The 57,671-nt window shown below is 69.3% G+C and carries 25 protein-coding genes (1 of these 25 running past the window's edge); 13 read left to right on the top strand and 12 right to left on the bottom strand.

Translation table 11 applies throughout. From position 1 onward, the window contains the following. Positions 1–2,173, top strand: partial view of a SulP family inorganic anion transporter gene (locus AZG88_RS00275; protein ID WP_061696768.1) — the 3' portion only. Its footprint begins 107 nt before the window's first position; the window shows 2,173 of its 2,280 coding nt (coding positions 108–2,280); its start codon lies beyond the left edge, outside the window; it ends in the stop codon at positions 2,171–2,173. A 1-nt stretch (position 2,174) separates the two neighbouring features. Here AZG88_RS00275 and AZG88_RS00270 read toward each other — a convergent pair whose 3' ends face one another. Both AZG88_RS00270 and AZG88_RS00265 read right to left on the bottom strand, forming a co-directional pair. Then, positions 2,175–3,071 carry an AurF N-oxygenase family protein gene (locus tag AZG88_RS00270; RefSeq protein ID WP_025431939.1) on the bottom strand — a complete coding sequence of 299 codons (897 nt, stop codon included), beginning with the start codon at positions 3,069–3,071 and terminating at the stop codon, positions 2,175–2,177. 99 nt (positions 3,072–3,170) lie between these two features. Next, complete coding sequence (locus AZG88_RS00265; protein WP_005243933.1) at positions 3,171–4,754, bottom strand: MFS transporter; 1,584 nt, start codon at positions 4,752–4,754, stop codon at positions 3,171–3,173. Between the two features lie 90 nt (positions 4,755–4,844). On the opposite strand from AZG88_RS00265, the gene AZG88_RS00260 reads away from it, so the two are divergent. Beyond that, positions 4,845–5,516 (top strand): TetR/AcrR family transcriptional regulator, encoded by a 672-nt coding sequence (locus tag AZG88_RS00260; protein ID WP_005243931.1) that lies wholly within the window; start codon positions 4,845–4,847, stop codon positions 5,514–5,516. Positions 5,517–5,720: 204 nt separating this feature from the next. On the opposite strand, the gene AZG88_RS00255 is transcribed toward AZG88_RS00260, so the two are convergent. Beyond that, positions 5,721–6,776 carry an adenylate/guanylate cyclase domain-containing protein gene (locus AZG88_RS00255; RefSeq protein ID WP_005243927.1) on the bottom strand — a complete coding sequence of 352 codons (1,056 nt, stop codon included), beginning with the start codon at positions 6,774–6,776 and terminating at the stop codon, positions 5,721–5,723. Positions 6,777–6,940: 164 nt separating this feature from the next. On the opposite strand from AZG88_RS00255, the gene AZG88_RS00250 reads away from it, so the two are divergent. Together AZG88_RS00250 and AZG88_RS00245 are read left to right on the top strand one after the other, a co-directional pair. Next, on the top strand, positions 6,941–7,669 hold the full coding sequence (locus tag AZG88_RS00250; RefSeq protein WP_005243925.1) for a DUF6319 family protein: 729 nt from the start codon (positions 6,941–6,943) through the stop codon (positions 7,667–7,669). Between the two features lie 121 nt (positions 7,670–7,790). Beyond that, positions 7,791–8,444 carry a S1 family peptidase gene (locus tag AZG88_RS00245; RefSeq protein WP_005243923.1) on the top strand — a complete coding sequence of 218 codons (654 nt, stop codon included), beginning with the start codon at positions 7,791–7,793 and terminating at the stop codon, positions 8,442–8,444. Between the two features lie 66 nt (positions 8,445–8,510). On the opposite strand, the gene ilvD is transcribed toward AZG88_RS00245, so the two are convergent. Beyond that, complete coding sequence (ilvD, locus tag AZG88_RS00240; protein WP_061696767.1) at positions 8,511–10,205, bottom strand: dihydroxy-acid dehydratase; 1,695 nt, start codon at positions 10,203–10,205, stop codon at positions 8,511–8,513. Between the two features lie 37 nt (positions 10,206–10,242). Then, positions 10,243–10,809, bottom strand: a complete 567-nt coding sequence (locus AZG88_RS00235; RefSeq protein WP_061696766.1) for a TIGR03086 family metal-binding protein — start codon at positions 10,807–10,809, stop codon at positions 10,243–10,245. A gap of 84 nt (positions 10,810–10,893) precedes the next feature. Between AZG88_RS00235 and AZG88_RS00230 the strand changes: the two genes are divergently transcribed. The 4 genes from AZG88_RS00230 to AZG88_RS00215 all read left to right on the top strand — a co-directional run bounded on the left by AZG88_RS00230 (position 10,894) and on the right by AZG88_RS00215 (position 15,789). Next, complete coding sequence (locus AZG88_RS00230) at positions 10,894–11,892, top strand: aldo/keto reductase (protein WP_061696765.1); 999 nt, start codon at positions 10,894–10,896, stop codon at positions 11,890–11,892. A gap of 45 nt (positions 11,893–11,937) precedes the next feature. Further along, positions 11,938–13,206: an MFS transporter gene (locus AZG88_RS00225; protein WP_061044085.1), complete on the top strand. Its 1,269-nt coding sequence runs from the start codon at positions 11,938–11,940 to the stop codon at positions 13,204–13,206. A gap of 91 nt (positions 13,207–13,297) precedes the next feature. After that, positions 13,298–14,878: an FAD-binding oxidoreductase gene (locus tag AZG88_RS00220; RefSeq protein ID WP_025431941.1), complete on the top strand. Its 1,581-nt coding sequence runs from the start codon at positions 13,298–13,300 to the stop codon at positions 14,876–14,878. Further along, a complete protein-coding gene (locus tag AZG88_RS00215; protein WP_061696764.1) occupies positions 14,875–15,789 on the top strand; it encodes a diacylglycerol kinase in 915 nt (304 codons plus the stop codon). The genes AZG88_RS00220 and AZG88_RS00215 overlap by 4 nt, the downstream gene beginning before the upstream one ends. Positions 15,790–15,793: 4 nt before the next feature. Here AZG88_RS00215 and AZG88_RS00210 read toward each other — a convergent pair whose 3' ends face one another. Both AZG88_RS00210 and AZG88_RS00205 read right to left on the bottom strand, forming a co-directional pair. Further along, positions 15,794–16,177: an RNA-binding S4 domain-containing protein gene (locus tag AZG88_RS00210; protein WP_025431943.1), complete on the bottom strand. Its 384-nt coding sequence runs from the start codon at positions 16,175–16,177 to the stop codon at positions 15,794–15,796. Positions 16,178–16,224: 47 nt separating this feature from the next. Beyond that, entirely contained in the window at positions 16,225–17,715 is a 1,491-nt protein-coding gene (locus AZG88_RS00205; RefSeq protein ID WP_005243911.1) for an MFS transporter, read from the bottom strand. A gap of 6 nt (positions 17,716–17,721) precedes the next feature. Between AZG88_RS00205 and AZG88_RS00200 the strand changes: the two genes are divergently transcribed. Next, positions 17,722–18,249 (top strand): GNAT family N-acetyltransferase, encoded by a 528-nt coding sequence (locus AZG88_RS00200; protein WP_082833191.1) that lies wholly within the window; start codon positions 17,722–17,724, stop codon positions 18,247–18,249. Positions 18,250–18,302: 53 nt separating this feature from the next. Next, positions 18,303–18,722 (top strand): hypothetical protein, encoded by a 420-nt coding sequence (locus AZG88_RS00195; RefSeq protein ID WP_005243908.1) that lies wholly within the window; start codon positions 18,303–18,305, stop codon positions 18,720–18,722. A 15-nt stretch (positions 18,723–18,737) separates the two neighbouring features. Here the strand turns inward: AZG88_RS00195 and AZG88_RS00190 are convergent, their stop codons facing one another. Continuing rightward, complete coding sequence (locus tag AZG88_RS00190) at positions 18,738–20,183, bottom strand: MFS transporter (RefSeq protein ID WP_025431945.1); 1,446 nt, start codon at positions 20,181–20,183, stop codon at positions 18,738–18,740. Positions 20,184–20,269: 86 nt separating this feature from the next. Next, the gene (locus AZG88_RS00185) at positions 20,270–21,514 is read right to left on the bottom strand and encodes a hypothetical protein (RefSeq protein ID WP_061696762.1); all 1,245 of its coding nucleotides are present in this window, start codon (positions 21,512–21,514) and stop codon (positions 20,270–20,272) included. Between the two features lie 91 nt (positions 21,515–21,605). Here AZG88_RS00185 and ubiG point away from each other — a divergent pair, with 91 nt between their 5' ends. Then, positions 21,606–22,439 (top strand): bifunctional 2-polyprenyl-6-hydroxyphenol methylase/3-demethylubiquinol 3-O-methyltransferase UbiG, encoded by an 834-nt coding sequence (gene ubiG / locus AZG88_RS00180; RefSeq protein ID WP_025431946.1) that lies wholly within the window; start codon positions 21,606–21,608, stop codon positions 22,437–22,439. Here ubiG and AZG88_RS00175 read toward each other — a convergent pair. The 3 genes from AZG88_RS00175 to AZG88_RS00165 all read right to left on the bottom strand — a co-directional run bounded on the left by AZG88_RS00175 (position 22,436) and on the right by AZG88_RS00165 (position 25,390). Further along, positions 22,436–23,284, bottom strand: coding sequence for a 3-hydroxybutyryl-CoA dehydrogenase (locus AZG88_RS00175; RefSeq protein WP_061696761.1), 849 nt, complete (start codon positions 23,282–23,284; stop codon positions 22,436–22,438). The genes ubiG and AZG88_RS00175 overlap by 4 nt on opposite strands. A gap of 75 nt (positions 23,285–23,359) precedes the next feature. Then, positions 23,360–24,520 carry an acyl-CoA dehydrogenase gene (locus AZG88_RS00170; protein ID WP_061696760.1) on the bottom strand — a complete coding sequence of 387 codons (1,161 nt, stop codon included), beginning with the start codon at positions 24,518–24,520 and terminating at the stop codon, positions 23,360–23,362. Positions 24,521–24,691: 171 nt separating this feature from the next. Further along, positions 24,692–25,390: a TetR family transcriptional regulator gene (locus AZG88_RS00165; RefSeq protein ID WP_005243897.1), complete on the bottom strand. Its 699-nt coding sequence runs from the start codon at positions 25,388–25,390 to the stop codon at positions 24,692–24,694. A gap of 118 nt (positions 25,391–25,508) precedes the next feature. On the opposite strand from AZG88_RS00165, the gene AZG88_RS00160 reads away from it, so the two are divergent. Next, positions 25,509–52,238: a non-ribosomal peptide synthase/polyketide synthase gene (locus AZG88_RS00160; RefSeq protein ID WP_061696759.1), complete on the top strand. Its 26,730-nt coding sequence runs from the start codon at positions 25,509–25,511 to the stop codon at positions 52,236–52,238. A 164-nt stretch (positions 52,239–52,402) separates the two neighbouring features. Then, positions 52,403–57,671, top strand: a 5,269-nt coding sequence (locus tag AZG88_RS00155) for a non-ribosomal peptide synthetase (RefSeq protein WP_156517397.1), incomplete at its 3' end; no start/stop codon positions are given.

The following is a 57,671-nucleotide window of genomic DNA, read 5'->3' as shown; positions in this document are numbered from 1 at the left end:
GCTCGTCGTCTTCCTCGTCGCACTGCCGCTGTCGCTCGGTATCGCGATCGCGTCCGACGCCCCGATCATGGCGGGGCTCATCGCGGCGATCATCGGCGGTGTGGTGGCGGGTTCCATCGGTGGCTCACCGCTCCAGGTCAGCGGTCCTGCCGCCGGATTGACGGTGGTGGTAGCAGAATTGGTCGCCACATTCGGCTGGAAGGCCACGTGCGCGATCACCGTCGCGGCCGGATTCCTTCAAATCATCTTCGGACTCAGCAGAATTGCCCGTGCGGCCCTGGCCATCGCGCCGGTCGTGGTCCACGCCATGCTGGCGGGTATCGGAATCACGATCGCCCTCCAGCAGATTCACGTCCTACTCGGTGGCAGCTCGCACAGCTCGACCGTCGAGAACATCACTCAGCTCCCCGGCCAGCTGACGTCCGCCCGCTACGGCGACGTCCTCGTGGGATCGGTGGTCATCGCCGTCCTGCTGTTCTGGAAGAAGATCCCCGGCAAGCTGCAGGTGCTCCCCGGCCCGCTGGTCGCCGTCGTCGCCGCCACCGTTCTGTCCCTTGCCCTCCCACTCGACATCGATCGAATCACTTTGGACGGCTCCCTGTTCGATGCCGTGGCACTACCTTCGATGCCGGACGGCCCGTGGCTCGCAGTGGCCACCGGCGTACTCACGGTCGCGCTGATCGCGAGCGTCGAGAGCCTGCTGTCCGCGGTCTCCGTCGACAAGATGCACGGCGGCACGCGTTCGGAGTTCAACCGTGAACTCGTCGGTCAGGGCTCGGCCAACATGCTCTCGGGTCTCATCGGCGGCCTGCCGGTCACCGGTGTGATCGTGCGCAGTTCCACCAACGTGGCCGCCGGGGCGCGCACCCGGGCGTCCGCCGTGCTGCACGGCGTGTGGATCCTCGTCTTCGCCGCGCTGCTCACCGGACTCGTCGAGCAGATCCCGATGGCAGCGCTGGCCGGCCTCCTCATCGTGATCGGCATCCAGCTCGTCAAAATGGCTCATCTGCGGACGGCCCGGCGCACCGGCGACCTGTGGGTGTACGGCGTGACCGTGGCCGGCGTGGTCTTCCTGAACCTGCTCGAGGGCGTGATCATCGGTCTGGCACTCGCGGTGGTCCTGCTGTTGTGGCGGGTCATCCACCCCAAGATGCGGGCCGAACCTGTCGGCTCCGAGGATTCCGGGCGGTGGCGCGTGACCGTCGAGGGGTCGTGCAGCTTCCTGTCCATGCCGGCGTTGACGGGGCTCCTCGCGAAGGTGCCCGAGGGCGCGCACGTCACCGTGGAACTGGCGGTCGACTTCCTCGACCACGCCATGTTCGAGGCGATCGACGACTGGAAGCGTCACCATGAGCGGAACGGCGGAACGGTCGTGATCGATGCGCTCGGTCCCGTCGACATGGACGCCGTGGGCGCGTCGCCGCCGCGGCGCGGCATCGGTGTGGTGAGCCCCCGCGGGTTCGCCCCGTGGAAGAGCTGGCAGCCGCGGCACACCGACACCGAGGGGTCCACCACCACACCGGCGGCACTCCGGCCGGTCCTCGCGGGAGTGTCGGAATACCACCGGCGGAACGCGGCTCAGCTGCTCCCGCACCTCGACGAACTGCGGGACGGACAGCGCCCCGACTCGTTGTTCCTCACCTGCTCCGATTCACGCATCGTGCCGAACGTGATCACCAGCAGCGGTCCGGGCGACCTGTTCACGGTGCGCAACGTGGGCAACCTCGTCCCGACCGGGAAACAGGACGTGTCGGTCGAGGCAGGACTGGCCTTCGCGCTCGACGAACTCGAGGTCAGCTCGGTGATCGTGTGCGGCCACTCCGGCTGCGGCGCGATGAAGGCCGTGCTCGCGAGTGCACCGACCGAGACCGACGGGTCCGATCGCGACGCCGTCGAACAGTGGCTGACGTTCGCACAGCCGAGCCGGAACGCGTTCCTCAGCGGTCATCCGGTGGCGCGAGCAGCGGCCGAACTCGGATTCGACGAGGTCGACCAGCTGGGCATGGTGAACGTGGCGGTCCAGGTGCAAACCCTCGGACGCCATCCCCTCGTCGGTGCGGCGGCGGCCGAGGGCCGAGTACGCGTCGCGGGAATGTTCTTCGACATTCCGTCCGCCCGCGTACTCGAGATCACCTCGACCGGTGTGTCCTACCTGGACCATGTCCCCACATGATTCAGAGGAGATGGACCCTCTTGTAGAGGCGCTTGGACGGGCCGCCGACGAGGCCGACGCCATCGAGAAACTGCATCAACTTGGAACCGGACGTGCGAACGGTGTCCTTGTAGTGCTGGTTGTTCTTGGCCTCGGCGGCGGCCCGCTCCGGGTCGAGTCCGGCGTTCGCATACACGTCCTTGCGGATCATGCTCTTCATCACGAAGTACACGACCACCGCGGTGTTGAGCCGCTCGAACTGCAGCCGAGCCCAGCCGGCACCCTCGATGCGGCGGCCGACCTCTTCGCGGGCGAAGCGGATGTGGCGGGCCTCTTCGAGGACGTGGATCTTGCTGACCGTGCGGGTGACGGGCTGCACGCGCTCGTCCTTCATGAAGTCGCGCTGCATCATGTCGAGGATCTCCTCGGCGGCCATCACGCTGGCGTACGCGTTCGCGCCCCGGAAGAAGCCACCCCAGATGCGTCCGAGCTTGTGGATCGCGGGGTGCGGGCCGTAGCTCGGCATGTTGAGGCGTTCACCGGCGCGGGCGAACATCACCGAGTGGCGGCATTCGTCGGCCACCTCGGTGAGCGCGAACTGGACGTGGCGCGAGTGCTTGTCGCGGCCGTACACGTCGCGCAGGAGCATCTGCATGAGCAGGATCTCGAACCACAGTCCGACGCTGGACACGCTGGCGGCCTCGTGCTTGGTGAGCTCGATCTTCTGCTCTTCGGTCATCTCGTCCCAGAGGGCCGTGCCGTACAGCGTGCTCCACTCGGGGGTGAGACCGAACTTGTCGTCGGGAATCGGTGCTTCCCAGTCGACCTCGACCATCGGGTCGTAGGACTTGCGTGCCGACGACGCCAGCAAGCGCTGGGCGGTCTCTTCGCGGTCGGAGACGACGATCGATGCGGTCATCACTACCCCTTGCTCTGTGACTAGGCGGTCAACTAACTGTGACATTCAGTAACTGATACTGAACGATACAGCGACGGCCGTCACAAGGGCAACGTCCGCTCAGTCGACGTCGGCCAGTTCTCTCGGCGTTTCGGCCGTCGGCACGGAACCCTTCCGCCCGGGAGCCCACACCGCGAGCAGTAGCGACGCGGCGAACAACACGCAGGCCAGCACTATGGATGCCTCGTCGAAACCCTTCAGAAACGAATCCCGCGCGAACGTCGCCAACTGCTCGCCCTGTGGGCCCGCGACCTCGGCGACCTGCAGTGCCGCGGCCAGTGAACTCGACACCGGCTCCTTCGCGGCCTCCGGAACGGCGTCGACCGCCGGCTGCACGTGGGTGCCGTACCCCGCGGCCAGGACGCTGCCCGCCAAGGCGACGCCGATGGCCGAACCGATCTCGCGCGCCGTGTCGTTGACGGCCGACGCGACACCCTGCTTCGCGTCCGGGGTGTTCTGCACGATGGCTGCTGTCGCGGGCGCTGTGCACAGTCCGATACCGAAGGCGGCCACGATGAGCGGGACGCACACCTCCGCGTAGCTCGAATGCGCATCGAGCCGCACCAGCAAGAGGATGCCGAGGCCGAGCAATGCGGAACCGGACGCGAGCAGCGGCCGGAGCCCGACGTGCGGGATGAGCATCGGCATGACCGCGGACATCGCCACGACCGGCACGGCGATGGGGGCGAGCGCAAGAGCGGACTGCAGAGGGGAGTAGTTCAGCACCAGCTGCAGGTACTGGACGACGAGGAAAAAGAGGCCGAGGGAAGCCAGGAACTGCAGTAGGAGCGACATCGACCCGGAGCCGAAGGCGCGGTTGGCGAACAGTCGGACGTCAAGCAGGGGGCGTTTTCTGCGCAGTTCCACGAGGGCGAACGCGGCAGCGGCGGCGAGGCCACCGACGAGCAGTCCGAGCACGACGGGATCCAGCCAGCCGCGCTGCGGCGCCTCGATGGTTCCCAGGACGAACAATCCGACCGCGGCGGCAATCAACCCGGTGCCGGGCAGGTCCAGTGGTGGGCGTTCCGTCTCCCGGGAGGAGGAGATGGTGAAGCCCGTGACGAAGATCAGGGCGGACACCACGGTGAGGCTGATGAAGATGGCGTGCCACGACCACTTCTCGAGCAGGAGTCCGGAGACGAGCAGGCCCGCGATTGCGCCGGACCCCGCGACGCCCGACCAGATGCCCACTGCCCGGCCTCGGTGCGCGGGCGGAAAACCCGCCGTGAGCAGCGACAATGTCGCGGGCATCACGAGAGCGGCGCCGACGCCCGCTATCGCCCGGGAACCGATGATCCACTCGGGGCTGTCGTTCAGGATCGGAATGGCGGAGCCCAGGCCGAAGATCAACAGCCCGACCATGAGCAGCCCTCGCCGGCCGTACCGGTCGCCGAGCGCGCCCGCCGGAAGCAGGAGTGCGGCCAGGGTGAGGGTGTAGCCGTCGACGATCCACGTCAGCTGGCTCTGGGTCGCGCCCGTGTCGCGGGCGAGGTCGGGCAGGGCGGTGTTCAGTGCCGCCATCGCCGCGACGACGAGTGCGACAGCGCAGCACGCGACGGTCAGCATCCAGATCTGCCGAAGGGTCCAGCCGGTGGTGTTGCTCTGTTCGGTGTCCTGCGGTGGTGCGGAGTCCCGAGAGCGCACGATGTAGTCCTTCCGTGGAAGTAACGAGACTGTCAGTATCGTTGGTAGACTGACAGTTCACAAGAGGTCGGGCAGTGGCAGGAACGGGCGGTGCAGATGACCGAGCAGGATCCCCGCAGGCAGCGCTCTCGAGCGAGACTTCTCGACGCCGCGACAACTCTTCTCGCGAAGGGTGGCACCGACGCCGTGACGATCGACGCCGTCACCAAGCTGGCGAACGTGGCTCGGGCCACGCTCTACCGGCATTTCGGCAACGGCACCGAACTGGTCGCCGCGGCTTTCGGGCGGCTGATCCCACCCGCGCCGACCGTGCCCGCCGACGGCGACCTCCGCGACCGGCTGGTCGAGCTGATGGTCAGCCAGGCGAAACTCATCGAGAGTGCCCCCATGAACGTGACGGCCATGTGCTGGCTCGGCATGGGCCCCGCGTTGGACGACTACTCGAGCGCGGCCGCTGTCGAGTCGGACAAACCGGAACTGCGGACGCTGAGGCAGACCATCGTCGAGCAGTACCGGGCGGCGTTCGACCAGGTCTTCGGGACACCCGAGGCGGCCGAACGACTCGGCGAATTCGACTACGACCTCGCTCTCGCGCAACTCATCGGACCACTCGTCTTCACCCGGCTCGCGACCCTGACCCCACTGGGACGGACCGCGTGTGAGCAGATCGTCGACGACTTCCTCGCCGCACGCGCCGCCCAGGTCGCCGCCGGTCCCGCGAAGCCGACGCTCCTCGGGATATCGCCTGCTCAGGCATTGTGACGTCGACAGCTCCGCACGTCGTCATTACCGTGGCACCTGCGCGCGGCACCGGATGCCGCGCGTATCGAATGAATGGTGTGGGAAGGTTTCTCGATGATCACTGATGCACTCAACTGGCTCCTCGGTGCTTGGGGCGGCGTCGCCGCCGGCAGCAGCGGATACTCCATCCCGCCCGGAACCCTTCCCTTCGGAAGCTGACGGTCGCTAGGCGTCCCGGTCTCGACGCAGCACGAACTGTTCGAGTCGTCGAATCCCTCGAACGCGTCGTGGACGTAGCTGCTTGAGGTAGTAACCGGGAGCGTCGGCGAGTTCGTGGGCGAGCGCCTCGTCGATCAGCACCGTGCCGGGACGCGCCGAACCGGTGAGTCGCGCCGCGGTGTTGACGACGGAGCCGTAGAGGTCGCCGAACCGGACGAGCACCGGGCCCATCGCGAGTCCTACCCGCAGTTCGGGGTCCGTCTCGTCCGGCAGAACCTGCTCCCGCAACTGCAGGGCGATCTCCGCCGCATCGGCCGGCGACTCGACCGCGAACATCACCTCGTCGCCGACCGTCTTCACCACCCATCCCTGATGGCGGCCGATGACCGACGTCGACGCCGACTCGAATCGTTCCAGAAGGTCGCTCAGTTCCCGCGCGCCGAGCTGACGGGTCAGCGACGTGTACCCGACGATGTCCGCGAAACCGACCACCAGCTTCCGGCTCGCGACCTCCTCGCCGGGGTTCCCGACGTTGCGACCGGTGGTCGAGGCGATGTGCCTGCGCCACACGTACGCCTGCAACGACTCGACCGCCGGAAGGATCTCGGCGGTGAGTTCGCGCACCTGCTCCCGGATGGCCTGCTCGTCGCTGCCCGCGGACCCGGCGAGCTGATCGACGATGTGGGTGCTGATCAATGACACCTGCCATTCGGCGAGCCGCGACATCGACTGGCCGAGAGCACGAGCCGCCGCCACTTCGCGTTCCGGTGAGATGATCCCCTGGTCGACGAGCGACGCGATGGTGCGCAACGCGGCGGCGTCCCCCTCGGTGAACATGACGCCGTCCGGATCGGTGTCGACCGCGAAACCCATCGACACCCACAGGCGGTCCGCCCGTTCGAGGGATACCCCCGCGAAGTCGGCGATCTCGGCCCGCGTGTAGCGGCGGGGCCCGCCCAGAAGCGACTCCTCGAGATCGGCCTGGACGTCGCGGAGCAGGGTCGGTGAGATCTCCGTCGTCGTTGCGGTCTCGTCGCCGTTCTCCGGTGCTTCCGAGGTCACGTCGTTCCTCTCGATACTGTCGATCCGCACGCCTGGTCGCCGGTGCGTCCATCCCTCTCAATCTGCCACTGTGCGTGCCCGTCCGATGCGGAACCGTCGGTGGGGTGTGCGAGAGTTGCGGTGCTCACGAGCGTAACCAGGAGACAGACCAGAAAGGACAGCGCATGCCGCCCCGTAGACGTTCCGGTGCCGCCGCACCGGATCACCTGACCGCGGAGAATCTCGAGACCCTCGCTGCCGCGATCGCGGAAGGTAAGCGGGCCACCGTGTATCTGCGCGAGGCGATGCCCAGCCTCGGGCTCGAGGCCGGAGCCTCGGCGAAAGTTATCTCCGTGCAAGGCAATACGCTCTTGATCCGCCCCAAAGGCGTCGACGACGAGCTCCCCTTCGAAGCGGAGGAGCTTCTGATGAGACGAATTCCGGCCACCAAGCCTGCGCCCGCGCCCGCCGCCCCCGCGACGCCGGTCGTGCACCAGGAGATCGAACCCGGTCCGTCCCCCGCCCCTAAGACTCCCGCCCCCAAGACTCCGGCCGCCAAGACTGTCGCGACGCCTCAGCCCGCCGCCACCGCGGTCCCGAAACCCGCCGCGGCACCGGCCAAACGCACCAGCAAGAAAGTGCCCGCGGGAGTCAGCGTCACCATCCACGCCGGTGCCGACAACGACTGGAGCGTCACCGTCGCGCACGGAGCCAAGCGTCCCGGCAAGGCGGTCCCCGTCTCTCCGGACGCCGTCGAGCGCGCCGTCCGGGAACTCGGGGAGGAGACGGCGATCGAGGCCGTCGAGTCGATCATCGTGGCGGCACGCAACCTCGCGGCGGCCCGGGTGGACGAGCTGAGCCGGCAACTCGAGGACGCCCGCAAAGCACTGGAGGCACTCGGCGCCGTCGAGTAGCGCCCGGGTGAGCAACGGTCGCGGTCTCTACATCGGCATTCCCCCACGCAGGTCTTGCGCGGGGTGGGATTCTTATGGGGAGACACGCGGCCGTCGGGGCTCATCCGGGAAGGTTCGAAAAATGTTGAAACGATTCGCGGCGGTTGTTGCGGCGACAGCGGGAATTCTGGGATTCGTTGCGGCGGGGTCCGCGACAGCAGCTCCGGCCGCCGTCTTGGGGGGCGGTTCGGGGATCGTGGTGAACGACGAACTCGTCTGCTCACTCACTACCATCGGGCACGACAACGCGGGCCGGCTCGTCGGCCTGACAGCGGGCCACTGCGGTGAATCGGGCTCCTACGTGGTGCCCGAAGCCAGTCAGGACAGCGGCATCGTCGGAAAGTTCGTCGTCTCCAACCCCGCTCTCGACTATGCGGTGATCCAGTTCGACCCGGCGAAGGTCGTCCCGGTCAACAGGGTCGGCGGCGTCACCATCACCAACATCGGCGCACCGGCAGCCTTCCCGCAGGTGGCGTGCAAGGAAGGCCGCACCACGGGCAACACCTGCGGCATCGTCTACGGCGACCTCATGCAGACGGGGGAGACGTGGACCCAGGCCTGCGTGATCGAGGGTGACTCGGGCGCACCGATGGTCGTCGGCACCACCCTGGTGGCCATGGTCAACGCCTACCTCGCGGCACCGTGCATCGGCCCGGAGATCGGGACCAACCTCAACTCGATCATCGCCGACATGAACGCGAGCGGCGGCCCCGGCGCCGGGTTCCGGCCCATCTAGGCCCTCCGGGCTCGTGAGTGGTTGACGAGTCTCTGGACTCGTCAACCACTCACGGGCGCGAAGCGCCTACCCGCAGACGGCGCCGCCCGAGGCGGAACCGACGAGCTTCGTGTACTTGGCCAGGACCCCGCGGGTGTAGCGCGGGGGCAGGGGCTCCCACCCGTTCTTACGGCCGGCGAGTTCCTCTTCGTCGACGAGCAGTTCGAGGGTGCCCGTCCCGACGTCCAGTCGGATCTGGTCGCCGTCGCGGACGAAGGCGATGGGACCACCATCGACGGCCTCCGGTGCCACGTGGCCGACGCACAGGCCGGTGGTGCCGCCGGAGAATCGGCCGTCGGTGAGCAGGAGGACGTCCTTGCCCAGTCCGGCACCCTTGATCGCGCCGGTGATCGCGAGCATCTCGCGCATGCCGGGTCCGCCCTTGGGACCCTCGTAGCGGATGACCACGACGTCGCCGTTCGTGATGGTGCCGTCCTCGAGGGCGTCCATCGCGGCGCGTTCCCGTTCGAAGACGCGGGCGGTGCCGGTGAAGACGTCGGAGTCGAACCCGGCCGACTTCACCACCGCGCCGCCCGGGGCGAGGGAACCCTTGAGGATCGTGATTCCGCCGGTCGGGTGGATGGGCGAGCTCATCGCGCGGAGCACCTTGCCGTCGGGGTCGGGAGGGGCGATGGCCGACAGGTTCTCGGCCATGGTCTTGCCGGTGACGGTGAGGCAGTCGCCGTGCAGCATCCCGGCGTCGAGCAGGGCCTTCATGATGACGGGGACGCCGCCGATGTGGTCGACGTCCTTCATCACGTGCTTGCCGAACGGTTTGACGTCCGCGAGGTGCGGGACGCGGGCGCCGACGCGGGAGAAGTCGTCGAGTGTCAGTTCCACATCCGCTTCGCTCGCGATCGCCAGCAGGTGCAGGACGGCGTTGGTGGAGCCGCCGAACGCCATGACCACGGCGATGGCGTTCTCGAACGCCTCCTTGGTGAGGATGTCCCTGGCGGTGATGCCGCGGCGGAGCAGTTCGACGACGGCTTCACCGCTGCGCCTCGCGAATCCGTCGCGACGACGGTCGGTGGCGGGCGGGGAGGCGCTGCCGGGCAGCGACATGCCGAGTGCCTCGGCGGCACTGGCCATCGTGTTCGCCGTGTACATTCCGCCGCACGCGCCCTCGCCGGGACAGATGGCACGTTCGATGGCGTCGACGTCCTCACGGCTCATCAGTCCGCGCGAGCAGGCGCCGACCGCCTCGAACGCGTCGATGATGGTGACGTCGCGTTCGGTGCCGTCCGACATTTTGGCGACACCCGGCAGGATCGAACCGGCGTAGAGGAACACGCTCGCGAGGTCGAGGCGGGCCGCGGCCATCAGCATGCCGGGCAGCGACTTGTCGCAACCGGCGAGCAGCACCGACCCGTCGAGGCGTTCGGCCTGCATCACCGTTTCCACACTGTCGGCGATCACTTCACGGGACACGAGGGAGAAGTGCATGCCCTCGTGTCCCATCGAGATGCCGTCGGACACGGAGATGGTGCCGAACTCGAGGGGATACCCGCCCGCGGCGTGGACGCCGTCCTTGACGGCGTTCGGGAGCCGGTCGAGCGACAGGTTGCAGGGGGTGATCTCGTTCCACGACGACGCCACGCCGATCTGGGACTTTCCCCAGTCGTCGTCGCCCATGCCCACCGCACGGAGCATTCCGCGCGCTGCGGTCTTCTCCAGTCCGTCGGTGACGTCGCGGCTGCGGGGTTTGGGATCCGGGGTACTCATGTCTCCCAGCGTAGGCGGGACCCTCCGCGGCGGTTGGTTAAATGCGTTGCCGGGGATCGCGACCGGTCAGGGCGATCAGGCGATCCTGGAGCGGCGCGTCGCCGGGAACGTCGACGGGGTCGGCGAACAGCCCGCTCTCGGAGAGCATCTCGCGTTGGCCATCGAGATCCGACCAGACGCCGGCGACGAGTTGCGGGTCGAGTGCGTCGTCGGAACCGGTGGCCTTGGCGAGGTCCCATGCGTGGATGGTGACGTCGGCGATCTGCTGCCGCAGATACGGCTCGAGCGGCACCGTGCCGTAGGACAGATGCACCTGCGTCCCCGGGTCGGTCGACGACCACGCGTGGATGGCCGCGTCCGAATACCGCTGCCATTCCGACCGCATGTCGCCGTGCAGGGGCTCGATGTCCGGGGTCGCTTCGCCGACCGTCTTGCCGGCGAGCAGCGGGGGAACCCACTGCTGTTCCTCGATGACGTGCCGCACCAGCTGGGTGACGTCCCATTCGCGGTCCGGTGTCGGCGCCGACCAGTCGGTGATCGCGGCGACCCGTGCACCGAACTCGCGGTGGGCGATGCGGGCGAGTTCGAACCAGTCGAATGCCATGCCTTCAGGGTAGAGGCAGCCGGGTCACGATCAGCGCGATTCCAAACGATGCACCTGTCGGGGTGCTCGGGAAGGATGGGGCGCATGACCAACATCCCCACCGTGCAGTTGTCCGAAGGCTTCACCGTCAGCGCGCAGGGCTACGGCGCCATGTCCGTCGCCCCCGTGTACGGCCCCGTCGATGCCGCGGAGGCGCTCGCGACCCTCCACCACGCCATCGACATCGGAGTGACGTTCATCGACACGGCCAACGTGTACGGCGACGGCGCGAGTGAGAAAGCGGTGGGCACGGTGCTGAAGGAACGCCGCGACGAGGTGCAGTTGGCCACCAAGTTCGGTCTCGTCGGCAACATCGCGAACGGCCGGCGCAGCATCAACGGCAAGCCCGACTACGTGGCGCAGGCCCTCGACGAATCGCTGTCCCGGCTCGGCGTCGACACCGTCGATCTGTACTACCTGCACCGCGTCGACCCCGAGGTGCCCATCGAGGACACCGTCGGCGCGATCGCGGAACAGGTGAAGGCAGGCAAGGTCCGCAACATCGGACTGTCGGAGGCGACCGGCGACGAACTGCGTCGCGCGTCACAGGTGCACCCGATCGCCGCGATCCAGAGCGAGTGGAGCATCTGGAGTCGCGACGTCGAGAAGCACGTGGTTCCCGCGGCGGCCGAACTGGGCATCGGCTTCGTGCCGTACTCCCCGGTGGGCCGCGGCTTCCTCACCGGAACGTACGACCCGGCCACGCTGGGCGACAAGGATCTGCGCCGCCGGTTCCCGCGTTTCGGCGACGATGCGCTGCCGGCGAACCTGAAGGTGCTCGACGTCGTCCGCGAGGTCGCTGCCGAGCTCGACGCGACGCCCGCCCAGGTGTCGCTGGCGTGGCTGGACGCGAAAGCCCGCGAGTTCGGGTTGCCGTCCGTGTCGATTCCCGGCACCCGGTTCGCGGCGCGTGTCACGGAGAACGCCGGCGCGCTCGCGCTCACGCTGACCGAGGGCCAGATCGCGCGCCTGGACCTGCTCGCGGATCTCACCGTCGGCGAGCGCACGGCCGATCCGACCTGGGTGTCGCTGGGCCGCGAGTGACTTCACTCAGCGGGTAATACCTGCTGGGGGGTAGTTTGATCTGCGATGAGCAGAGTGTGGTTGGTGTGGGGCGTCGGGGTTGTCGCTTATATCGTCGCCGTCCTGCATCGAACCTCGTTCGGTGTGTCGGGCCTCGCGGCGACGGAACGATTTTCGATCAGTCCGAGTGTGTTGTCGGGTTTCGTCGTACTCCAGATCGTGGTGTACGCGGGGATGCAGATTCCGGCCGGTGTGCTCCTCGACCGGTACGGGTCGCGGATCATGATTTCCGCGGGCGCCCTCATCATGGCCTCGGCGCAGATGCTTCTCGCCCTCACCGAATCGCTGCCGCTGGCGGTCGCCGCGCGCGTTCTCGTCGGCGTCGGCGACGCGATGACGTTCATCTCCGTGCTGCGCCTGGTGCCGCAGTGGTTCGCGCCGCGGCGGGTCCCGCTCGTGTCGCAGCTCACCGGCATCTTCGGTCAGATCGGTCAGATCCTGTCGGCGCTGCCGTTGATGCTGTTGCTGAACGGGCCGGGCTGGAGTTTCGCGTACGGCAGCGCGGCGTCGCTCGGTTTGCTGTCGTTCGTGCTGGCCGTCTCCGTCATCCGCAATGCGCCTCCCGGTCTGGAGGTGGTGGCGGCGCCCGCCGGACTGCGGGAGGTGGGCAAGCAGATCCGCGCCGTGTGGGGTCGTCACGGCACCCGGCTCGGGTTCTTCACCCACATGGGCACGCAGTTCTCGATGACCACGTTCGCCCTGCTGTGGGGTGTGCCGTACCTGAGGTCGGCACAGGGGTTGTCGCCGGCGGAGGCCGGTTCGCTGCTGACCCTGTCGGTGATCTCGGCGATCGTGGCCGGGCCGATCATCGGCATCCTCAGCGGCCGCTTCCCGATGCGCCGCTCCTATCTGGTGCTGGCCATCATGATCAGCAACGCGGCGATCTGGACCGTCGTCCTGTCGCTGCCGGGTCCGGCGCCGATCTGGTTGCTGATCGTGCTCGTGATGGTGATCTCGGTGGGCGGCCCCGGTTCGATGATCGGCTTCGACTACGCCCGCATGTTCAACCCCAGCACCAGCATGGGAACGGCGCAGGGAATGGTCAACATCGGCGGCTTCCTGGCGTCGTTGCTGGTCATCCAGGCGATGGGTCTCATCCTCGATGCGATGGGCGGGTACTCGTTCGAGGCGTTCCGGGTTGCCTGGCTCGTGCAGTACCCGGTCTGGATCGTGGCGATCACGGGTGTTCTGGTGACGCGTGGGAAGACACGGAAGCAGATGGGGTTGGTGCTGCGGCCCATCCGGCAGGTGTGGCGGGAGCGGGGCGGTCGCTGAAAGGGCTAGTTACACTCTTACATGATGTGTAACACTATAACGCATGAGCAATGAGCGATCGGAAGATCACGCTGTCCTGACGGCACCCCCGATGCAGTGGGACGCCTGGGGCGCGCCGGAGAAGCACAAGGTCCTCTCGGACGGCATCAAGGGGCTGCTGCAACAGGCCCTCGGCGTCACGATCAGAGAGCCCGCCGACCGGGCGGCCGACGACGTCGTCCTGGCTCCGAGCGCACTCTCCGACCAGCAGGTCGCCGCTCTCGCGGGCATCGTCGGAGAACAGTTCTGCAGCACCGCGCACTCCGACCGGCTGCTGCGTTCGGGCGGCAAGAGCACGCTCGACCTGCTACGCCGCCGCAGCACCGAACCGCAGAACGCGCCCGACGCCGTCGTCACCCCCGGTGCGGACGACGAGGTCGCCGACGTGCTCCGATACTGCGCCGACCACGGCATCGCCGTCGTGCCGTTCGGTGGCGGAACGAGCGTGGTCGGCGGGCTCGACCCCGTGCGCGACCGATTCGACGCAGTCGTCTCGCTGGACCTGCGCCGGTTCGACGCGCTCATCGACCTCGACGCCGACTCCGGCATCGCGACGCTGGGAGCGGGTGTGACGGGTCCGCTCGCCGAGGAACTGCTCGGCGCGCACGGCTTCTCGCTCGGGCACTTCCCGCAGAGCTTCATGTTCGCGACCATCGGCGGCTTCGCGGCCACCCGGTCGTCGGGGCAGGCCTCCGCGGGGTACGGGCGGTTCGAGGACATGGTCCAGGGACTGCGGGTGGTGACCCCCACCGGGACCCTCGACACGGGGCGCGCCCCGGCCTCCGCGGCGGGTCCGGACCTCGGCGAACTGTTCGTCGGGTCGGAGGGAACGCTCGGCGTCATCACCCGGGTGCGGGTGCGCGTGCACGCGGTCCCCGACACGACCGTCCGGGAAGGGTGGAGTTTCCCCGACTTCGAGACGGGCGCGGCGGCTCTGCGGGCGTTGCGGCAGGAGGGCGCGGTCCCGACCGTGCTGCGACTGTCCGACGAGGCGGAGACGGCGGTGAACCTCGCGACCACCGACAAGATCGGTGAGGAGACCGTCACCGGCGGCTGCCTGGCGATCACGACGTTCGAGGGCACCGCCGAGCACACCGCGGAGCGGACGGCGGAGGCTCGCGCCGTGCTGGTGGCGCACGGCGGCACCTCCCTGGGCGAGGGGCCCGGAAACGGCTGGGAGCACGGCCGTTTCGACGCACCGTACCTGCGCGACTCGTTGCTCGACGCCGGAGCGCTGTGCGAGACGCTGGAAACCGCGACCACCTGGGGCAACCTCGCTGCGGTCCGCACCGCCGTGACCACCGCGCTGACGGAATCGCTGTCCGGGCAGGGCACCCCGCCGCTCGTCCTCTGCCACATCTCGCACACGTACCCGACCGGCGCCTCGCTGTACTTCACCGTCGTGTCCGCGCAAGCGGAAGACCCGATCGAACAGTGGCGGAAGGCCAAGACCGCCGCCGGTGATGCGATCATCGCCGCCGGCGGAACCATCACGCACCACCACGCGGTCGGAGTCGACCACCGCCCGTGGATGCGGGACGAGATCGGCGACCTGGGCGTCGCGATTCTGCGGGCGGTCAAGGACGCGGTCGATCCTGCGGGAATCCTCAACCCCGGCAAGCTGATTCCGTGAGCACGCAGCAGGTGGTCGAGAAGGTCACCGTCCTCGTCAACCCCCTCGCCGGACACGGTCACGCACCCGTCGCCGGCCGCAAGGGGGTGGCGCGCCTGCGGGAGCGCGGGGTCGCCGTCACTGAGATCATCGGAACGGACGCCGATCACGCGCGCATGCTGGCCCGCCGGGCGATCGACGACGGCACCGACGCGCTCGTCGTCGTCGGCGGGGACGGCGCCATCAGCATCGGGCTGCAGGCGGCCGCGCAATCCGGGACACCGGTCGGGCTGATCCCGGCCGGCACCGGCAACGACCATGCGCGCGAATTCGGTATCCCCGTCGGCGATCCCGTCGCCGCGGCCGACGTGATCGCCGACGGGGAGGTGCAGGAATCCGACCTCGCCCGCATCACGCTCACGGACGGCGCGGTGGTGTGGGCGGGCACCATCATCGCGAGCGGATTCGACTCGCTCGTCACGGACCGAGCCAATCGGATGTCGTGGCCGAAGGGGCCGATGCGGTACAACCTCGCGATGCTCGCCGAACTGACGCAGCTCCGTCCGCTGCACTACACCATCGAACTGGACGAGGAGACGTTCCAGGTGGACGCCACCCTCGTGGCGGTGGGCAACGGACGCTCGTATGGCGGCGGCATGCAGATCTGCCCGGGCGCGGACAAGACCGACGGCCTGCTCGACGTCACGGTCGTCGACTACGGTCGCCGGTCGAGGCTGGTCCGGTTGTTCCCCCGGGTCTACAAGGGCACTCACGTGGATCTCCCCGACGTGCAGACCTACCGTTCGCGGAGGGTGCGATTGCAGTGCGACGGCATCACGGCCTACGCGGACGGCGACCGGGTCGGTCCGCTGCCGATCACCGTCGAGGCGGTGCCGGCCGCCCTGCGCATCCTCAGCCACACCCCGGCCTGAGCGGTCACAACCCGCGCAACCGGTCCATCTCGCGGCGTTCGCGTTTGGTGGGCCGGCCGGCGCCGCGGTCGCGCTGCGGTATCGACGCGAGGACTTCGCGCGGTGGGGGCGGTGGTGTGTTGTCGGCGTAGCACTCGACCGCCACCACCGCGCCGACCCGTTTGGTGATGGGCCGGACCACCTCGACGATGCGTTCGACACCCGCCGCGCGAATGCGGACCTCGTCACCGACCTTGACCGGCTGCGCGGGTTTGGCGGTGGTGCCGTTGACCCGCACGTGCCCCGACCTGCAGGCGGCCGCCGCCGCGGAGCGCGTCTTGAACAGCCGGATCGCCCAGGTCCAGCTGTCGACCCGGACGCTCGCGGGGTCGGTTCCGGAAATCGCCACCCGACCAGGATACGAAAGCGCGCGTGACGGTGTGGCCTGCGGGCGCGTCACCCGTTCGGGGGAGTACGGCTCGACCGGGCGAGGGTCGGTTGTACTGCCGGACCGGTGACGTCGCAATGTGGTTTGCATGCAACCGAATCCGGGACGGGACCAAGCGGGGTGGGAGCGGGCGGGGCGGGCGCACGGATCAGGGCTGCGGCGATCGTCGCCCCGACCAGGAGCAGTGCGATGCAGATGAACATCGCGATACGGAAGCCGTGCGAGAAGCTGTCGGGGTCGAGCATGCTCTCGGCGTCGATCCCGGCGATCCCGGGGAGTGCGGCCACCGCCAGCAGCTGGCTGGTGCGCGCGACGGCGTTGTTCACCCCGGAGGCGATGCCGGACTGGTCCACCGGGACCGACCCGAGCACGGCGGCGGTCAGCGGCGCGACCATCGCGGACAGCCCGAGTCCGAAGACGACGACGCCGGGGAGCACGACCGTCCAATAGTTCGCATCCGGCCCGATCCGGGTCATCAACAGCAGGCCGATCGCCGCGAGTGCGGGCCCGACGGTCATCGGCAGCCGGGGGCCGTGGGTCTGGGCGTAGCTGCCCGCGCGGGAGGAAAACGCCAGCATCGCCAGCGTGATCGGGATGGTGGCGACCCCGGCTTCGATCGGCGAATATCCGGCCACCAACTGCAATTGCAGGACCAGCAGGAAGAAGACGCCACCGAGTGCGGCGTACACGGCGAGCGTCACCAGGTTCGCCGCCACGAACATGCGCGACGCGAACAGGCTCGGCGGCACCAGCGCGTTCGGTGAGCGCCGTTCCACCACGACGAACACGATCAGCGCGACGGCGCCCACCACCCCGGCGACCAGATTCATCTCGATCAGGCCGTAGGTGAGCGCGCCGAGACCGACCACCGCGCACACCGACCCGAGCACGTCGAGATGATCGGGCGGATGCGGGTCGCGGCTCTCGGGGACGTGCCGCATCGACGCCCACACGACGACGACGGCGAGCGGAAGATTGAGCAGGAACACCGACCGCCAGCCGGCCACCTCCACCAGCCAGCCGCCCAGTAGAGGTCCGATCGCCCCGGCCACCCCGCCGAGCCCCGACCACAGACCGATCGCGGCACCCCGGTCGTCCTCGTGGATCGACGCCGAGATCAGAGCGAGGCTGCCGGGGGTCAGCATCGCGGCCCCGACACCCTGCAGAATCCGTGCGATCACGAGCATCGTGATGTCGGGTGCGATGCCGCACAGGAGTGACGCCGCCGCGAACCAGACCGTCCCCCAGACGAAGACGCGGCGCCTGCCCCAGCGATCCCCGAGCGCCCCGCCCAGCAGGATCAGCGACGCCAGGGCGAGGGTGTAGCCGCTCAGAACCCACTGCATTCCCGCGACATCCGACCCGAGGTCCTCGCCGATGTGCGGCAGGGCGATGTTCACCACCGTGCCGTCCAGTAGCGCGAGGCTCGAGCCGAGAACGGTGGCGGTGACCACCCACCGTCCCTGGCGGGTGCTCAGGCGCAGCACTGTCTCGGTCATCTCCCCATGGTGCGCCGCCGTCCAGGCAGTGGGGTGCTCGTTGCGATTTCTCGCGCCGGCTTCGGCATACTCGAGCACGTGTACATCGAAGTCGACGACCTGTCCCGCGAGGCCGTGCACGGTCTGCTGGCCGAGCACCTGGCGGACATGCGTGCGACGTCGCCGCCCGAAAGTGTTCACGCCCTCGATCTGCCCGGTTTGCGGGACCCGTCGGTCACCGTGTGGACGCTGTGGGACGAGGAGACCGTGCTGGGAACCGTGGCTCTGCGTGAGCTCTCGCCGGCCGAAGGTGAGATCAAGTCGATGCGGACTGCCGAGGAGGCGCGCGGGCGGGGTGTGGCCACCCGGCTCCTCGCGCACCTGGTCGACGAGGCGCGGGCACGCGGGTACGTCCGGCTCAGCCTCGAGACCGGCGTCGAGGATTTCTTCGCCCCGGCCAGGCGTCTGTACACCGAGCACGGCTTCACCGAATGTTCCCCGTTCGGGGACTACGGCAACGATCCGAACAGCATCTTCTTCACACTCTCCCTGTGACGGCCCTGTCCGTGCGACACTTTCCGCCACGCACCTCGATATACGGAGAACTCATGGACATCATGCGCAAGGTCGCAGTCGGGGCCGTCGCGGTGGCCGGCCTGTCTTTCTTCGCCGCGGGGACGGCCGCAGCAGACCCCATGCCGGCGCCCATGCCGCCGCCACTACCTGCGCCCATGCCGGTCCCGCTGCCTGCCGGCACGTACGTCGGCACCACCAACGTTCTCGGTGGTGACCTGATCTGGAAGGGCAAGACGTTCGGACCCGGGTGGGTCATGGACAACTTCGGGGTGTTCTTCCCGTACATCTTCGGCATGACCACTCCGGAAGCGAGCGGTTCCCTCGTCACCGACTACAGCCCCTCCGGGCTTCCCTTCCTGACCGACCGGATCACGCCGAGGCCCGACGGGACCTACGAGGGCACCGTCTACATCAACGGCAACCCGGTGGCGGGGTACGCCCTCCACAAGTAGGCAACCGGCAAGGTTCTACACCTTCGACGGCGCGAGCGGTTCGGGAATCGAGTCCGGCGCCGTGAGGGTGGCCCGACGGGTGGGAATGGCCAGCGTGATGGCCGCGGCGACGAGTGCGACACCGCAACCGATCAACAGGCCGGTTCGGAAGCCGCCCTCGGTGGGCAGGGTGTGGCCGGCGACCTGGACGCTCATCTGGGCGAGGACCACTCCGACGACGGCCGCGGACACCGCGGTACCGACCGAGCGCATCAGGGAGTTGACGCTGTTGGCGGAGGCGGTCGCGGACTGCGGCACGGCGCTCATCACGAGTGCGGGCATCGCGCCGTAGGCCAGGCCGACGCCCGAGCCGCAGATGCAGGTCACCACGACCAGGCCCCACGTCGACCCCATCAGGAACATCGACGATCCGTAGCCGAGCGCGATGACGAGGCTTCCGACGAGCAGGGTGACCTTCGGTCCGCGGGTGGACGACAGCTTGGCCCCGAAGGGGGAGACCGCCATCATCATCAGACCCGAGGGGGCCATCCACAGTCCCATGGCCAGCATCGACTGTCCCAGGCCGTATCCCGTGGACGCCGGCAACTGCAGGAGCTGCGGAACGATCAGGGACTGGGCGTACATGGCGAAGCCGACCACGACGGACGCGGCGTTCGTCAGCAGCACCTGACGGCCGGCGATCACCCGCAGGTCGACCAGTGGTTCGGGAGTGCGGAGTTCCCACCAGCCCCAGGCCGTCAACGCGACGACCGTGGTCGCGAACAGACCGAGGGTGGTGCTGCTCGCCCAGCCCCAGTCGGCGCCCTTGGAGACAGCCAGCAGCAGGGACACCAGTCCGACGCCCAGTCCGACTGCCCCGATGGGATCGAAGCGGGCCTTGGGACCGTGGACGGGCGTGGCGGGCACGAAGAACCAGAGCAGCACGGCGATCAGCGCGCTGAGCCCGGCGGCGCCCCAGAACAGCACGCGCCAGCTCGCATTCTCCGCGACCGTTGCGGCGAGCGGCAGACCGAGGGCGCCGCCGATGCCCATGGACGAGCTCATCAAGGCGATGGAGGAGTGCAGGCGCTCGGGCGGCAGCAGGTCCCGCAGTGCGCTGATTCCGAGCGGAATCATGCCCACACCGATCCCCTGCAAGCCTCGGCCGATCACCATCGGGGCCAGGGACGTCGCGAGTGCGCAGACCACCGAGCCGAGGACGAGCGGCACCGTGCAGATCAGCATCATTCGCCGCTTGCCGTACAGGTCGCCGAGACGTCCGGTGACCGGTGTCGCCACGGCGCCGGCGAGCAGCGTCGCGGTGATCACCCAGGACGCGTTGGAGGCGGTCGTGTCGAGCAGTCGGGGGAGGTCGCCGATCAGCGGCACCACGAGGGTCTGCATGAGCGCGGCGACGATGCCGGTGAATGCCAGCACGGCGACGAGGCCGCCCGGGCGGACGGCGGGCGTCGGACTGTCCACACGAATCTCCTCAACTCTGCGAAACACAATTTGTGCACCATACACAGCGTATGCATGGTGCACAACATGTGTATCGTGCAATGGGCTCAGAAGGGACGTTTTCCGAGGTAAGCGGCGGCGAGACCGCACGCGACCACGGCACCCACGGACAGCCCGGTCGATGTCCACGCCCACGAGTCCAGCCCCACCGTGCTCGCGGATCCGACGAGCGGCGCGTACGCCGTCCACCCGTAGTCGGCGATCAGCGGGACGGCCAGCGCGGCCGGCACCGCCAGCGACGTAGCGGTGACCGATTCGCTCGACGGCAGACTCGACGCGACCGTGTACGAGGCCGCGAGCGGAAGGAGGAGCCACGTCGCACCCACCTGCAGGTTGTCCCACGGCGGGTGCTCGAACATCGTCGACGCGGCCACGACTGCGAGTGCCGCGATGCCGAGCACCGGCAGCGGATAGCGCCTGCCGAGCACGGCACCGGTCAGCACGAGCGCCGCGGGCACCAGCAGCCACGGCCAGGAGTCCGGGAACGCCGCCACGCCAATGTCCCCCGCGGCGACGAATGCCATCGCGGCGAGCAACACGATCCCGGTGCGGCTCTCCAGCCACAGCGAGGCGGCGATCACCGCCACGACCAGGACGAGTCCGAATATCCACCTGCCCTGCATGGCACCGTAGGTGCCCACGTTCCAGACACGTCGAACGAACCACCAGTACAGCACCAGCCCGATCAGCGGCAGAACGATCCCGACGACGAGGGCGCGCCCGCTCACCGCGACGTCCGTCCGCTCACCGAAGTCGCCGGACGCCAGCGTGACGGCCAGAACCACGGACGTGAGCGCGAGGACGGTCAGCGCCACCGGATCGAATGCGGGTTCCGGAAGGTAATCGGCGTAGCGCCGGGGAAAAGACGCCCGGAAGTGGTCGATCGGTCCGGCGAGGAGGAGTCCGGCGAGAACCCCCGCGGCGAGTGCGGTCTGTAACCATGCCCGGTCGGCGGTGGCGCACAGTCCGACGAGGCCGCCGAGCAGCAGGCCCGTACCGACTCCGCCGAGGTACACCTCGAAGTCCCACGGCCCCGTCGACGGAGCGACACCCAGCAGTGCGAGACCGGCGAAAGACAGCGTCGACAGGATCCGGCGGGCACGAACCAGCGCTGCCACCAGGACGGCGACGATCGCGGCGAGGAAGGCGCCGGCGGCCGGCCCGAGATACAACGCGTCCAGGCGGTCGCCGTCGACCACGAACGCGAACTCCCTGGACGTGGTGGACGTCAACGCAATTCCCGCGACGAACCCGCCCAGCAGCAGGCACACGTGCGAGATCCTGAATGTCATCCCCTGAGCATCGCGTAAGCGCACCGGCCTTGAAGTGACCGACGCGCAGGAGAAGGCTGGAGGTCGTCGCTGTGCCGTCGGCAGAGAAGGGGTGGTCCGCTTGGTCATCGACAACGACGTCTACAACCGTGTGGGGGAGTCGTGGTGGGAGGAGGACAACCCACTCAACCTGCTGCACGGAAGCCTGACGCCGGGACGATTCGCCTACTTCCGTAAGGTGCTCGGCGAGACGGTCGGTCGTGACCATCGGGGACTCCGCGCCCTCGACGTCGGGTCGGGCGGCGGGTTCCTCGCGGAGGAGTTCACCCGCATCGGTTTCCGGGTGACGGGCATCGATCCGTCCCCGGTGTCGGTCGACACCGCACGGCGTCACGCAGCCGGCTCGGCCCTCGACATCGAGTACCGCATCGGGTCGGGCGAACAGTTGCCGGTGCCGGATGCCGCGTTCGACGTCGTCTACTGCTGCGACGTCCTCGAGCACGTGTCGGATCTCGACGGAGTGATCGCCGAGACGTCCCGTGCGCTGAAACCCGGCGGCCTGTACCTGTTCGACACCATCAACCGCACATTCGCCAGCAAGCTCGTCGCGATCAAGATCATGCAGGAGTGGCGGATGACCCGGATGTTCGACACCCCCATCCACGACTGGTCGATGTGTATCCGTCCCGCGGAGCTGGAGCCGATCATGGCGCGGCACGGTCTGCGGCTCGGCGAGTTCGTCGGGCTCGGGCCGCGGTCGAAGAATCCTCTCCGGCTCCTGGACCTCGCCCGGGCCGGCGGAACACGGCTCAGCTACGGGGAGTTGAGCCGCCGGCTCGACTTCGGCCAGATCAGGAGCACGGCCATCTCCTACATGGGATTTGCGGTCAAGAACGACGAAAGCCCGCCGCGACGACGCGACGGGCTTCCGGACGGGCGTGACTAGCTGTAGTCGTAGAAGCCCTTACCGCTCTTCTTGCCGAGCTGTCCGGCGTCCACCTTGCGCTTGAGCAGCGTCGGGGGAGCGTAGTGCGGCTCGGCGAATTCCGCGTACAGCGACTCCGCCGCGGCGAGGGTGATGTCGAGGCCGACGGTGTCGATCAGCGTCAGCGGGCCCATCGGGTAGCCGCAGCCGCCCTTCATGGCCTCGTCGATGTCCTCGGCGGTCGCGTAACCCGACTCGAGCATCCGGACCGCCGACGTGAGGTACGGGATGAGCAGCGCGTTCACGATGAAACCCGCACGGTCACCGGCCCGCACCGTCTTCTTGCGCAGCGTGTTCTTCGCGTAGTCGGTGACCGCGAGGACGGTCTCCTCCGACGTGACGAGGCTGACCACGATCTCGACCAGCGGCATCACCGGCACCGGGTTGAAGAAGTGGACACCCACGACCTGCCCGGGACGCTGCGTGGCGTTGGCCATCTTGATCAGCGGGATGGACGACGTGTTGGACGCGAGGATGCCCGACGGCTTCACGATCTTGTCGAGCTTCTGGAAGATGTCGACCTTGAGCGACTCGATCTCCGGCGCCGCCTCGATCACGAGATCGCGGTCCGCGAAGTCCTCGATGTCGAGGGTGACCCGCACGCGGGCGAGCGCGGCGTCCGCGGCGTCCTGGTCGAGCTTGCCCGCCTTGACCCCGCGAGCCAGGGACTTCTCGATCCGGGCCTGCGCGGCCTCGGCGAATTCCGGCTTGGTCTCGAGGATGAGAACCGAGCTACCGGCCTTGATGCATACCTCGGCGATGCCGGCACCCATGGTGCCGCCGCCGATCACGCCTACTAGTTCCACGTTTCTCCTTAGATATGCCCGTGCGTGGTTAGCGAGTCCAGAGACTCTCTAACCACGCACGGGCGGCGTAGCCGCCTACTTCAACAGTGCACGCGACATCACGACGCGCTGGATCTGGTTCGTGCCTTCGTAGATCTGAGTGATCTTCGCATCACGCATCATCCGCTCGACAGGGAAGTCGGTGGTGTAGCCGGCGCCACCGAACAGCTGGACGGCGTCCGTGGTGACCTCCATCGCGACGTCGGAGGCGAAGCACTTGGCGGCAGCGGAGATGAAACCGAGGTTCTTCTCGCCGCGCTCGGCGCGGGCCGCGGAGGTGTAGACCATGAGGCGGGCGGCCTCGACCTTCATCGCCATGTCGGCGAGCATGAACTGCACGGCCTGGAAGTCGCTGATCGACTTGCCGAACTGCTTGCGGTCCTTGGTGTAGGCGAGAGCGGCGTCGAGGGCACCCTGCGCGAGGCCGACTGCCTGCGCGCCGATGGTGGGACGGGTGTGGTCGAGGGTCTGCAGCGCCGTCTTGAAACCGGTGCCGGGCTCGCCGATGATGCGGTCGCCGGGGACCTTGCAGTTCTCGAAGTAGAGCTCCGCGGTGGGCGAACCCTTGATGCCGAGCTTCTTCTCCTTCGGTCCGACGACGAAGCCTTCGTCGTTCTCGTGGACCATGAACGCGGAGATACCGTTGGCGCCCTTGTCGGCGTCGGTGACGGCCATGACGGTGTACCAGCTGGACTTGCCACCGTTGGTGATCCAGCACTTGGAGCCGTTGAGGATCCAGTCGTCGCCGTCGGCGTTGGCGCGGGTGCGCATGCCGGCGGCGTCCGAACCGGCTTCACGCTCGGACAGTGCGTAGGACGCCATGGCCTCGCCGGACGCGAGCTGCGGCAGGACCTGCTGCTTGAGTTCCTCGGACCCGTTGAGGATGAGGCCCATGGTGCCGAGTTTGTTGACGGCGGGGATCAGGGACGAGGAGCCGCAGACGCGGGCGACCTCTTCGATGACGATGCAGGTGGCGACGGAGTCGGCGCCCTGGCCGTCGTATTCCTCGGGGACGTGGATGGCGTTGAACCCGGAGTTCACGAGGGCGACGCGGGCCTCTTCGGGGAAGCGTGCATCCTCGTCGACTTCCTTCGCGTAGGGTGCGATCTCCTTCTCGGAGAGCGCGCGGATCGCGGACCGCAGTTCGTCGTGCTCTTCACCGAGCTTGAACAGATCGAAGTCCGGATTTCCGGCCATGGGGCGCTCCTTGCTGAGTCTCGACGGCACCGAGTCTGAATAGGCACTCCGTGCCAAGGTCATTGTCGTTCAGGTGGGCCGCAACGTTCGTGGTCGGCAAACTACTGCCACTACAGTGCAGTCAACCACGGCACTGAGTGCCAGTCAAGGGTGGTTGTCGTCACCGGCCACTCAGCCCCGGCGCCGGGACAGCTGGGCCTGGATACGTCCGGTGATCTCCTCCACCGGCGTTCCCGGCGGGTACGACACCACCAGCACCGCGTCCTGTTCCTGCGTCGACGCCCCCGGAGCGACGCCGAACGTCCGGCGCACGTCGAGGAGGGCCCGCTCGAGTTCGTCTGCGGTCGCGTCGGGGTCGCCCTTGATCATGTTCCGGAGCAGGAAGTTGTGGCACGCGGTGACGGCGGCCGCGAATCCGATGACCTTCAGGACCGGTTCGGTGGGTACGACACCGCGCAGGTAGTCGACGAACAACCGCTCGTAGCGGAAGCCGGTGACGATCTCCCGGTCGCGCAGGGCGGGAACCCGCTGGACCACCTGGTACCGGCGAGCCGACAACTCCCGGTTCTCGCGAAACCTGTCGAAGACCAGGCCTGCCGTCCTGCAGACCGCCGCCCACGGGTCGTCGGAATCCGTGGACAGATAATCGCCTGCCTGCTGCAACAGTGATTCGTGATCGGCGAAGATCACGTCCTCCTTGGAGCGGAACTGGCGGAAAAACGTCCGCCGGGACACGCCCGCGGCGGACGCGATCTGCTCGACGGTCGTCGCCTCGTACCCGTTCTCGGAGAACAGCCGGATGGCCTGCGCCACGACGTGGACGCGGAAGTCCGCGGGATCGATGCCGGGTGTGTCGACGCGCTCGGTCATGGGGCCCAGTATCCATTGGCGGCTTTGGGCCCGCAGTGCCCTGGACCCGGCGAGCCTTGCGGGCGGATACTCGAAACAGTGCGTCCGTCCTGGTAGGGCGGGGCGAGGTCGAGTTCGAGTGTGCCCTGGACAAGGTGAAGGACCCGTTCCGGGGGCGGGAGAAACGCGCCGCCCCGCGGACCTCCGTGTTCCGGGCGGCGGCGAACCGATTCCGCTCTCGGCGGCGCAGCGGGCCACATGGTTCGCGCAGCAACTCGAACCGCAGGTCCCGATCTCCATCGCCCAGTACGTGGAGTTCCACGGTGTGCTCGACATCGACCTGCTCCGGCAGGAGACGGTGGAAGCGGCCCGCGAGTTCGAATCACCCTTCCTCAAGGTGTACGCCGTCGAGGGCCGGCCGCTGCAGTATGTGGACCATCGGACGGACACGTCGATCGCGTACATCGACTTCCGCGCGGAAGACGACCCGGTGGCGGCGGCGCACGAATGGATGGAACGTGATTACGTCACGCCGCTCGACCTGAGCGCCGACCGGCTGGTCGAGACGTCGATCCTGCAGACCGGTGACACGCACTTCCTATGGTACAGCAGGATTCACCACGTCGCCCTCGACGGCTACGGGGCCATGACGATGCTGCGCCGCATCGCGCACCGGTATTCCGCGAAAGTCGGGGGCCGCGAACCGGATCCGAACCGGGCGGTGAGTCTGCGGCAGTTGTACGACATCGACAGCCGGTACCGCGCCTCCGAGCGTTTCGTGACCGATCGGGAGTACTGGGCGGCGCGGGTCGCCGGGCTCGAGGGCACCACGCTGGCGCGGACGGCGGGCCAGGTGTCGGCCACCAGCACGGTGGAGAGCGCCATCCTCTCGGACGACGTCGTGGCCGTTCTCGATTCCCGCGACAGCCTGTCGGCGGCGACCATCATCGCGGCCGCGGCATGCTACCTGTCGCGACGTACCGGCAGAACCGATGTGCTGGTGACCATTCCGGTGTCGGCGCGCACCACGGCGGTGCTGCGCAATTCCGGTGGCATGCTCGTCAACGTGGCCCCGATGCCCGTCAGCGTCCGGGCCGACGACACCGTCGCGGAACTGATCGAGAAGGTCCAGCGTGAGCTGGTCGCCGCACTGCGACACCAGCGGTGCAGCCTCGACGACATCCGCCGCGACGCCGGCGACACCGCGACGACGGCACTGTACGGGCCGATGGTGAACGTCATGTTGTTCCGCCAGGAGGTCGCGCTGGGTTCGCTTCTCGGCGATTTCCACATCGTCACGTCGGGTCCGGTCGAGGACCTGCTGATCAACGTGTATCAGAGCGGCACCCCCACCAGGATCTTCGTGGACTTCCGCGCGAACCCCAGCCGCTACGACGACGCGGAACTGCGGGAACACCATCGGCAGTTCGTCGAATTGCTCGAGGAACTGGCCACCGCAGACCCGGCGTCCCGGGTGGGCCGCATCCACGAGACCAGTTCCCGCACCGGCGAACGACTTCTGCGCGAGGCCGAGGAAATCGAGTACTGGCGCCGGCAACTGGACGGGTTACCCGACTTCCTGCCGTTGCCCACCGACCGCCGGCGGCCCGCGAGGTTGTCACCGGCGAGCGACCGGGTCACCGTGGTGGTGCCGGGGGAATTGCACCGTCGCGTGGCCGCACTGGCCGACGCCGCCGGCACCGCCGCCCGCACGGTGTTCCTGACGGCCCTGTCGATCCTGCTCGGCAGGGTCACCGGAAGCAGCGACATCGCCGTCGGAATTGCCGTGGACGTGGGCGATCGCCCGGACACCGTGGTGGTGCGGTCGCGGTACGCGAGCGAGGTGTCGTGCCACGACTATCTGTCGCACGTCCGGGACGTCGCCACCGACGCGGTGGCGCACAGTGATGTTCCGTTCGACCGGCTGGTCCGGGAGCTCGGCGTGTCGGTGTCGGACGCGTACGCACCGATCGTCCAGGTGCTCCTCGACACCCGCACGCCCCGCTCCCCGGGTTCCACCGTCTCCGGCCTCGACCTGTGCGTGACCGTGACCGAAGCGGCCGACGAGTCGGGGGCTCCGGCTGGTGTGGCCGTCGAATTCGGTTTCGCCGCAGAACTGTTCGACGCCCACACGATCCGGGTGGCCGCCGAGCGGTACCTCCGCATACTCGGCGCGATGGCGGCCGACCCCGAGGTTCCGGTCGGAGACATCGAGATCCTCTCCGCGGACGAACGTTCCGCGCTTACACCGGTACGAGGACGGCCGGGCCGGTCCGAGCGCACCCTGCCCGACCTCTTCGCGGACGCCGCCGCGCTGGATCCGGCGGCGACGGCCCTGTCGCGGCAGGGCGAGCAGTTGTCATACCGCGAGCTGGACCGGTGGTCGACACAGGTCGCGCGGATGCTGATCGACCGCGGGGTGGGGCCGGAATCGTTCGTCGCGCTGGCACTGCCGCGCTCGTTCCGGTCGGTGGCGTCCGTGTGGGCCGTCGCGAAGACGGGGGCGGCATTCGTCCCGGTGGACCCGAATTACCCGCCCGACCGAATCGACTACATGCTCGCCGATTCCGGTGCGGTGCTGGGCCTGACGGAGGAGTCGCTGCGGGGAAGCCTCCACGATTCGATTCCCTGGTGCGTGCTCGACGACCCGGACTTCCAGGCCGCCTGCGCGGCCCGGTCGGACAATCCGGTGACCGACTCCGACCGCATCCGGCCCCTGCACCTCGACAATTCCGCGTACCTGATCTACACGTCCGGCTCGACGGGGCAGCCGAAGGGCGTCACCGTCACGCACCGCGGGCTCGACAACTTCGCGGCCGACCAGCAGGAACGTTTCGGCGCCACGAGATCGTCCCGGACACTGCACTTCTCGACGCCGAGTTTCGACGCGTCCGTGTTCGAGTACCTGCAGGCGTTCGGGGTGGGTGCCACGATGGTGGTCGTGCCGCCGTCCGCGTACGGCGGCCCGGAACTGGCCGACCTACTGCGGTCGGAACGTGTCACGCACGGCTTCGTCACCACGGCAGCGCTGGGTACGATCCCGCCGGATTCGCTGGGCGACTTCCTCGACGTGGTCGTGGGCGGTGAGGTCTGCCCGCCCGAACTGGTGGCCCGGTGGGCGCCGGACCGCAGGTTGCACAACGCGTACGGTCCCACCGAAACGACCGTCATGGCGAACATCAGCGCACCGATGACCCCGGGTGACCCCATCACACTCGGCGGTCCGATCAGAGGCGCCGAGGAAGTGGTACTCGACGCCCGGCTCCATCCGGTACCCATCGGGGTACCCGGTGAGCTGTACATCGCCGGTGCCGGTGTGGCGCGGGGCTATCACCGCCGTCCCGGTCTCACCGCGGCGCGGTTCGTCGCCGACCCCTACGGCCGGGGCCGGATGTACCGCACCGGTGACGTGGTGCGGTGGCGGCCCGACCACACGCTCGAGTACCTGCGACGCAGCGACTTCCAGGTGAAGGTGCGGGGTTTCCGCATCGAACTCGGCGAGATCGACGCAATGCTGCAGACACATCCGGACGTGCGGCTGGCCGTCACCATCGGCAGGCCGGGGCCGTCCGGGGACACGGTCCTGGTCTCGTACGTCGTCCCGGCCCCCGGCAGGCCGATCGAGACGACGGAACTGCTGCGACAGGTGCGGAACCGGTTGCCGGCGTACATGGTTCCCTCGGTCGTCGTGGTGCTGGACGAGATCCCGTTGACCCCGGTCGGCAAGCTGGACCGCGCGGCGCTGCCGGAACCGCGGTTCCTGTCCGCCGCCGCCGAGTTCAAGGCGCCTACCGACCCGGTCGAGGAGTCGATCGCCGAAGTCTTCACCGAGGTCCTCGGCGTCGAACGGATCAGTGTCGACGACAGCTTCTTCGACCTCGGCGGAAATTCCCTCGTGGCGACGCGGGTGATCGCGCGCGTCAACGCGGCACTCGGATCGGATGTGGGTGTGCGGGCGTTGTTCGAGGCGCCCACCGTCGAACTGCTGGCCGCCTACGTTCGCCGTGCGGGTACGGAGTTCGTGGACCGACCACCCCTGGTCGTCGGGGAGCGGCCCGACCGGATCCCGTTGTCGCTGGCGCAGCAGCGGATGTGGTTCCTCAACCAGTTCGACACGTCCTCGGTGGCGTACAACATTCCGATGGCCGTGCGCCTCACCGGACCTCTGGACTCGGACACGTTGCGGGCCGCGGTGGGGGACGTGATCGAGCGGCACGAGTCGTTGCGCACCGTGTATCCCGCGTCGACGGACGGGCCGTACCAGGTGATCGTCGACACCGCGGACGTCGTCCCGGACCTCACCCCGCACGTCGACGGCGACGAGTCGCTGCACGAGAGGATCGCGACCCTCCTCGCGGGCGGATTCGACGTGAGTGCGAAGGTGCCGCTGCGCGCGGCGCTGTTGTGGACCGGCCCCGACGAACACGTGCTGGTGATCGTGGTGCATCACATCGCCGCGGACGGGGCGTCGCTGGCGCCGCTGGCCCGCGACCTGATGGTCGCCTACTCGGCGCGCCGGTCCGGGACGCCGCCGAGCTGGGAGCCGCTGCCCGTGCAGTACGCCGACTTCAGCGTGTGGCAGCGTCGCCTCCTCGGCAGCGCCGGCGACGCGGACAGCCTCATGTCCCGGCAGCTGCAGTACTGGCGCGGTGTGCTGGCCGAACTCCCGGAGGTCAGCGCCCTGCCGCTCGACCGGAACAGGCCGGTCACCCGCTCCCTCGAGGGTGCGACCGCGGCGTTCTCGATCGACGCGGGCCTGCACCGGCAACTGCTCCTCCTCGCGCGCGAGCACCACGCAACCCTATTCATGGTGATGCACGCGGCGCTGGCCGTGCTGCTGTCGAGGATGACCGGGTCGGGTGACGTCGCCATCGGCACCCCGATCGCGGGTCGCGGCGAGGCGGCGCTGGACGACCTGGTCGGGATGTTCGTCAACACGCTCGTGCTGCGGACTCCGGTGGAGTCCGGTGAGGTGTTCACCGACGTGCTGGCCCGGGCCCGCGACACAGATCTGGGCGCGTTCGGGCACACCGACGTTCCCTTCGAGAGCGTCGTCGACGAGCTGGCACCTGGCCGGTCGACATCCCACTCGCCGCTGTTCCAGGTGCTGCTCGAATTCCAGAACACCGTGCGCGCCCACCTCGAACTGCCGGGCCTGACCGTCGAGGCGGTCGACGTCGACCCGGGGGTCGCCAAATTCGACCTGCAGCTGTCGCTCGCCGAATACCACGACGAGAAGGGCGCCGCCGCAGGTATGGCCGCCGCCTTCCTGTACGCGACGGACGTGTTCGACCGGACGTCGGTGGAGGGGTTCGGGGAACGATTCGTCCGGGTGCTGCGGGCGGTGGTCGACGACCCGGCGGCGGTGGTGGGGGACATCCCGGTTCTCGGTGCGATCGAGCGCGACCTGGTGCTGGACCGGTGGAACCGTGCGGGTGTCACCGCCGACGCGCAGACCGTGGTCGAGTTGTTCGCGCGGGTGGCCGCGTCGACCCCGGACGCCACTGCGGTCGTGTGCGGTGACGGGACGCTGTCCTACGCCGAACTGGACGAGCGGGCGAACCGGTTGGCCCGGTTGCTGATCGCCGAGGGTGTGGGAACCGAGTCGCTGGTCGCGGTGATGGTGGATCGCACGCCTGCCCTCGTGGTGACGTTGCTGGCGGTGCTCGCCGCCGGTGGCGGGTACGTCCCGGTCGACACCAGCTATCCCGCCGAGCGGGTGGCAGCGATGTTCGAGGACGCGCGGCCCGTCTGCGCCGTGGTGAGCGCGGAATTCGCGTCGCTGGCGCCGACCGGGGTTCCGGTGGTGGCGCTCGACGATCCGTCGACGGCGCGTGCGGTGACGGCACTGTCCGGGCTGCCGGTCACCGACTCGGACCGGTTGCGGCCACTGCGGGCCGACGCCGTCGCGTACGTCATCTTCACGTCGGGGTCGACCGGGCGACCGAAGGGCGTCCAGGTGTCGCATCGGTGCGTCGTCACGCTGCTCGCCAACACGCGGGAGTTGTTCGGGTTCGACTCGTCCGACGTGTGGACGCTGTTCCACTCGTACGCGTTCGACTTCTCCGTCTGGGAACTGTGGGGTGCGCTCGTCCACGGTGGCCGGCTGGTGCTGGTCGACTACTTCACCGCACGGTCGCCGGACACGTTCCTCGAACTGCTGCGCCGGGAACGGGTGACGGTGCTGAACCAGACCCCGACGGCGTTCTACCAGCTGACGGAGGCCGATCGCGCGGCGAACGCCGTCGACGACACCGGCGGATCGCCACTGTCGTTGCGGCACGTGATCTTCGGCGGCGAAGCCCTCGACGTCGGGCAACTGGAGCGGTGGTACACCCGGCACGACGACCGGGCCCCCGTGCTGGTGAACATGTACGGCATCACCGAAACCACGGTGCACGTCAGCTTCCTCGCCCTCGATCGTGCGCTGGCGGCGTCGGTGCCGGGCTCGGTGATCGGCGGCGGACTCCCCGGTCTGCGTGTCTACGTCCTCGACGGCCGGCTGCACCCGGTGCCGCCCGGGGTGGTGGGCGAGCTGTACGTGTCCGGCGACCAGGTGACCCGCGGCTACATCGGCAGGCAGGGTTTGACCGCGACGCGTTTCGTCGCCGACCCGTTCGACCACCACCGGGCGGGCGCGCGCATGTACCGGTCGGGTGACGTCGTGAAGTGGGGTGCGGGCGGCCGGCTCGAGTACATGGGGCGCAGCGACTTCCAGGTGCAGCTGCGCGGGTTCCGGGTGGAACTCGGCGAAGTGGAGGCGGCTCTGGCCGCGTGCCCCGGGGTGGCGCAGTCGGTGGTCGTGGTGCGCGGCGACGACCGGGACGGCGACCGGCTGGTGGGCTACCTGGTCCCGGAGACCGGTGCCGATGTCGATGCGGCGGCGGTACTCGACGCGGTCGGGGCGAGCGTTCCGTCGTACATGGTGCCGGCCGCGGTGGTGGTGATCGACGCCCTGCCCCTGACAGTCAACGGCAAACTCGATCGGAAAGCGCTGCCCGAAGCGGACTTCGGCACGTCGACGGTGGGATTCGCCGCCCCGCGCAATCCGGTGGAGGAGATCGTCGCCGCGGTGTTCGCCGACCTTCTCGGCATCGTCCGGGTGGGGGCGAACGACAGCTTCTTCGCACTCGGAGGGAACTCGCTGACCGCGACCCGGCTCGTCGCGCGCGTCAACGCTGCAGTCGGCGACCGGCTGGGCGTGCGGGACGTGTTCGACGCCCCGACTGTCGCCGGGTTGGCCGCCCGCGCCGAGGCCGGGGACTCCAACCTGGAATCCCGGCCGGCGCCGGCCCCGCGGGACCCGTCGCGGGAGGTCCCCGTCTCGCTCGCACAGCAGCGGATGTGGTTCATCAACCAGTTCGACACGGCCAGTGCGGCGTACAACGTCGCGATCGCGCTCCGCCTCACCGGCACGCTCGACGCGCAGGCGCTGGAGGCGGCCGTCGCCGACGTCGTCGAGCGCCACGAGTCCCTCCGCACCGTCTTCCCCCTCACCGACAGCGGTCCGCGGCAGGTGATCCTCCCGGCAGAGAAGGTGGCGCCCGCTCTCACGCCGCACGCCGTCGAGTCGGTGGACCTCCACGCGGAACTGCACCGCCTGCTCTCCGCCGGGTTCGACGTGACGGCGGAGGCACCGGTTCGGGCCCGGCTGTTCGGGGTGAACGAGCACGAGCACGTGCTGGCCGTGGTCGTGCATCACATCGCGGCGGACGGCTTCTCGATGGTTCCGCTCGCCCGCGACGTCCTGTCGGCGTACACCGCGCGGCGCCGCGGCGCCGCGCCGGACTGGACCCCGCTGCCCGTGCAGTACGCCGACTACACACTGTGGCAACGTGACTGGCTCGGCGACGAAGACCAAGACGGTTCGCCGCTCGCCCGCCAACTCGACTACTGGACCGCGACACTGGCCGACCTCCCGGATGTGCTGGAACTGCCGACGGACCGGCCCCGCCCGGCCGCCCGCACCCTGGGCGCGGGCCGCGTCGAGTTCGAGATCGACCCGGACCTCCACCGGAGCGTCCTGCAGCTCGCACGCAGGCACGGGTCGACCGTGTTCATGGCCCTGCACTCCGCGCTGGCCGTCCTGCTGTCGCGGCTGAGCGCGTCGGACGACGTCGCCGTGGGCACACCCATCGCGGGCCGCGGGGAGGCCGAGCTCGACGACCTGGTCGGGATGTTCGTGAACACTCTCGTGCTCCGGACCCCCGTCGACGGCGCCCGCACGTTCGCCGAGCTGCTCGGGCAGGTCCGCGAGGCCGATCTCGGGGCGTTCACGCACGCGGACGTCCCGTTCGAACGTGTCGTGGAGAGCCTGCGTCCCTCCCGTTCGACGGCGTACTCGCCGCTGTTCCAGGTGATGCTCGAATTCCAGAACACCGAGCGCCCCGAGTTGGAGCTGCCGGGCCTCCACGTCGAACCCCTCGACCTCGCGTTCGACACGATCAATTTCGACCTCCAGCTGACCCTGCGGGAGAACGTCGACGCCGAAGGACATCCCGCGGGCATCAGTGCGGCACTCGGGTACGCCACCGACATCTTCGACGTGGACACGGTGGCCGCGTTCGCCGCGCGCCTGGTCCGGATCCTGAGTGCCGTCATCGAGTCGCCGGACGCCCCGGTCGGCGACGTCGACGTCCTCGGCGCCGGCGAGCGGGTCGCACTGACGTCCGCGAGCGGCGGCCCCGGAGTGGCGGCTCGGACGCTGCCGCAGTTGCTGGCGGCCGCCAGGGCCGCGGACCCGGACGCTGCGGCGCTGTCCTTCGAAGGGCGTCAGGTGTCCTACCGCGACCTCGACGAATGGTCGAACAGGCTCGCCCGGCTCCTGATCGAGCGCGGCGTCGGCCCGGAACAGGTGGTGGCTCTGGCGCTGCCGCGGTCGATCGAATCCGTGCTGGCCGTCTGGTCGGTGGCCAAGACCGGGGCCGCGTTCCTGCCGGTCGACCCGAATCATCCGGCCGAGCGCATCGAGTACATGCTCGGCGACTCGGGCGCCGTCGCCGGTCTCACCACGGCCGCGCTGCAGTCAGCCCTTCCCGCGTCGATCCCGTGGCTGGTGCCGGGCGACCCCGGGACCGAGGCCGAACTCGCGCTGCTCCCGGCGGCGGGGGTGACCGACACCGACCGTACGTCGGCGTTGCACGTGGACCACCCCGCGTACGTCATCTACACGTCGGGATCGACGGGCAGGCCGAAGGGCGTGGTGACCACGCACCGCGGTCTGGCGAATTTCGCTGCGACGGAGCAGAACACGTTCGACACGACGGCGGCGTCCCGCACCCTGCACTTCGCGTCGCCGAGCTTCGACGCCTCCGTGCTGGAGCTGATGCTGGCGGTCGGGCCGGGCGCGACGATGGTGATCGCGTCCCCGTCCGTCTACGGCGGCGAGGAGCTCGCGGATCTGCTGCTGCGCGAGCGGGTCACGCACTGCTTCGTCACCCCGGCGGCGCTCGCCTCGGTCGATCCCGCCGGCCTCGAGAGCGTGCGGTGCGTGGTGACCGGCGGCGAGTCCTGCCCGCCGGAACTGGTGGCCCGCTGGGCGCCGGGCCGGGCCATGTTCGACGCGTACGGTCCGACCGAGTCGACCGTCGTGTCGAGCATCAGCACCCCGCTGGCGCCGGGCGAACCGGTCACGATCGGCGCGCCGACGCTCGGGTTCACCGAGGCGGTCCTCGACGCGCGGCTGCATCCCGTACCGGCGGGGGTCGCGGGGGAGCTGTATCTCACCGGCCCCGCGCTCGCACGCGGCTATCACGGGCGATACGCGCTGACTGCGGAACGCTTCGTGGCCAACCCCTTCGGGCCGGCGGGCAGCCGGATGTACCGGACCGGCGACCTCGTGCGCTGGACGGTGGACGGGCAACTCGACTACCTGGGGCGCACCGACTTCCAGGTGAAGATCCGCGGATTCCGGATCGAGCTCGGCGAGGTCGAATCGGCGCTGCTCGCGCACGGCGACGTGGCGGCGGCGGTCGCCGACGTGCGCCGGGACGAACGGTCCGGCGACCGGCTGATCGGGTACGTGGTCCCCGAACCCGGGGCGGACATCGATCCGGGCGAAGTGCTGCAGTTCGCGGGCACGCGGCTCGCGTCGTACATGGTGCCCGCCGCCGTCGTGGTGATCGCGGCGCTCCCGGTGACGGTCCACGGCAAGCTCGACCGGAAGGCGCTGCCGGAACCGGACTTCGGTGTCGCCGCCACCGACAGTCGTCCGCCACGCACCGAGACGGAGGCGCTGCTCGCCGGTCTGTTCCGGGACGTGCTGGGACTCGAGTCGGTGGGTGTGGACGATTCGTTCTTCGCGCTGGGCGGCGACAGCATCATGTCGATCCAGCTGGTGGCCCGCGCGAAGGCAGCCGGCCTGATCCTCTCCCCGCGGGACGTGTTCGAGCGCAGGACCGTCGCCGGTCTCGCCGAGGTGGCCCACTACGAGCGCGCGGATACCGTGGTGCTGGAGGAACTTCCCGGCGCCGGCGTCGGCCCGGTTCCGCTGACACCCGTCGTCGCGTGGATGCTGGGGCGCAGCGGCGGCCGGCTGGACCGGTTCTCCCAGGCCGTGCTGGTCACCGCGCCGCCCCGGCTCACCCGTGACGATCTCGCCGCCGCCGTCGACGCCGTGCTGGACCGCCACGACATGCTCCGCGCGCGGCTCGCCGTCGACGAGGCGGGGCAGTGGGCCATGACGGTGCTGCCGACCGGATCGGTGCAGGCCGACGCGCTGATCCATCACGTGCCCGTGACGTCGTTCGACGCCGGTGACTTCGACGCCGTGGCGAGAGCGGAACTGAACGCGGCGGCGGACCGCCTGGACCCGGCCTCGGCCAGCATGGTGCAGGTGCTCTGGTTCGACGGTCCCGGCGGGCAGGGGCGGTTGCTGCTGGTCGCGCATCATCTCGTGGTCGACGGCGTGTCGTGGCGGATCCTGATCTCGGATCTGGCGGCGGCCCACACCTGCGTCACCGAGAGGCTGACCGCGGCGCTCCCTGCGGTGGGGACGTCGATGCGGCGGTGGTCGCACGGACTCACCGATGCCGTAGGGCCTCGACGCGCCGAAGCCGGCCGGTGGCAGTCGATCCTGGACGGCCCCGATCCGCTCGTCGGCTCCCGGCCGCTGGATCCCGCAGTCGACGTCGATGCCACGACGGGACGCGTCACCGTGGAAGTACCCGCACACGTCACCGAGGCACTCCTCACCACGCTGCCCGCCGCCTTCCACGGCACCGTCGGCGACGGCCTCCTCACGGCGCTCACGCTGGCGATGATTCGGTGGCGGCGCCGTCGTGGGGTCGAGACGACCGACGTGCTGATCAACCTCGAGGGTCACGGACGCGAAGACCACGTCGTGCCCGGCGCCGACCTGTCCCGCACCGTCGGGTGGTTCACCACACTGTTCCCGGCGCGACTCGACCTCACCGGCATCGGCGTCGACGCCGCCCTCGCCGGCGACGACGCGGCCGGGTCCGCGATCAAGGCGATCAAGGAACAACTCCTCGCCATCCCCGATCACGGCATCGGCTACGGGATGCTGCGGTACCTGGATCCGGTCGGCTCGGAGGCACTGCGCCGATTCCGGCCACCGCAAGTGAGTCTCAACTATCTCGGCCGGGTCGCGACGAGCGGGGGCGACGTGCCCTGGCTGCCCGTCGCGGGCAGCGGGGACCTCGGCGGAACCCAGAACTACGACATGCCCGCCGCCTGGGTCGTGGACGTCAACGCCGCCACCACCGCCCGGGACGGCGCACCGGTACTCACCGCGACGTGGTCGTACCCCACGGGTGTGCTGGCCGCCGAGGACGTGGAAGAGCTGTCCGCACTGTGGGTTCGGGCACTCACCGCCCTGGCCGAGCACGCGAGCCGTCCGGGCGCCGGCGGGCTGACGCCGTCCGATCTCGATCTGGTGTCCGTCGGGCAGACGGACATCGACCGGTTCGAGAGCACCTACCCGGACCTCGCCGACATCTGGCCGTTGTCACCGCTGCAGGCCGGTCTGCTGTTCCACGCGCAGCTGTCCGAGCATCGCCTCGACGCGTATCAGGTGCAACTGGTCCTCGACCTCCGCGGCACCGTCGACTCCGCCAGACTCCGTCGCGCCGCACAGGGCCTGCTCGACCGGCACGCGAACCTCCGGGTGGCGTTCGCGGACACCGGTGGCGGACCGGTCCAGGTGGTACTCGCCAGGGCGACCGCGCCGTGGACCGACGTCGACCTGTCGGATCTCGACGACACCCGGATCGCGACGGAGGCGGCGGCACTCGTCGCGGCCGACCGCGCCGTCCCGTTCGAGATGTCCGAGGCGCCGCTGCTCCGATTCACGTTGCTGCGCACCGCACCCGACCGGTACCGGCTGGTCGTGACCCACCATCACATCCTCCTCGACGGGTGGTCGACGCCACTGGTGATCAAGGACCTGCTCGTCCTCTACGCCACGGACGGCGACACGACGGCCCTGCCCCGCGTCACCTCCTACCGCGACTACCTGCAGTGGATCGGCAGGCAGGACCACGAACGGTCCACGGCCGCCTGGGTATCCGCCCTCGCCGGCTCGGACGAGCCGACGTTCGTGGCGCCCGCCGCGCGCGGCGAGCAGAGCTTCGCCGAACCCGAGGACGTGCGACTCGACGTGGGCGAGGAGAAGACCCGGGCGCTCGAGACCCTCGCGCGGGAGCACGGGCTGACGATGAACACCCTCGTCCAGGTGGCGTGGGGGCTCGTGCTGACCACACTCGGCACACGTGAGGACGTGGTTTTCGGAGCCACGGTGTCCGGCCGCCCACCGGGAGTGGCAGGCATCGAGTCGATGGTCGGGCTGTTCATCAACACGGTGCCCGTCCGGCTGCGCCTGCGCCGCGAGGAGACGCTCGCCGAACTGCTGCAGCGGTTCCAGCGTGAACAGTCCGCCCTCCTCGATCACCACTACGTGGGACTCACCGAGATCCAGCGCGCCGTGGGCGAGGGCGCCGTATTCGACACGCTGACCGTGTTCGAGTCGTATCCGGTGGACCGCATGGGGTTGTCGGAAGACACCGACATCGACGGCATGCACGTCGCCGGGATCGAGGGGATCGACTCCACCCACTACCCGTTCACCCTGATGGCGCACGTCGACACCGGACTGCACCTGCGACTGCGTTACCAGCCGAACGTCTTCCAGAGCGAGTTCGCGGAGTCGGTGACGGCCCGCGTCGCGCGCGTCGTGCAGATCCTGCTGTCGGACATCGACACACCCATCGCCCACCTCACCCTGCTGTCGGAGGCCGAACTCCGGGAGTACACCGCGGTGTCCGGGGCCCCCGCCGGCCCGCCGAAGACCCTGCCCGAGATCCTCACCGCCTCGGCCGGGAACCGGCCGGAGGCGCCCGCACTCGTCTTCGACGGACGCGAGACGAGCTACCGGGAACTCGACGAGCGGTCGAGCGCGCTGGCCCGCGTCCTCGTCGAACGCGGTGCCGGGCCGGAGACGTTCGTGGCGCTCGGGCTACCCCGATCACGGGAATCGGTGCTGGCCGTGTGGGCGGTCGCGAAAGCGGGCGCGGCGTTCGTGCCCGTCGACCCGAACTATCCCGCCGACCGCATCGAGCACATGCTGGCCGATTCCGGTGCGGCACTGGGTGTGACGACGTCGGCACACCGGCACCGATTGCCCGGTTCCGTGCCGTGGCTGGTGCTGGACGATCCGGCCTTCGACAGCACGTGGGCCGCCGCATCGCCGGTCCGCGTCACCGACCTGGACCGCCGGTCGGTGCTCGACGTCGACCACGCCGCGTACGCGATCTACACGTCCGGGTCCACCGGCAGGCCGAAGGGCGTCGTCGTCACCCACCGCGGTCTGGCGAACCTGCTCACCGAACAGACCGAGCACTACACCGTCTCGCCCGACGCCCGGTGCCTGCACATCTGTTCACCCAGCTTCGACGTGGCGATACTCGAACTCGTCCAGTCGTGTGCGGCCGGGGCGACGCTCGTCATCGCTCCCCCCGACGTCTACGGCGGGGCGGAACTGGCCGCGCTGCTGCGGCGCGAACGCGTCACCCACGCCTGCATCACCCCGGCAGTCCTGGCCACCGTGGAGCGCGACCGCATCGAGCACCTCGAGGCGCTCGTCGTGGCCGGCGACGCTGTCGGCGACGAACTGGTCGCCGCGTGGGGTGCGGATCGGGCGATGTACAACGGGTACGGTCCCACCGAGGCCACCATCCTCACCACCTTCAGCCGGCCGATGAGCCCGGGCGAACCGGTCACCATCGGAAGCCCCGTCCGCGGCATCGCGCTGTCGGTCCTCGACGCGCGGCTGCAGCCCGTTCCGGCCGGGGTGCCCGGCGAGCTGTACATCGCGGGACCGGCGCTGGCCCGCGGATACCACCGGCGGCCGGCTCTCACCGCGGAGCGGTTCGTCGCCGACCCCTACGGCGGCGGCCGGATGTACCGCACGGGCGACGTGGTGCGGTGGCGTCGCGACCACACCCTCGAATACCTCGGGCGCAGCGACTTCCAGGTGAAGATCCGCGGTCAGCGCGTCGAACTGGGCGAGATCGATTCGGTTCTCACCACCCACCCACACCTCGACTTCGCCGCGACTCTCGGCAGGCCGGGCCCGCTGGGGGACACCGCACTGGTGTCGTACGTGCTGCCGCACGACGGCGAGGAGGTGGCGGCGCCGGACGTGCTCGCGTTCGCGGGCCGGATCCTCCCCAAATACATGGTGCCCGCCGCGGTGGTGGTCCTCGACGAGATTCCACTGACCCCCGTCGGCAAGCTCGACCGGAAAGCGCTGCCCGCGCCGGAATTCACGTCGGCGACCATCGGCTACCGGGCGCCCACCACTCCGGTCGAGGAGGCCGTCGCGCAAGTGTTCGCCGACGTGCTCGGTGCCCCGCGCGTCGGTGCGGACGACAGCTTCTTCGAACTCGGCGGCGACTCGCTCAGCGCCACCCGGGCGGTGGCGCGCATCAACTCCGCCCTCGACGCCGGGATCGGCGTGGCCGCACTGTTCGACGCGCCCGTCGTCGCCGATCTGGCGGTCCGGATCGACTCGGCGGCGACGGCGACCACCCCGTCGGTGGCACTCGCCGCACGACCACGCCCCGACCGGATCCCGTTGTCGCTGGCGCAGCAACGCATGTGGTTCGTCAACCAGTTCGACACGTCCTCGCCTGCCTACAACATCCCGATCGCCCTGCGGCTGACCGGAGTCCTCGATCACGCCGCCCTGCTCGCTGCGGTCGGTGACGTCGTCGAGCGGCACGAATCACTCCGCACCGTGTTTCCCGGGTCGGTGGACGGACCGCACCAGGTGATCGTCGATCCCGGGCGGGCCACCCCCCGCCTCGATCCGGTGGCCGTCGCCGGTGACCGTGCACTGCGGGACGCCCTCGCAGCCCTCGTCGGCGCCGGTTTCGACGTGAGCGACGAGATCCCGTTCCGCACAATGCTGTTCGAGCTGGAACCCGAGCAGCACGTCCTCGCCATCGTCGTGCACCACATCGCCGCCGACGGGTTCTCCATGATGCCGCTGGCCCGCGACGTCATGCTCGCGTACACCGCCCGGACAGTGGGGGACACCCCCGGCTGGACCCCGCTGCCCGTGCAGTACGCCGACTACAGCGTGTGGCAACGGGACTTCCTCGGTGCGGTCGACGACCCCGACTCGGTGCTGTCGAGGCAGCTGGGCTACTGGACGGACACCCTGTCCGGTGCGCCCGAGGTGCTGCAGATCCCGGTCGACCGGCCGCGCCCCGCCCAGCGGTCGTACCGCGGGGACGTCGTCGAATTCGACGTCCCGGCCCGGCTGCACCGGGCATTGAACACGATCGCGGCCCGACATAATTCGACGCTGTTCATGGCGGTCCACGCGGCGTTCGCCGTCCTGCTGTCCCGGTTGTCGGGCACGGACGACGTCACGATGGGTACGCCCGTCGCCGGTCGCGGGCAGGCGGTACTCGACGACGTGGTGGGCATGTTCGTCAACACGCTCGTCCTGCGGACGGCGGTGGATCCGCGGGCGTCGTTCGGTGAGGTACTGACTGCGGTCCGGGCCGCCGATCTCGGTGCGTTCGAGCACGCGGACATCCCGTTCGAGCGGCTGGTCGACCATCTCGCCCCCGAACGATCCACGTCGCACACCCCTCTGTTCCAGGTGCTCATCGAATTCCGGAACGCGGAGGGCACCCACCTCGAACTGCCCGGACTCACCGTCGACTCGCTCGACGTGGACCTGGGCGTCGCGAAGTTCGACCTGGAACTGAGCGTCGCCGAACAGATCGACACGGACGGCGCACCGGCCGGACTCGCTGCCGGACTGCGGTTCGCGACGGACGTGCTCGATCGCGGCACCGTGGCGCGGTTCGGGGACCGGTTCCTGCGGGTGCTCGAGTCGGTCGCCGCTGCCGAGGGGATCCCGGTGGGCGACATCGAGATCCTGGACACGGTGGAGCGGGATCTGGTGCTGCCGGCGCTCGCCGAGCCCGCCGCGCCGGACGCCACCCTGGCGGAACTGTTCGAGCGGGCCGCGCGGCGTTCCCGGCACGCGACGGCCGTCGCGTGCGAAGGCGTCTCGCTCACCTACGAAGAGCTGGACACCCGGGCGAATCGTCTGGCGCGGTTGCTGATCGTGCGGGGCGCCGGCCCCGAGACGCTGGTGGCCGTCGCCGCCGCGCGGTCCGTGGATCTGGTGGTGGCGCTGCTCGCGGTGGTGAAGTCGGGCGCCGGTTATGTGCCCGTGGACGTCACGTACCCGGCGGAGCGGCTCGCGTTCGTGTTCGCCGACGCCCGGCCGGTGTGTGTGCTGACCACCGAGGCCGAATCCGACGCGGTCCGGGCGAGCGGGGTCCCGCTCCTCCTCGCGGACAGCGCGGAGACGGTGGCCGAACTCGACCGTACGTCTCCGCTGCCGGTGACCGACGGCGACCGGACCGGGCCACTGCGCCCGGACTCGGTGGCGTACGTCATCTACACCTCCGGCTCGACGGGCCTGCCGAAAGGCGTTCAGGTGGCGCACCGCAACGTCGTCACCCTGTTCGCGAACACGCAGCCCCTGTTCGGGTTCGATGCCTCCGACGTGTGGACGATGTTCCACTCGGCGGCATTCGACTTCTCCGTGTGGGAGTTGTGGGGTGCGCTGCTCCACGGCGGCCGGCTGGTGGTGGTCGACTACTTCACCACCCGCTCACCCGACGTGTTCCTGCGACTGCTGCGGGACGAGAACGTCACCGTCCTGAATCAGACCCCCACCGCCTTCTACCAACTCGCCGAGGCGGACCGGGTGGCCGGTGCCGCCGAACTCCCCCTCCGCGTCGTGGTGTTCGGCGGCGAAGCCCTCGACCTGGGGCAGCTCACCCGCTGGTACGCGCGGCGCGTCGACACCGCCCCGGTGCTGGTGAACATGTACGGCATCACGGAAACCACCGTGCACGTCAGTCACCTGCCGCTGGACGAGGAACTCGCAGCGTCCGCCTCGGCCTCCGTGATCGGCCGGGCGCTGCCCGGCCTGCGCGTCTACGTGCTCGACACCCGCCTGCACCCGGTGCCGCCGGGAGTGGTCGGGGAACTCTACGTGTCGGGCGCGCAGGTGTCCCGGGGTTATCTGGGCCGGTTCGCGCTCACGTCGACCCGGTTCGTGGCCGACCCCTACACACCCGGGTCGCGGATGTACCGGTCCGGCGACCTCGGCCGGTGGAACACGGACGGCCAGCTGGAATATCTGGGCCGCAACGACTTCCAAGTCCAGGTCAAGGGTTTCCGCATCGAGCTCGGCGAGGTGGAGTCCGCGCTCCTCGACTGCGACGGTGTGGCGCAGTCGGTGGTGCTGGCGCGGCGCGAACGACTGGTGGGCTACGTGGTGCCCGAGGCGGGCCGGGTGCTGGACCCGGCCGGAATCGTCGACGCGGTCGCCGGCCGGCTGGCGGCGCACATGGTGCCCGCGGCCGTGGTGGTGCTCGACGCCCTGCCTCTCACCGTGAACGGCAAACTCGACCGCCGGGCGCTGCCCGAACCGGACTTCGGACGGCAGGTGTCGCTCGGTCGTGCCCCCGCCACGGAGACCGAGCGGATCCTGGCCGCCCTGTTCGCCGAGGTCCTCGGAATCGAATCGGTGGGTGTCGACGATTCGTTCTTCGCGGTGGGCGGCGACTCCATCATGTCGATTCAGCTCGTCACCCGGGCGAAGGCCTCCGGGGTGGTGATCACCCCGCGGGACGTGTTCGAACGCAAGACGGTTGCCGCACTCGCGGAGGTCGCGACCGCGGGGGAGGAGACCGTCACGCTGGAGGAGTTGCCCGGCGGCGGCGTCGGCGAGTTGCCGCTGACCCCGATCGTGCACTGGATGCTCGGCAGGGACGGCGATTTCCGGCGGTACTCCCAGGCCGCGCTGTTCACGACCCCCGCCGCACTGGACGAAGACACGCTGACGGCGGCGATGCAGGCCGTCCTGGACCGGCACGACATGCTGCGCGCCCGGCTGTACCGCAGCGACCGGGCCGAGCGCGGTGCGGCGATGGTGGTCGCGCCACCCGGCTGGGTGCGGGCGACCGCCGTGGTGCGCACGGTGCCGCCCGACGCCGCGGACTCGTTCACCCAGGCCGCGTCCCGCGAACTGGACGCCGCCGCGGGCCGGCTCGACCCGGAGTCGGGGGTGATGGTGCAGGCGGTGTGGTTCGCGAGCAGCGCGACGCCGGCCGCCGCCGGACGGCTGCTGATCGTTGCCCATCACGTGGTGGTCGACGGGGTGTCGTGGCGCATCCTCGTTCCCGACCTCGCCCTCGCCTGCGCTCAGGTGCTGTCGGGTGAGCCGCCTACCCTGCCCGGCACCGGCACGTCGATGCGCCGGTGGGCGCACGCCCTCACGGACGTGGCGCAGGAACCCTCCCGCACAGCCGAACTCGACCTGTGGCGGCGGATGCTCGACACCCCGGACCCGCCGCTCGGGTCGCGGCCCCTCACGGCATCCGACGTCCAGACCTCCGACGTCGAGGTCCAGCTCTCCGTCGAAGTGACGGAGGCGCTGCTGACGACGCTGCCACAGGCCTTCCACGGGAGCGTCGGCGACGGACTGCTGACGGCGCTGGCGTTGGCGCTCGTACGCTGGCGCCGGGCGCGCGGGATCGAGTCGTCCGGCGCGCTGGTGAATCTCGAGGGGCACGGTCGTGAGGAGCAGGTGGTTCCGGGCGCCGATCTCGCCCGCACCGTCGGCTGGTTCACCACGATCTTCCCGGTGGGCCTCGACCTGAGCGGCGTGGACGTCGACGACGCGTTCGCCGCCGGACCCGCCGCCGGTGCTGCGGTCAAGGCGGTGAAGGAGCGGTTGCAGTCGATCCCCGACCACGGCATCGGGTTCGGGCTGCTCCGTTACCTCGACGCCGAGACGGCTCCGGAACTCGCGGCCCTGCCGAACGCGCAGGTGAGTTTCAACTACCTCGGCAGGCTCGGTTCGGGTTCCGCGGCGGACGGCGACTGGACGCCGGTCTCCGACGCGGGGCTCGCCGCCGCCGCGCATTCCGGGCTGCCCGCGGCGGCCGTCGTCGACGTGAACGCCAGGACCACCGACACCGCCGCAGGTCCCACGCTTACCGCCACGTGGTCGTTCCCCGTCGGGGTGATCGCCGCCGACGACGTCGGCGAACTCGCGGGGCTGTGGGTCAGCGCGCTCGGGGCCCTCACCGCACACGCCCGGTCCGGTGGCGGCGGCTTCACCCCGTCCGACCTGAACCTCGTCCGGCTCGGCCAGAGCGCGATCGACGACCTCGAGCGCCGCTACCCGGCGATGACCGACGTCTGGCCGCTGTCGCCGCTGCAGGCGGGCATGCTGTTCCATGCCGAACTGGCCGACGAATCGGTGGACGCGTACCTCGTCCAGCTGATCCTCGACCTCGGCGGCGACGTCGATGCCGAACGACTGCGCCGGGCCGCCGGCGCCGTCCTCGACCGCCACCCGAACCTGCGCAGCGCGTTCTGTCACGACACCGAGGGCGGGGCCGTGCAGGTGGTCTCGGGCCGGGTTGCGGTGCCCTGGCAGGAGAGCGACCTGAGCGGACTGGACGAGGACGCGGCGACCGCCGAGATCGAGCGACTGCTGGCCGCCGACCGGACCACCCCCTTCGACATGGCCACCGCACCGCTGATCCGGTTCCTGCTGGTGCGGACGGCCGGCGGCCGCTGCCGACTGGTGTCGACGAACCACCACATCCTGCTCGACGGCTGGTCGATGCCGCTGATGATCCGGGAACTGCTCACGCTGTACGCCACGAATGCCGACCCGGCGCCGCTGCCCCGCGTACGGGACTACCGCGACTACCTGGCGTGGTTGAACGGGCGCGACACCGACCTGGCCGCGCGGGCCTGGGCGGACACCCTCGCGGGGGTCGAGGAACCGACGCTGCTGGTGCCCGCCGATCGGGCTCGCCAGCTGTCGACCGTGTCGCGGGAGTGGGTGTTCGACCTCGACGAGGACCGGACCGACCGGCTGCGCGAATCCGCGCGCGCTCGCGGGCTCACCCTCAACAGCATTCTGCAGACGGCATGGGGCATCGTGCTGGGGATGCTCACTGGACGCGACGACGTCGTGTTCGGCGCCACCGTCTCCGGCCGGCCGCCGGAACTCTCCGGCATCGAGACGATGGTCGGGCTGTTCATCAACACCGTGCCGGTGCGCGTCACGCTGCGCCCGGAGGAGACGCTCGGCGCGTTGCTGGAGCGGGTGCAGGCCGAGCAGGCGGCAATGCTCGATTACCACTACACGGGTCTCGCCGAGATCCAGGACGCCGCGGGTCCCGGCGTCGGGTTCGACACGCTCACCGTGTTCGAGTCGTACCCGGTGGACCGGGCCGGGCTGTCGGAGGACACCGACATCGCCGGGCTCCGCGTGACCGGCGTGGATGCCCGCGACGCCGCCCACTACCCGCTGAGCCTCGTCGCGTCGGCGGCGGCGAGCCTGCACCTGAAGTTCGAGTACGTGCCCGACCTGTTCGCCCCCGGTGTGATCGAGGACATCGCCGAGCGGGTGGTGCGGGTGCTCGACGCCTGCACCGGTCCCGACGTGCCGCTCGCCCGGCTGTCGCTGCTGACCGAGCGCGAACGCGCGGAACTGGTACCGGTCCGCGGTGGTCCCGCCGGCTCCGTCCGCACGCTCCCGCAGATCTTCACGGACGCCGCCGCGGTCGAACCGGATGCGGTCGCCCTGTCGTCCGGCGGCGTCGAGGTGTCGTACCGGGAGCTGGACGAGCGGTCCAACCGGCTCGCCCGTGCTCTGATCGACCGCGGACTCGGCCCGGAAACATCGGTGGCCGTGGGTATCCCACGCTCGATCGAGTCGGTGCTGTGTGTCTGGGCGGTGGCCAAGACCGGGGCCGTGTTCGTACCCGTCGACCCCAACTATCCGGGCGAGCGCATCACGCACATGCTCACCGATTCGGAGTGCGCACTCGGGCTGACGACGTCCGAGCATCGCGCCCGCCTGCCCGAGAACATCGGCTGGCTGGTTCTCGACGACGCGGCGTTCGCCGCCGAGTGCGCGGCCGGATCCGCGGAACCGGTCCACGACCGCGACCGCACGGCACCGGTCACCCTCGACTCGGCCGCATATCTCGTCTACACATCGGGGTCCACCGGCAGGCCGAAAGGCGTGACCGTGACGCACCGCGGTCTCGACAATTTCGCGCGCGACCAACTCGCCCGCTTCGGTGCGGATCCCGAGTCCCGGACACTGCACTTCTCGACACCGAGCTTCGACGGATCCGTGTTCGAATACCTGCAGGCGTTCGGCGCGGCGGCGACGATGGTGATCGCGCCGACCACCGTCTTCGGCGGCGACGAACTCGCCCAGCTGATCCGGGACCGGCACGTCACGCACGCATTCGTCACCACAGCGGCGCTCGCGTCCCTCGACCCGGCGGGGCTGGATCAGTTCACCGACGTCGCCGTCGGCGGCGAGGCCTGTCCGCCCGAACTCGTGTCCCGGTGGGCGCCGGGGCGCCGGTTGTACAACGCGTACGGGCCGACCGAGACCACGATCATGTCCAACATCAGCGATCCCCTGGCCCCGAGGGAGCGCATCACCATCGGCGGACCGATCCGCGGTGTCACGGAGTTGGTGCTGGATTCCCGGTTGCAGCCGGTTCCGGTCGGGGTTCCGGGGGAGTTGTACCTCGCCGGCGCGGGACTGGCGCGCGGCTACCACCGCCGCCCCGGGCTGACGGCGGAACGGTTCGTCGCCGACCCCGCCGATCCCGGGGAACGGATGTACCGCACCGGCGACATCGTGCGCTGGACCGCCGAGCACGTCATCGAGTACCTCGGCCGCAGCGACTTCCAGGTGAAGGTGCGCGGGTTCCGCATCGAACTCGGCGAGATCGACACCACCCTCGTGGCGGACCCCGACGTCCGGTTCGCCGTCACGGTCGCCTACCGCGGACCGGCCGGGGACACACTCCTCGCGTCCTACGTCGTGCCCGCACCCGAACGTGCCCTCGACACCGAGACGATCACCCACCGGCTCGCGAGCAGACTGCCCGCCCACATGGTTCCGTCCTCGATCACGGTGCTGGACGAGATCCCGCTGAACGCCGTCGGCAAGTTCGACCGCAAAGCCCTGCCCGCACCCGAATTCGACGTCGGCACGCGCGAATACCGGGCACCCGCCGATCCGGTCGAGGAGACGGTGGCCGAGGTCTTCGCGGAGGTCCTCGGCCTCGACCGGGTGAGCGCGGATGCGGGATTCTTCGACCTCGGCGGCAACTCGCTGAGCGCGACCCGCGCGGTGGCCCGCCTGCGCGCCGCACTCGACACCGACATCGGCGTGCGGGCATTGTTCGAGGCGCCCACCGTCGAGGCATTCGCCGCGCGCATCGAGCATGCGGGAGCGGGTCCGTCGGGCCGCCCCGCCCTCACCGCCGGAGCCCGGCCCGACCGCATCCCGCTGTCCTACGCCCAGCAACGCATGTGGTTCATCAACCAGTTCGACACGAGTTCGCCCGCCTACAACATCCCGATGGTGGTGCGGCTCACCGGCGACCTCGACGTGGATGCGCTGACCGCAGCGGTGACGGATGTCGTGACCCGGCACGAGTCGTTGCGCACCCGCTTCCCGCTCCGCGACGGCGAACCCGTCCAGGAAATCCTGTCGCCCACCGGCCACCAAGGCTGTGGCCGATCAGAACAAGCGCCGATGCTCGCCCCGACCGCGGTCGTGGACGAAGACCTCCTCCGGGAGGAGCTCACCCGGCTGGTGTCGGCCGGCTTCGACGTCGCCGCCGCCGTCCCGCTGCGCGTCGCCCTGTTCTCCCTCGACCCGACGGATCATGTGCTCGCCGTGGTGGTCCACCACATCTCGGCCGACGGCTTCTCCATGGCACCGCTGGTGCGGGATGTGATGATCGCGTACGAGTCCCGCGTCCACGGTCGCGCCCCTGCATGGACGCCGTTGCCCGTGCAGTACGCCGACTACACACTGTGGCAACGCAGGCTACTGGGGTCCGAGGACGACCCCGGGTCGCTGATCTCGCGGCAACTGGCCTACTGGGAGTCGGCGCTGGCCGGGCTGCCCGAACTCCTCGAACTGCCCGCCGACCGTCGGCGTCCCGCGCAGCAGTCGTTCCGCGGCGAGCGGGTGCGCTTCGCGATCGCCCCCGGCCTGCACGAGCGGATCCGGATGGCGGCGCGAGAGCACCGGTCCACCGAGTTCATGATCGTGCATGCCGCACTCGCCGTGCTGCTCGGCCGGCTCGGCGGCACCGGGGACGTGGCGATCGGCACCCCGATCGCCGGCCGCGGCGAGGCGGCCCTCGACGACCTCGTCGGCATGTTCGTCGGCACGCTGGCCCTGCGCACCCCGGTGGAGGCAGGACAGCCGTTCCGTGACCTGCTCGGTCGGGTCCGCGACGCCGATCTCGGCGCCTTCGCGCACGCCGACCTGCCTTTCGAACGGGTGGTGGACGCCGTCGGACCGGTGCGGTCGACCGCCCACTCGCCGCTCTTCCAGGTGTCCCTCGAATTCCAGAACACCGAGAATCCCGCTCTGCGGTTGCCGGGGCTGACCGTCGAGGGGCTCGATCCCGACCTCGCCGTCGTGAAGGTGGACCTCGAGGTGATCCTCGACGAGCGGTTCGCCGTCGATGGCAGCGCTGCGGGCATGGTGGGTGCGATCGACTACGCGACCGACCTGTTCGACGCCGACACGGTGCGCGGGTTCGCAGAACGGTTCGTGCGCATCCTCGACACCGTCACCGCGGAACCCGGTGTTCCGGTCGGCGACATCGAGATCCTCGGCACCGACGAAGTCGCGGCGCTCACCCCGGCGCGCGGTGCACCCGACGCCCCGAATGTCCTGCTGCCGGAACTGCTCTCGGCGGCGGCCGAACGAGACCGGAGCGCCGATGCGGTGTCGTACCGGGGCCGGACGATCAGCTACCGCGAACTCGACGAATCCTCCAACCGGTTGGCGCGCCGCCTGATCGAGGACGGTGCGGGTCCGGGAACCACCGTCGCTCTGAGCCTGCCGCGCTCGATCGAATCGGTGCTGTCGGTGTGGGCCGTCGCTCGAACGGGCGCCGCGTTCCTGCCGGTCGACCCCGGGTATCCACTCGACCGCATCGAGCACATGCTCACCGATTCCGGGGCGGTGTCCGGGGTGACCCTCCGGGCACACCGAGATCGGCTGCCCGGCACCGTGAACTGGATCGTGCTCGACGACGCCGAAGCCGAGGAGCGGATCCAGGTGCAGTCGCCTGCCCCCGTCACCGACGCGGACCGGACGGCGCCGCTGCACGAAGCGCATCCCGCGTACCTCATCTACACGTCCGGATCCACGGGTATCCCCAAGGGAGTGGCCGTCACGCACCGCGGCCTGGCGAACCTCGCCGCGGAGGAGCGCGACCGTCTCGCCGTCACACCCGGCGCCCGGGTGCTGCACTTCGCGTCGCCGAGTTTCGACGCCTCCGTGTTCGAACTGGTCATGGCGTTCTGCGCGGGTGCGACGCTGGTGATCGCCCCGCCGACGATCTACGGCGGCACCGAACTGGCCGGACTGCTGAGCGACGAGCGGGTATCCCACGGATTCGTCACCCCGACCGCACTGGCGTCGATGGACCCCCTCGGCTTCGAGTCGCTGCAGACGCTGGTCGTGGCCGGTGAGGCCTGTCCACCCGAACTCGTCGCCCGGTGGGCGCCCGGCCGCCGGATGTTCAACGCCTACGGTCCGACCGAGACCACGATCATGTCGAACATCAGCGAGGCGCTGGTGCCGGGCGACCCGATCACGCTCGGCGCACCGACCCGCGGCGTCTCGGAGGTGGTGCTGGATTCACGGCTGCGCCCGGTGCCGGTCGGTGTGGTCGGTGAGCTGTATGTGTCGGGACGCGCCCTGGCGTTCGGGTATCACCGTCGGCCCGGTCTGACGGCCTCCCGGTTCGTGGCCGCCCCCTGGGGCGCCCCGGGCGAGCGGATGTACCGCACGGGAGACGTGGTGCGGTGGCGCCGGGACGGCACCCTCGAGTACGTCGGGCGCAGCGACTTCCAGGTGAAGATCCGCGGGTTCCGCATCGAACCCGGCGAGATCGACGCCGCACTCACCGATCATCCCGACGTCGGGTTCGCCGTCACCATCGGCCGTGCCGGGCCTGCCGGGGAACCGCTGCTCGTCTCGTATGTCCGTGCGATCGGCGGCGCGGACATCGACCCCGCGGAACTCACCAGGCTCGTCGGGGAGCGTCTGCCCGCCCACATGGTGCCCGCCGCGATCGTCGTCCTCGACCAGATTCCACTGACGCCGGTGGGCAAGCTGGATCGCGCCGCACTGCCCGCACCCGATTTCCTCTCTGGCGTCCGCTTCCGGTTGCCCGCGAACGACCTCGAGGCGGCAGTCGTGGAGGTCTTCGCCGAGGTGCTCGGTCTCGACCGGGTGGGGGCCGAGGACAACTTCTTCGAGAGGAGCGGAAACTCCCTGCTCGCCACGAAGGTGATCGCCGCCCTGCAGGAGAGACTCGATCGGAAGATCCCGCTGCAATGGATGTTCCTCGATCCGACCCCGGCCGGCCTCGCCCGCAGGATCGCTCTGCCGTCGGCGGAGGGCGGTGTGACGGAGGCGCTGGGGGTGGTGATTCCGCTGCGCACCGAGGGCGCCGGACGACCGCTGTTCTGCGTCCACCCGGGAATCGGGCTCTCCTGGGGGTATGCGGGTCTCGTCCGGTATCTGCCGGCCGACCGCCGCGCGTTCGGACTGCAGTTGCCCACGATCAGCGGGGACGGCGACTACCAGTCGATCGAACAACTCGCGCACCGGTACGTCGAGGAGATGAAGGCCATCCAGCCGGAGGGACCGTACGACCTGCTCGGCTGGTCGCTGGGCGGGGTCATCGCGCACGCGATGGCCGTCGAACTGCAGAGGGCCGGCGACGACGTCGCCACACTGGCGGTCATGGACAGCTATCCCGACAACGGCGAGGATCCGCTGTTCGGGAAGCTCGACATGCGGGATCTGCTGCGCGGCCTGGGGCTCGTCGTCGCCACCGACGGCGACCTCACCTACGAACGCGCGGCGCAACTGCTGAACGAATCGTGGGGCAGTGACTCCGGACTGCGCGGAGAACACCTCGAGCGAATCAACGCCGGATACGAGAATTCGCGAAACCTGGTCCACCGGTTCAATCCGCAGGTCTACGATGGCGAGCTGCTGATCTTCCCCGCGACCGGCGACGACGACGGCGCCACGCGCGCCCGGTCGGCGGACGAGTGGCGGCCGCTCGTGACAGGTCGAATCGTGGAGCATCCGGTGGACTGCGGGCACAACGACATGATCGAGCCGCAGTCCCTCGCCGTCATCGGTCCGGTGCTGTCGAGGTATCTCGAGGCCGATCGCACCCGGCACCGCGAGAACCGAATCCGCTGAACAGAGCCGCGCCGCTGTGCGACGATGGGGTCTGTGCGCCCTGTCGACGGCGAACGAATTTTCTGGGGGGCGGGGAAAAGCTACCGCCTCCCGCATTCGCGAGCCAGGATCAGGACGCGGTCACGCTGTGAGCGGTCGGGGATACCTTATGGGGAGGAACCGCCGTGAAGCCCGTCGACACGCGGAAGCCGGTTACACACGATTCGGGCGCGGTGCCCTTCCCGCTGTCTGCGGCGCAGCGTGCCACCTGGTTCGCGCAGCAACTCGACCCCGCGGTGCCGATCTCGGTAGCGCACTATGTGGAGCTGGACGGCGACCTCGACATCGACCTGTTGCGACGGGAGACCATCGCGGTGGCCCGCGAGTTCCAGTCGCCGTTCCTCAAGGTCGTCGAGGTCGACGGCCGGCCGATGCAGTACGTGGATCATGCCACCGACACGTCCATCGCCTTCATCGACTTTCGCGGTGAGGACGATCCGGTCGCCGCAGCGCACGAATGGATGGACCGGGACTACCAGGCCCCACTAGATCTCGACACGGATCGACTGTTCGAGACCTCGATCCTGTGCGTGGGAGAGTCGCACTACCTGTGGTACAGCCGCATTCACCACGTCGCGCTCGACGGATACGGCGCCATGACGCTGATCAACCGCATCGCGCACCGGTACTCGGCCTCGGTGGCCGGTCGCGAACCGGATCCGAGTCGAGCCGCGACCCTGCATGAGCTGTACGACGTCGACGCCCGCTACCGGTCCTCCGACCGCTTCGTGGCCGATCGGGAGTACTGGGCGAAGCGAGTCGAGGCAGTCGACGGATCGACCCTGGCCGACGCGCCCGCGCCCGCACTCGCCAGGAGCAAGGTCGAGAGTGCCCTGCTGTCCGAGGCGGCCGTTTCCGGAATCCACAACGCCGACAGTCAGGCAAACGCCACCGCGGCAGTCACGATCATCGCCGCCTTCGCCTGCTACCTGTCGCGGATCACGGCGAAAACCGATGTCCTCGTGAATGTTCCGATGTCCGGCCGGACCACGTCGGTGCTGCGCAACTCCGGCGGCATGATGGTCAGCGTCGCACCGCTGCCGATCACGGTCGACGAGGAAGAGGCGGTCGCAGACCTCGTGTCGCGGGTCAGGCGAGAGCTGATGGGCGCGTTGCGGCATCAGCGGTGCAGTATCGAGGACATCCGCCGCGACGTGGGCACGGGCACTGGCGCCGAACTCCACGGCCCCATGGTCAACGTCATGCTGTTCCATCAGAACGTCCAGCTGGGCCCGCTGGTCGGCGAATACCACATCGTCACGTCGGGTCCGGTGGAAGATCTGCTGGTCAACGTGTACCCGAGCGGGACGCCGGCCGAGATCTTCGTCGATTTCCGGGCCAACCCGAACAGATACGAGGATTCGGCACTGCGACTGCATCACCGGCACTTCGTCGCACTGCTGGAAGAGTTCATCTCGGCCGACCCGCAGGCTCGCGTCGCGACGATTCACGAGGCCACGGCCCTCGACGGTGCGCGACGACGCCTCGAGGCGCACCAACTCGAGTACTGGAAGGATCGGCTGTCGGGGATGCCCGAAGTGCTGAATCTGCCGTCCGATCGGCCTCGCCCCGTCGCGCAAACCCGGGGGGAAGACCGCGTCGACGTTGCGATCGGTGCAGAGGCACATGCCGGAGTGGTGACCCTGGCGCGGGAACACGACACCACCACGTTCTCGGTGCTGCACGCGGCCTTCACCGTTCTGCTGAGCCGGCTGTCGGGTGCCTCGGATGTGGCGATCGGAACGACGACCGCGATGCACGACGGCCGGAACCTCGTGGTGCTCCGCAACCGCGTCGAACCGGACACCTCCTTCACGCATCTCCTCAGCCACGTCCGCGACGTCGATCAGGAGGCGTTCGAGCACCGCGACGTTCCTTTCGAACAGGTGGTCCGGGCACTCGCGCTCAGCGATTCGCCCGCGTACTCGCCGATCGTCCAGGTCCTGTTCGAGTGCCGCGAGGGGGCGGAGACGTCCGGGCTCGGCCGATTCGACCTACGGGTGACCGCGGCCGAGGCCTTCGACGCCGACGGCATCCCGTCCGGCATCGCGGCGACACTCGGGTTCGCCACCGACCTGTTCGACCCCGGCACGGTACGTGGCCTCGGCGAACGGTTCCGCCGAATCCTGGAGGCGGTCACCGGCGACCCCGCACTCGCCGTCGGCGACATCGACATCCTGTCCGATACCGAACACGCGACCCTCGTTCCGGTCTCCGGCGCGCCGGGACGTCCGGGTCGGACGCTGCCCGAATTATTCTCAGCGGCAGCACGATCCAACCCTGCCGGTGTCGCGCTCTCGTATCGCGGTGTCGAGGTGACGTACCGAGAATTGGACGACCGCTCGAACCAGTTGGCACGCGTCCTCGCCGAACGCGGCATCGGGCCGGAGAACTTCGTGGCACTGGGCTTGACTCGCTCGATCGAGTCGGTGCTGTCGATGCTGGCGGTGGCCAAGTCTGGTGCGGCCTACGTGCCGGTGGACCCGAACTACCCGGCCGAACGAATCGAGCACATGCTCGACGATTCGGGCGCTGCCCTGGGGGTGACGGTGTCCGCCGTGCGTTCCCGGCTACCGGACGCCATTCCGTGGCTGGTGCTCGACGACGAAGAATTCCGGTCGCTCTGTGCGACGCATCCGGAAGCCGCCGTGACCGACACGGAGCGGACGCGGCCTCTCCGCGTGGAGAATCCGTCGTACGTGATCTACACGTCCGGTTCCACGGGCCGGCCCAAAGGCGTCGTGGTCACACACGGTGGCCTGGACGACTTCGCGGCCGAGCAGCGCACACGATCCGGTGCGACACGGACCTCTCGGATTCTGCACTTCTCCACCCCGAGTTTCGACGCGTCCGTCTCCGAGTACCTGCACGTGTTCGCCGCCGCCGCCACCATGGTGATCGTTCCGCCCACGATCTACGGCGGCGCCGAGTTGTCCCGCCTCCTGACGTCGGAACGGGTCACCCACGGATTCGTCACCACTGCCGCGCTCGGAACGGTCGAGCCGGACGGACTCGCCGACTTCCGGGACGTGGTGTTCGGTGGCGAGGCGTGCCCGCCGGAACTGGTGAAGCGGTGGGCGCCCGGTCGCAGATTGTGCAACGCGTACGGGCCCAGCGAGGCGACCGTCATGTCGAACATCAGTGCACCGTTGTCACCGGACGGAGCCATCACGTTGGGTGGTCCGCTCCGCGGATTCCACGAGGTCGTCCTCGATGCGCGGTTGAACCCGGTGCCGGTCGGCGTGGCCGGGGAGCTGTACGTCTCGGGCGACGCCCTCGCTCGCGGATATCACGGTAAATCAGCGTTGACGGCGGAACGGTTCGTGGCCAACCCCTTCGGCGGCCCCGGCGGCCGGATGTATCGTACCGGGGACGTGGTGCGGTGGCGCACCGACCGCACGCTGGAGTATCTGGGCCGCAGCGATTTCCAGGTGAAGGTACGCGGCTTCCGCATCGAGCTCGGTGAGATCGACACCGTCCTCCATACCCATCCGCGGGTGCGGACCGCGGTGACGATGCCGCGAACGGCACCGTCCGGCGACACGGTGCTCGCGTCGTACGTGCTGCCGGCAGCAGGGCAACAGCTGGCGCCTGCCGAGTTGATCGACTATGCCGCAGAGCAATTGCCGACGTACATGGTACCGGCCGCGATCGTGATTCTGGACGAGATCCCGATGACACCGGTGGGGAAGCTCGATCGTGCGGCATTGCCGGCGCCGGAATTCCTCTCCACGGCCACCGAGTTCCGTGCGCCCGTCACTCCGGTGGAACGGGCCGTCGCGCGAGTGTTCGCCGACGTGCTGGGTGTGGAACGAATCGGCCTCGACGACAGCTTCTTCGACCTCGGCGGAAATTCACTGGTCGCGACGAAAGTGGTCGCGCGGGTCAACGCCGCACTCGGCGCCGACCTCGTGGTGCGGACCCTGTTCGAGGCGCCGACGGTGGAGGCATTGGCAGGATGGATCGAGGGTGCCCACGCGAGGCGCCCCGACCGCCCGGACCTGGTGGCGCAGACACGCCCCGACCGGATCCCGCTGTCGCTTGCCCAGCAACGTATGTGGTTCGTCAATCAGTACGACACCTCGTCGCCCGCCTACAACATTCCGATGGCGCTGCGACTGTCCGGAACTCTCGACGTGGAGGCGCTCCGGGCGACGGTGGCGGATGTCCTCGAACGACACGAATCGCTTCGCACGGTGTATCCGGCGTCGGTGGACGGACCGCATCAAGTGATCCTGTCACCGAGGGAGGTGATTCCGGATCTGGTGCCGACGGTCTGCGAAGACGAGGACGCAGTGCGCGCGCGGATCGCCGAGTCGACTGCTCAGGGGTTCGACGTGAGCACCGAGGTGCCCGTGCGTGGTGCCCTGTTCCGGACCGGCCACGACGAGCACGTCCTCATGCTGGTGGTGCACCACATTTCGGCGGACGGAGCGTCGCTGGCCCCGCTCGCCCGTGACCTGATGGTGGCGTACTCGGCGCGGGTGCAGCAGCAGGCGCCCGACTGGCGGCCGCTCCCGGTGCAGTACGCCGACTACAGCCTGTGGCAGCGGGCGGCCCTCGGCAGTGACGAGAATCCCGGCAGCATGATGTCGGCGCAGCTGGAGTACTGGAAGCAGACGCTGTCCGGGCTCCCCGACGCGATGGATCTTCCATTGGACCGGCCGAGGCCCGCGGACAGAGCTCTCCGGGGCGGGATCGTCCGGTTCTCGGTGTCCGCGGAAAAGCATCGGGAACTTCTCCTCCTCGCTCGGCAACACAATTCCACGATGTTCATGGTGATGCATGCGGTGCTGGCGGTGTTGGCGGCGCGGCTCAGCGGTTCCGGAGACATCGCGATCGGGACGCCGATCGCCGGACGCGGCGAGGAGGCACTCGACGACGTGGTGGGGATGCTCGTCAATACTCTGGTCCTGCGGACCACCGTCGAACCCGCCGCGACGTTCGGCGAGGTGCTGTCCCGGGCGCGGGAAGCGGATCTGGCGGCGTTCGGTCACGCGGAAGTGCCGTTCGAGAGTGTGGTCGACGCAGTCGCACCGACCCGCTCGACCGCGTACTCACCGTTGTTCCAGGTTCTGCTGGAGTTCCAGAACACCGCCCCGGCGCACCTCGACCTGCCGGGACTGACGGTGGAGATCCTCGACGTCGATTCCGGTGTGTCCAAGTTCGATCTGCAGTTGACGCTCGCGGAGCGCTACGACGCGTCCGGAATGGCAGCAGGCATCGAGGCGTCGTTCACGTTCGCGTCGGACGTGTTCGATCCGGACACGATCGTGGGATTCGGGGAGCGGTTCCTCCGGATTCTGGCGGGAGTGGTTGCGGATCCGGATGCGCCGGTCGGTGATGTGGAGGTTCTGGGGCCGGGTGAGCGGGCGTTGGTGGTGGGTTCGTGGA

Source organism: Rhodococcus sp. LB1 (assembly GCF_001583455.1).
Classification (GTDB): domain Bacteria; phylum Actinomycetota; class Actinomycetes; order Mycobacteriales; family Mycobacteriaceae; genus Rhodococcus_F; species Rhodococcus_F opacus.
This window is presented reverse-complemented; position numbering and strand designations above follow the sequence as displayed.

Excerpts from the sequence above, each read along its gene's own strand:
- AZG88_RS00185 (WP_061696762.1), bottom strand. The coding sequence starts at position 21,514 with ATGACATTCAGGATCTCGCACGTGTGCCTGCTGCTGGGCGGGTTCGTC.
- ilvD (WP_061696767.1), bottom strand. The coding sequence starts at position 10,205 with ATGAGTACCCCGGATCCCAAACCCCGCAGCCGCGACGTCACCGACGGA.
- AZG88_RS00170 (WP_061696760.1), bottom strand. The coding sequence starts at position 24,520 with ATGGCCGGAAATCCGGACTTCGATCTGTTCAAGCTCGGTGAAGAGCAC.
- AZG88_RS00165 (WP_005243897.1), bottom strand. The coding sequence starts at position 25,390 with ATGACCGAGCGCGTCGACACACCCGGCATCGATCCCGCGGACTTCCGC.
- AZG88_RS00235 (WP_061696766.1), bottom strand. The coding sequence starts at position 10,809 with ATGGCATTCGACTGGTTCGAACTCGCCCGCATCGCCCACCGCGAGTTC.
- AZG88_RS00250 (WP_005243925.1), top strand. The coding sequence starts at position 6,941 with ATGCCGCCCCGTAGACGTTCCGGTGCCGCCGCACCGGATCACCTGACC.
- AZG88_RS00200 (WP_082833191.1), top strand. The coding sequence starts at position 17,722 with ATGGTGCGCCGCCGTCCAGGCAGTGGGGTGCTCGTTGCGATTTCTCGC.
- AZG88_RS00205 (WP_005243911.1), bottom strand. The coding sequence starts at position 17,715 with ATGACCGAGACAGTGCTGCGCCTGAGCACCCGCCAGGGACGGTGGGTG.
- AZG88_RS00245 (WP_005243923.1), top strand. The coding sequence starts at position 7,791 with ATGTTGAAACGATTCGCGGCGGTTGTTGCGGCGACAGCGGGAATTCTG.
- AZG88_RS00225 (WP_061044085.1), top strand. The coding sequence starts at position 11,938 with ATGAGCAGAGTGTGGTTGGTGTGGGGCGTCGGGGTTGTCGCTTATATC.
- AZG88_RS00270 (WP_025431939.1), bottom strand. The coding sequence starts at position 3,071 with ATGACCGCATCGATCGTCGTCTCCGACCGCGAAGAGACCGCCCAGCGC.
- AZG88_RS00220 (WP_025431941.1), top strand. The coding sequence starts at position 13,298 with ATGCAGTGGGACGCCTGGGGCGCGCCGGAGAAGCACAAGGTCCTCTCG.
- AZG88_RS00195 (WP_005243908.1), top strand. The coding sequence starts at position 18,303 with ATGGACATCATGCGCAAGGTCGCAGTCGGGGCCGTCGCGGTGGCCGGC.
- AZG88_RS00230 (WP_061696765.1), top strand. The coding sequence starts at position 10,894 with ATGACCAACATCCCCACCGTGCAGTTGTCCGAAGGCTTCACCGTCAGC.